Raw genomic sequence first — 57671 nt, 5'->3', positions numbered from 1 at the left:
TTGTTGCTAAAGTAGTTAGACTAATGACATCGCCAGTTTGATAACCATGACTGGATTTGGTAATAATGTTTGTACTGACATTAACGTTGCTAGATTGTGTAGCAGTAATATCAAGAGCAATACCATTCGTAGCATCGGCTTGAGTTAGTGCCAGTTTAATGGAACTATCATCGTTGCGAATTACATAATATTGACTATTTTGATCTAGAGTAATACTCTCTAGCAGAGTTGCTAAAGCATTCTGGTCAATTACATTTCCAGTCTGATAACCGTGATTGGCTTTAGTAATAACATTTGTCTGGATATTGACATTCTTTGATTTTGTCCCAGTCAAATCAAGAGCTATATTATCATTGGCATCAGCTTGAGTCAGTGCCAGTCCAATTGAGTTATCGTCGTTGCGAATTACATAATATTGATTATTCTTGGCTAAACCGACATTGAGGAGAATATTTAAATCTGTTAGGTTAATTGTGTCACCAGTCTTATAACCATGACTGGTTTTAGTAATAGTATTATTTGTCAAATTGACATTACTATTTTCTGTACTGACTAAATCGAGAGCATTCCCTTGATTTGCATCTTGTAAAGTCAGTGCCAATTTAATAGTATTATCATCGGTACGAATCACATAATACTTATCACTTGCATTTAGACTAATCTCCAGCAGAGCATTTAAATTACTCTGGTCAATGACATTTCCTGTTTGATAACCATGATTCGCTTTTGTAATAGTATTTGTTGTAGTATTGACATTACTACAACGGGTATTGCTGATGTCAATTGCTTTGCCATTATTGGCATCATCTAAAGTCAGTGCCAGTTTAACAGTATTATCATCGGTGCGAATAATATAATACTGCTGATTCTTATCTAAAGTCAGACCTAAAGTTAATGGTGCTGCGTAGAGAGTATTGGAGGAAACTCCTAAATCAGTCAGTTGCTTAAAGGTGATTGTATCTTTAGTGTTGTAAGTGTTGTTGCCAACATTAATACTGTTGTTGGTAACATTTATTAAACTGGTCTTATCCGTGGGTTCAAAGGTAAGATAACTCACTGTTTCTGCTGGTTTAGCCACAGATTGATCAACTTCATAGAGGATGCGATCGCCTGTTTTAAAACCGTGATTTGTTACAGTAAAAATATTTTTCTCACTGTCAACTATTGAACTTTGAGGATCAAAGGTAAATTCCGCAACTTCATAAGTGAATTTATGCTCGCCTGAGCCAACAGCACTTATATTGATAGCAGTTCCCGTGTCTGTGCTGATATCATAATCAATGGCATCTTGATAAGTTGCTGCTAATTTAATAGTATTGTCATCTTTTTTAATGACAAAATAACTCTCACCATTGTTGATGGCTTCATTAGTGTTACCAGCCGCAACACTAATCGAAGTTCCGCCATTATTGTTGTAGGTGATCAGTTGACCAGTATACAAACCATGATTGGCAATAGTAATACTATCATTAGTAGCATTTACTGCTGTAGCACTATCAAACTTTGGAGTGTCTTCGGTTTTTCTGTCATAGAACGAGATTCGATGTTCTTTACCTACAGTTACAGTTAAATCAACTGGAGTATTACTAACAACATCATCTTGATTTTCTGCTAATTTAATATGATTGTTATCAACGAAAATGACAAAGTATGTGCCACCAGTTTGTAAATCACCAACTTCTTCATCTTCCGTTGTAATTGGATCGGCATAGTAAATAACTTTTTGTCCCTGTACCAATCCATGATTATTAATGGTCAGTGTATCAGTATCAGCATTGATCACACTGCCACTAGAACCGTCAAAAGTCAATGAATCCAGGCGACTAAACCCATGCTGAACACCACTATTAACTTGACTATTATCAATATCAATAACACCATCTAAGGCATTTTCTGGAGTCAGGGCAATAGTTTTATCATCTAGGACTAAAACATCATAAACTGCGCCCTTAGTCAGTAAACCTGCTGGATCTAAATCAGCACCATAGACAAATTTGTCACCTGTCTTAAATGTGTGACCGTCTTGGAAACTGATGGTATTATTATTAATCTTACTTTTATCAAAAGTGGTTTTTTCCTTAACTGTAGTTAGCCCACCCGCCGTGATATTACCATTGACCGTAGTGAGAATATCTGTTTTATCGTCGTTAACAGCAACACCAATGCCTACCTTACCATTGATCCAAACAGTTGTTTTTGCTTTGGCTTGACTATCAACTGCACCAATAGCATCGACTTTGACGTTACCACCAGCAGTGATGCTGGAATTGCTACCCAGTGTGGCTTTAGATGTAGTGTTAGTTACGGCGGCGGCGGCTGTAAAACCCAGATCAACTGCATCTTCAGGATAGTTAAAACTTCCAACCTTCAGATTATTAACAAGCAGTGTATTGGCATTAGCAAAGATACTAGCTTCGACTTTGGCAGTTGTCTTCACATTAGACTTGACATTAACACCACCACTGGCAGTAATGATACTATTACCGTCAATAGTAGTTTCCGCAATACCTTTAGCATTACCACCAGCACCAGCAAATCTCACTTGCTTACCTAATACTGCCGATAATGCTAGTTCAGCTACACTACCTGTCATACTAATAGCTTCGACTGAACTATCAACCTCTGCATCAGAGGAAATAGTCACATCGCCGCTACTATTAATAGTTGAATTATTAATTTTTACGGAAGACTCTGAACTGCGAACCTGCACAGCCAGAGGAATGCCTAAACTTTGCAGTTGATATAATATCGAATCATCTAGATTAAAGAACCCAAAAGCTTCAGTTACAGCTTGAGGAACATCTTTATTGTAGGCAACATCTTTAGCCTCAGATTTAATTTCAATACTGCCACCTTTGAAAGTTGCTTCATCTAAGCTAATTTTTGATAGCTGTGAAGTTCCACCAAAAGCTAAAGGTGCGCGAGTATCTTTATCAAAAGTATTTAATTTAATTTTACCGGCTGTATAACTACTACCACTTTCTACATTAGCTAGTATTTCCGCCCCACCATTTGCAGCAGTCGTTGCTGAATCACCAATAGTAATATTTCTGGCTGTCATGGTGATATCGCCAGATGCACCGATTGAGTTGGCTGTAATATAATTGCCGTTGTTAAAATCGGTAAGACCAATTTGGCGAGTCAGTAATGTAGCACTATCAGCAATATTGATATTCTTGGCTGTAATCGTAATATTGTTTAGCCCCAGCCCACCAATCAATCCTTGAATCGTGACATTATCTAAATTTTCCAGTTTATCTACAAGTAAATCAGTAGCACCACTGTAGGTTAATTCAATAGTTAAACTGTCAGCATTACCATCATTATTACCAGTAATTTTTCTACCAGATTCTAGGAGAAAATCTCCATCAATTGATATTTTTACATTGCCACTAATGGTTACATCACCACCAGAAATTGTTAATCCATCATTATAGGTTTGATTACTGCTAATAGTGGTGTCACTGCTAATGGTAGAAAGAACAGAATTAAAGTTGTTTAAAGTTGTACTTTGCCAAGGAAGAATGGTTTCAATATTACCAGTGTTAACTTCTAAATCCCAATCTCCACCTTGGAATTGACTTCCCGTTAAATCATCAGAAGCAGCTACATCTGCCCCTGTAATATTACTAATATTTTGAATTAAGTTTAAACCTTCATCACTTGCAGCTACATTACACCCATAAAAGAGAATATCTCCATCATTTGTGAGAACATTTCTCCAAGATGCTAAATTATTTTGGTAATTCCCTAAAGTCTGGGAATTTAAATTAGTCGAACCTAGTTGTATGTTCTCATCGCTACCATGAGTGACGAAATGAATAGCAGAAATGTTTGAATATTCGCTTAAAACATTACTAATGTCATATATATCGTTGTCTAGATTTAATTGAAATACTTGGATATTTGTATTTAGATTACTTAATAAATTTTGGTAATTGTCAATGTTTGATCCAATAAAAAGTATTTCATTGGGATTAGAAATTTGGTTTATTGGAACTAAAGAATTAGAATTAGATTCTGAAAAAGAGTTACTGTCTAGCATAAATTAAGTATTCCAGTTGCTTGATTGTGTGAGTAAATACATTATCTAGTTGACTAGTAATATTTTTATTGTTTGAAAGAACCAATTGCTGGATGATAGTTGATATAAATTTATATCATCCAGCTTTTTGTTTACCAAATTTTAACTGTGATTGAGATATTTTAAAGTTGCGGAACTAATATCTCAGTTGTGATTCTTTCTGGTGCATTTTGTATGAAAATTTCAGGTTGCAGAAATTTAGTATTGATAATTTCTACGTAATCCTTTAAATCTGTTTGCCAATTATCTATTAATTTATGGAGGGATTGTAGCTTTTCTTCTTTGCTGTTACCTGTCACAGCGTAGCTAAAATTCCCAGTGAATAAAACAATAGGAACAGTTTCCTGTTCAGTTACATAAAGTTTCCCTTCTGTAATTCCTAAGCTAAATTCACACCGATCTAGAGTAAATGCTAATTGAATTGTTGGTAGAACAGGTGCATTACCAACCTCTTGCCAAGCCGCAGGAGCTAGTAATGAATTCATGTAATCTTGCACTGTTTGATTACTACCTAACTGGGATTCCAGGATATAGCCTTTTAAATTTACCCCTATTGCTTGATATTCTACATTTGGTAGTGCTTTGATGTAGCTGTGAGTAATGCCTGGAGCTTGAATATCAGTAATTTCTTTATTAATTACCACTTCTAAAAAATTTAAAAGTTGTGGTTGAGCAACAATGCTCAAAGCATTGTTAAAGACTACTTGAGAAGCTTGCTTGCTTACAACTGGTTGTTGTGCCAGTTCCCAATCATCAGGGACAATTCCACTATATTTGAGAAAATCAGGAGTAAGAACACTAGGATTGTGGTTCTTGGTTGCAATAGCAATACCTACGTTCTGGAGTGTTAAAGTTCTGTTCATGACAATTTAGTTGAAATTTAAATCCATTCTGATATAAGACATATTTTTTGGTTAGAAAATATGTCTTATAAGAAATTACTTTTACAACAGAATATTCCTCACCCCATTGGGATGATACAGTAATATCTCGCTATAAGTGGATACAAGCTTTTTCTCCGCTGTACAGGCGTTAAGCGTTCAGATTATCATACTAAACAGCTATTTGCTTGTTACTCCTTATACGTGTTACACATGAGAATTACTGTTGGATATAAAAATAGCATGAATACATCTTTGAAAAAAATACTATTCATAAAAAATTTATAAACCAAAGCTAGATTTTTTGTGGCGGTTTCAAAATAACAAGGATTTATTTAAATAAATTCTTTAAGAAAAAAACATATATTTTTTTCTTTTTTTAGAGCGAAAATTTTTGATTATTTTATTTTAAAATTTAATTTTCTATTATCTAAAAATATATTCAGACATGATAATATTTCCAGCCTAGTTATTTTTTATAAAAATAAAAATCTATATAACTTAACACAGAAATTTGATATGAAGATTAATCAATATAGATTACGCTAGAAAAAAATTTATAAAGTAGCATTTTTACTTATTACTACTGCTCAAAGCATGGTATTTTTATGCCAAAGTTAACACAGGTAATTAAACCCACTCAAACAAAAAAATAACAGTCAACTCTTCGACAGTCTGTAGGGGCGGGTTTACCGAGATTCGGGTTATAAAAGCGAAGATACTTGTAAACCCACCCGTACCGCAGTCAACAGTCAACAGTCAATAGTCAACAGTCAACTAACCTCATCAATGATGATGTGATTTAAAGGTGTAACAACCTACCAAATGTTCTCCAAAATATGAAATGCTTCTTGAGGACTTAAAGAGCCTTCTAGGTTTTTATGTAATATTTGACGATATTGCAGCCATTCTGAGCTTTCTCTCTCAGTTAGAGGCTTTAAGTGTTTTACTGGCAGTTGTTGTCCGCATAACATAGTTAAATAACCATCTATTTCAAAAATGCTAGATTTAGGGATTAAATGAGCGATCGCTCGACAAACCCCACTATCTTGATAAAGATCTACAAGATTTTGCATAGATCCCAAATCAGTTTTTTCTTGACAATACTTCCAAAAAGGGGTATCTAACTTACGGTTAAACTTAAAATGCAGGGTTAAAAAGTCACAAATCTCATCCCATAAATCAGCAATATACTGATTGGTAGCGTCGATTAACTTGGGAGATGGACGAAGATTGCTATCTTGTAAAGCTAGCACTACTCGCCAAATAGTTTCAACAATCATGTGCTGGCCTGTAGATTCTAAAGGTTCTACAAATCCAGAAGCGTTACCAATTGCAACTACATTATTAACCCAAAACCTTCTATATCTCCCTGACTTAAAGGATATTTTTCTTAAGTCATCAGTTGCGTAAGGAGTAAGGCTCAAATATTCTTGAATAGCTTCGTCTTGATTACAGAAACTAGAAGAGTAGACATATCCAAAGCTGACTCGTTCTCTTAAATCGATTCGCCAACGCCAACCAGAATTCATAGTTGTTGCAGTTGTAAACGGAAAAATTGGAGTTTGGCGCTTCCAGTTTCCGACTATTGCAGAGTCACAAAAAAGGCGATCGCTAAAAGATATATATTCTGACTTTAATACTCCCCGAAGAAGTTGTGATTTAAATCCAGAACAATCTATAAATAAATCTGCCTCAATTTTTAAATCATCTTCACAACACAAATGTTGAATATTTCCCTGCTCATCTAATTTAGCATCAAGAACTTCTATTTCTTGAATATCAACCCCCAAAGATGATGCTTTTGTACTCAAATAATTTATAAATTCATAAACATCTATATGATATCCAAAGCCATCAGCAAGTATTTTAATATTTCCTTGACCATCATGTAATAATGGTGAATGTTGCCTATCCATGAGGATTGAATATCTACTAGCTTGCCTCATGTCATGCATACAATAAAATCCGGGAGTTTTACTTAAGGATTTTGAATCATATCTAAATTGCCGATCAAATGTGTAGTTAAAATGAGAAATATCGGGAACTCCCCATTCAAATTTAATCCCCAATTTCCACACTGGCCAAATTGATTTATAAAATTCTTCCTGGGAAATATTAAGGTGTTCATGTAAAAATTGAGGAAACCAAGCTGTTGTAGACTCACCTACACCTATTGCTGCGTGCTTTCGACTATATATCAGTAAGATCTCAAGCTGAGGAAAAAAGTGTTTTAATGTCACTGCTGACAACAAGCCTGCACTACTTCCACCAACAATAGCAACTCGTTTGATATTAAGATTCATAGTTTATTTTTTAGAAATCTGGTTTTATATAAATTCTGCCAAAGGCTGAAAATCGGAACTACAGGAATATCAAAGATATGATGCGTTACTGAAGACCCTGTTATTGATGAAATGATAAAATAGTAGTTGATAGTAAGTCAAAGAACAAGCTAATAATAATTAGCCCTTATCTTTAATATTCAATAAAATTATTATTGTTAAATTAAAATTTAATTATATTATTTTAACCTTTTTATACTTTAATTTAACCTTATCTTATACTCATTATGGAGCAAAAATATAAAATTTTAAAATAAGCAGATTATTTAAACGATGGTGTGTGCCTTGTAAAGACAAGCGTAATGGAGGAGTGTCATAAGTATTACTTATTAACCTTGATTTTCCAACACTTTCAGCCTTGTTCACAATATTTACACCCATTTTACACCCAATAAACTTTGGCGATTTAGTTTTTGAGAATTGCGATCGCTTCAATAATGTGATAAGCTGTTCGTTATTTAGATCGGGTAAGGCTAAAACACTAAATCCTTATGCTGGAACTGTGACAGCAGTTCGGAGTACCCAATTTAAATGCATGACAGCTTATCTAGTGTGATTAATTTGGGAATATTGATACAAAGCCCAACATTGTTTGCTATTAGCTCAGTTGAATACCACCCAAAAAGTGGCTAAAGCAGTCTCCAAAACTTTATGATTGCTAAATAAAGCTTTCAAAATATACGTAGTTTCCAGGCTGAAATATGTTTTTTAAATTGTAATTTACCTATTCTATGGCATTTAGATTGTGGGTAAGGTAATTCCCAAATATCTCGCTGTATATGTTCTTGTTCTACTAATAACTGAATATCGGGTGGTAACTGGGAATATTGACCAAATGACCAAGGTTCACCATTCGACAATTCCTTTTCTATGCCATGAAACATAATGTTTACCTTGGTTATGAATAAGTTATGATTGCAGACGGTGATGTCAATTTATCAGCAACTTTTTGCTGAGATGCTCTCGCCTCTTGATACACAGATAGTAATTTTTGCGATCGCTCTCATTCTTACTGGGTATCTTTGTCAACAATGCTCTCATCAAAATTGCTCGTAGTTGCATAAGTTTTACATCATTGTTTGAGATTAAATTTCTGACATTTGAGTGATTTTTTACAACCAGCAAAGAAAATCTGCAATGTTTACAATGGATTGCACCTAAGCATTGGAATAAGGGAAGGGAGATAAATAATAAATGCCCAATGCCCAATTCCCTATACCCATTACTCCAACAAATCCGGTTCTTCGCGGACAATTCTGTTATAAAGTGGTTGGAAACTAAACCAGCCACCTGCATGAGTTCCAACTTGGCTATGGGTTAAAATAGCAATTTCATGATCAATAGAAATTGGTTTACCTGCTGCTTCAGCTAAAAGTTGTGCTTGAGCCGAGCGCTCAAATGTGATATACCACCAAGCAGCTTCATCTACTGTTCTTCCTACTGTCAAAAAGCCGTGATTGCGAAGAATGACAGCTTTTTTCTCTCCTAATGCTTCGGCAATTCTTTTACCTTCTGAAGTATCAAGAACTACACCTTTATAATCATCAAAAATGGTGTGGTCTTGATAAAAAGCACAAGCATCTTGAGTTAAAGGGTCAAGTAAACGACCTAAACTTGACCAAGATTTCCCATGTAGAGAATGGGCGTGTGCGGCTGCAATGACATCAGGTCGGGCTTCATGTACTTGAGAATGAATAGCAAAGGCGGCGCGATTGACAGCCGCATCTCCTTTAACTACTTCGCCTTCTCTATCAACCAAAATTAAATCGGAAACACGGATATGGCCGAAGTAAGTTCCTAGAGGATTTACCCAAAAATGGTCAGTAAATTCTGGGTCACGGGCGGTAATATGGCCTGCGATTCCTTCACTGAAACCAAAACGTCCAAATAGGCGAAATGCTGCCGCTAGGCGTTGCTTGCGGTAAAGGCGTTCATCTTCGACTTTTGCAAAAACTGGTGGTTGGGGTCTATCAAATCTCGGCATAGTCTTCCGGTTGTTCTTTATGAATTTTCTCTGTAAGGTGCATTGGAATATCCAGAACGAAAAGACTTAACGCTTTCTGCTTCTGGGTGATAGTGGTGTCGCAAAATATTACCAGTATCATTTCCCTTTACATGAATGGAGATAGAGGGAGTAAATACTGTTGTCGCTTTGACTGAATGAATATCTCCATCTGGCGGTAACAGACGATAAATATCACCACTTTTTACTTTATAAGTACCGAGGTTTTGTAACTGCGCCCGTCCTGCAACATCACCCTTATCTAGGCGACGGTAAACAGTTTCTTCTTGTCTGCCTTTATACAAACCTACCAGTCCCCAAGATAAATGATCGTGAACAGGTGTAATTGAATTAGGCGGAATTACTAAACTAAAAATAGTTAGCGAACGATCCTGAGAACGATATAGCAACCATTCTCCAATACCACCGCCTAAACCGCTATGGTGATTAGGTTGGGCGAATTGTTCTGGTAACCAATCTTGTTTTTTTAGAAGTGTTGCAAAATGGGGTTCTAGGGTATTGAGAGTTTCTTGGCGATCGCCTGCTGTGTGTGAGAGAATTTGTTTTGCGATCGCCACAAACTCACCTAAGTCAGGACTATCAATAAACCATTCGTCTGTGGCTAAGGATTCAAGAATAGTTGTGTGAGTCATAAAATTCCAGATTTGAGATTTAACTGTTGGGATTCAGACTTACGCATTGGGCATTGGGCATTGGGCATTGGGCATTGGGCATTGGGCATTGGGCATTTGTCCTCCTTGTCCCCCTTGTCCCCCTCATCTCCCTTCCCTACCTCGTTGCTAACAGTGTGGCACATCGGTCAAAAGGGCCAGTCCATTCAACTTTAATATTTTGCGTTGTTAGCTGCTTTTCTAGGTCGCCGCGCTGACGGGAAATAGGAATAATCCCGCCTTTTTGGTATCCCAAGCGAACTAAATTATTTTTTTCGGAATTTTTTTCGGAATTTTGATTGTTACTCACAACCTGTGAGGCAGAATTGGAGTTAGCTGGCGGATTCACAGCCGTTTTTTGACTGCAACCAGTAACCATCAAACTCAGATATGCAACAGCAAGTAAAAAACTCCGGGTAGAATACGCTTGTTTATAGCGAAAGTAATGCTCTTGTAAATAATTCACCACAATTTATTCCTTCATCTCAATTGTTGAGAGTTGAAGCAGCAGCCGTATTTGTTTAATTTGAGAGGTGAAACCATTAATCTACGTAAAATCGATATATATATCGTAGATTAAAATTAAGCATACCATCTTTTTGCTTGACTATATAATCTCAAGCCCAGATTTTTTTGAGTTCAGGCATTGCCATGAGCAGAAATCTTATATATAAAGGTTTTTGTGAGTTGGTATTGCCTGGGTATGCAGTATTATGGTTAGCGGGTGAATCAAACTAGCGTTGCTGGTGAATCAATATTGGCGCACAAATTTTACCTGTATTTCACCTACCTTTTTTGCAGAATCAGGGTTGGCGAAATAAGTATATTTTACAAATATTAAAAAAATATGTAGTTTTTTCAATATCTATTTTTTTTTGATTCCTGCTTCAATGTGCTTGAACGAAAAATTTTATACTCTTTTAAGATGACGAGAGAAAAAACATAAATTTTCCTCTCACATCATCGTTCAGATAGGAAAATTTTGAATGGTAAAAGGCAGATGTAAATAATGTTTTTACAAGTCAATATCTCAAGATTAGGTATCCCAATCGATCCCAGGTTAATACTCAGTACGCATCACCTTAAAAGGGGGTCGGAAATATTGAGGTTTGACGTTGGCTAACTTGAAAATAGGGGCTAGGGACTAGGGAATAGGGGCTAGGAAAGAGAGATTTTCATATTTGGTTGTGAGATTTTCTCGTGAGGGGCTAGAACGAAATTCAACCCAACTAAGTAATGATTGAATTCCCTAATGTTGACTGTTGACTGTTGACTGTTAACAGCCCTGATAATTAGTTATGCAATTTAGACGGGCGTTAGCTTATCTCTGGTTATACCTATACCTGAGTTGTTATCAATTAATAATTCTCCCAATAATCAAATTAGAGAAAACGTGCATTTTCTCTAATTTACTCTGCAATATAAAAAGTCAAAGCTTGTCTAAGTTACATCAGACTCAATCTTGAGCTATCGCCTCTCAGTTTTTCAATTATTAACAATTCTCCTCATGTGTTGAGGTGGTAATTATGACAAACTTGTCAGTTTCGCAAAGGTCAGGAAGCATTCAATTAGCTGAACTGGCTAAAGACACTATTGTGGCTTTAATCATTCAAGTGACTGGTTTAGTTTTGATATATCTCCTGCAAATATTTCTGGCGCAGTGGATGGGAAGAACTGAATATGGCATTTATGAATATGTCATGTCTTGGTCATTATTATTAGCAGTTCCCGCAGAATTAGGTTTACCTACTACGGTTTTGCGTTTGCTTCCTGAATACCGAGTTAAGCAGGAATGGGGACGTTTACAAGGTTTAGTTCGTGGTTGTTGGTTACTCGTATTTTCCAACAGTTTACTGTTAATTATCTGCGCTACAGGGACAATTTTAGTTATTAATTATTACCATAGTTTTGTCTATGCAACTCCGCTACTGTTGGGGATGGGATTAGTATTACTACAGAGTTTGGCTAGGTTCCAACAAGAAACAGGAAGGGCGATGGAGGATATTCTTGTAGCCTTTATTCCATCGCAAATTATTTGGCCTGTTTTGGTGCTGGCTGGTGGCTTTGTATTTATGCAAACCCAGGATGATTTGACTAGCATACCAATGATTGCGATCGCCTCCGGTATGTTTATCGTGATTGTTGTCGTGCAACTATACTTATTGTGGAAGAAATTACACAGTAACTTTGAAGCAGCAACGCCAGTTTATGCTTACCGTGAGTGGTTAAATATCGCGGTGATTTTGTTAATTCAACAAGCATCTTTTGGGATTTTAAGCCAAACAGATACAGTGATGATTGGTTCATTTATCGGCCCGGAAGCTGCTGGTATTTACAACGCAGCAGTAAAAACAGCCGCATGGACAAGTTTTGTTTTACAAATTGTAAATATGGTAGCTGCACCTGTATTTACAACTTTGTACACTAAAGGCGATATCCCAGAGTTACAAAAGGTGGTTTCTTGCGTAACTAATTGGATTTTCTGGCCGACTGTCGCCATGACATTGTTACTAATGACCTTTACTCAACCGATTCTCAATCTATTTGGTGCAGGTTTTGTTGAAGCGAGTTTGTCCCTGAAAATTCTGATTATGGGACAAATGGTAAATGCTTTATGTGGTTCAGTGGGAATTTTGATGATTATGACTGGTCATCAAAATAAATCTTTACCTGTAATTGTTGCTAGTGCCTTACTGAATATAGTCTTGAATGCGATATTAATTCCCATATTTAATATTACTGGAGCAGCGATCGCAACAAGTTTCACCATGATTGTCTGGAATATTTGGTTAGGTGCTTTGGTTGTTAAATATGTTGGCGTGCGTCCATCAGTTTTTTACACTCTGTTTGCTAGAGAAAATGAATCCATAACCTAAATGTGATGAAACAATAACTCTGTAAAGATTTGTAAGGGAAAAGGTTATTTCCCTTTTCCTTTTTGCTTGCACCTATGGCGTAGGCTGATAAAATACTATAAGTCGATAGACTTGCTGTATATTGATGGTGCTACTACTAAAAAATATATTTGATGCAGTAATTGTCTATGTCTGAAAAATATCGCTTTGAAACTTTGCAAGTCCATGCTGGACAGGAACCAGCACCAGGAACAAATGCGCGTGCTGTCCCAATTTATCAGACAACATCATACACTTTTGACGATGCGGAGCATGGGGCGCGGTTGTTTGCGTTGCAAGAATTTGGCAACATTTACACGCGAATCATGAATCCGACAACGGATGTATTTGAAAAGCGAATCGCAGCGTTAGAGGGAGGTGTCGCCGCATTAGCGACTTCTAGCGGACAAGCTGCACAATTTTTAGCTATAAGCACGATCGCCCAAGCAGGGGATAATATTGTTTCTACCAGTTTTTTATATGGTGGCACTTATAATCAATTCAAAGTCGCTTTACCACGCTTAGGGATAAATGTCAAATTTGTCGAAGGCGATGATGTAGAAAACTTCCGTCAGGCGATCGACGATCGCACAAAAGCATTGTATGTTGAAACTATTGGTAATCCTCAATTCAACATTCCTGACTTTGCAGCCTTAGCCCATATTGCTCACGAAAACGGCATTCCCCTAATTGTTGATAATACCTTTGGTGCAGGTGGATATTTAGCGCGGCCAATTGAACATGGTGCAGATATTGTAGTCGAATCTGCAACTAAGTGGATTGGTGGTCATGGTACTTCTATTGGCGGGGTAATTGTCGATTCCGGTAAATTTAACTGGGGTAATGGCAAATTTCCCATTTTTACTGAACCATCTCCCGGATATCATGGGCTGAATTTTCAAGAAGTGTTTGGTGTCGGTAGTCCTTTTGGGAATATTGCTTTCATTATCCGCGCCAGAGTAGAAGGGTTAAGAGATTTCGGCCCCTCTTTGAGTCCATTTAACGCCTTTTTATTATTACAAGGGTTAGAAACTCTCTCATTACGTGTAGATCGCCATGTCAGCAATGCTTTAGAATTAGCCCAGTGGTTAGAACAGCAACCACAAGTTGCCTGGGTTAATTATCCCGGACTTCACCATCATCCTTATCATCAGCGAGCGAAAAAATATCTGAGAAACGGCTTTGGCGCAGTCTTAAACTTTGGGATTAAAGGCGGATTAGAAGCTGGTAAAACTTAAGCGATGGATAGTCATGATATCGCTCAAGGTAAAGACTATGAATCTGTTTTACAAAGTATTAAACAACCTACTTTAGTTGTCGCCATTGATTCTGACATTCTTTATCCGCCAATAGAACAACAAGAATTAGCAAATTTTATTCCTAATGCTCAACTAGTTTGCTTAAAATCAACCTATGGACACGATGCATTTTTAGTTGATACAGAAACACTTAACGAATTTATAATTAACTTTCGCCAATCTACAGCAAACCTAAATCATTTGTGAAATTTACAAACTCTCAGTTTTTTTCTCTTATCCTTGGCGTACTTGGCGTACTTGGCGGTTCATTAAAAAAAGATTTTCACAACTCAGATAGGATTGCTATGTGTCCGTTGCTATAAATATTAATTGATTTTTTCTCTCTGCGTTCTCTGCGCCTCTGCGGTTGAAAATTTATTAAACCACTCCAGACGCAGAGGGCACAGAGGAAAGAGGGTTAAAAAACGGGTATTAATCTACCTTTATATTCTTTATTGATAAAATCTCTGACTTGGGGATTAACAAGGAGATTATTTAACTTTTGAATCTTCTGTTCATTTTCTCGCCCTTGTAATGTGACTAAAGCAAGAGCATATTTTTTATCCTTAGCAGTTTCCGAACCCATAGAATTAGGTTCTATCCCCGCTAAAGCAACAGTTTGAGCCGAAGAAACAATGAAATCTACATCATTAATCGCTCGGACAACTTGGACACCTTCTACTTCTTTAATTTTCAAACTTTTAGGATTAGCTGCAATATCTCTTTGCGTCACAAATTCGCCAATATTATCTTTTAACTTAATTAAACCATTGGCTGCTAATAATCTCAATCCTCTATCATTATTAATTACATCATTAGCAATAGTCACAGTCGCATTCTGGGGAATTTCATTCATTGACTTGAGATTTTTAGAAAAAAGCCCCAGAGTATTGAGATAAATTGTATTCAACGGCACCAAATTAATTTTCAGTTCCTTCGCAGCATTATTCATAAAAGGTTTATGCTGAAAGAAATTAGCATCAATTACCTTATCTCTTAATGCTGTATTAGGCTGTATCCAGTCATTAAATTTCACTACCTCAATTTTTAACTTTTCTTGAGGCGCGAGATTCTTGTTAATAAATTTCAAAATATCTTCCGAAACTATTCCCGTAACCCCGATTTTAATTGTCTCCTCTTCTTCAGCTTTAGCGACAGTTCCAGAAATTCGGCTACAACCTGCAAAAAGAAGTGAAGTGGTAAATGCACTTCCTGCTGTCAGGAAGAAACGGCGACTAGTTTTTGAGAAGGGAAGTAAATGCTGCTTCTTCATAAACAAATTTCACTTTGAAAATTAATTAAAATCTCACGCAGAGAAGTTAGCAAAGTATCTCTTTTATCTACTTTGCGTTAAAAAAATTATTTTTTCCGCAACTGTCGTGCTAACAAATCACCCAAAAACTGAATAATCTGCACCAACAAAATCAGCACAATAATTGTGGCAAACATGACTCCCACATCAAACCGTTGATAGCCATATTGAATAGCTAAATTACCCAAACCACCGCCACCAACAGCCCCAGCCATTGCGGAAGAATTCAAGAGACTCACAATTAAAATTGTCACCCCCAAAATAATCGAAGGTAAAGCCTCCGGAATCAAAACTTTCAACACAATTTGCCAATAGTCGCAACCCATTGCTTCTGCTGCTTCTATTAACCCTTTATCTACTTCGAGAATACTAGTTTCCGCAATCCGCCCAAAAAAGGGAATCGCTGCAAGAGTTAGGGGAACAAGTGCGGCGGTACTACCGATAGAAGTGCCAACAATTAATCGTGTTAAAGGCGTAAGAACTACAAGTAAAATAATAAATGGAAAAGAACGCCCAGTATTAACTATTGCACTTAATATTTTGTTAAGCTTGGGAGCATAGAGAACATTACCAGGGCTAGTCATTACTAACAATAAACCTACAGGTAAACCCAAAAATATCGCCACAACGGCGGAGACTCCCACCATGTAAAAAGTCTCCTGACTTGCAAGCAATAAACTGTTAATTAATTCCCATCCTTGCATTAATGCACCTCAACAGCATATTCTGAATTATGTAAGTATTCCAAAGCTTGCTTTACCTTAATTCCTGCAAGTTCAACTTGAAATTGACCGACACGGCGATCGCCTACAGTTTCTACGCTACCATTGAGGATATTCACATCAATATCAAAACGGCGCGTCAAGGTAGTAAATATAGAATTTCTCGCACTTTCATCAGCAAATGCGACTGTTGCTAAAACTGTCCCAGGACGAGGTATATAGTTATGAGAACGGGGAAAAAACTCTCTAGCTAATAAAGAATCCGGTTGTGCTGCTAAATCGCTAACGCTACCTTGTTCTACAACCTTACCAGCATGGAGTATCGCCACGCTATCACAGATTTGTTTAACTACACCCATTTCATGAGTAATCAGCAAAATTGTTAGTCCCATGCGTTTATTCAAGTCACGCAATAGTTCTAAAATTGAGCGTGTAGTTTGGGGATCGAGGGCTGATGTTGCTTCATCGGAAAGTAATACATTTGGTTCTCCCGCTAAGGCACGCGCAATTCCCACCCGTTGCTTTTGTCCCCCAGAAAGTTGTGCGGGGTAAGCATTGGCTTTACCTTCTAAACCCACTAACGAAAGTAATTCTTCAACTTTAGCTTTGCGTCGCAATTTACTATAACCAATCACTTCTAATGGGAAAGCAATATTTTCAGCTACAGTTCTACAACTGAGTAAATTAAAATGTTGAAAAATCATTCCTATACGCTGGCGTGCTTGACGCAAAGCCGTACCACTAAGAGATGTTATTTCTTGTCCATTAACTCTTACATAACCAGATGTAGGTTTTTCTAATTGATTAACGCAGCGAATTAAGGTACTTTTACCAGCACCACTTTGTCCTAATACGCCAAATATTTCACCTGCTTTAACGTGTAGATTTACACCATCTAAAGCTACTATTTTATGTTCGCCTTGGTGGTAGATTTTGCGAATATCAATAAACTCTATCATTTACAAACTTCTCCATAAATAAAAGTTAAATTCTTCTACTCTTTGCGCCTTGGCGTCTTTGCGTGATACGAACCGCTAAGGCGCGAAGGGCGCAAAGGAAGAAATTAAGGAATAGGAAGTACTGCGCCTTGATATTTTTCTCTAATAAATTGCTTTACTTTGTCATCGCGGAGCAATTTATGAAGTTTTTGAATTCTCGGATCGTTTTCCTTTCCTGCTAATGTAGTTACAGTCACCGCATAAAGTGGATTTTGCGCTGACTCTAATGCTAAAGCATCTTTATCTGTTTTCATCCCAGATTGCACAACCCAATTACCTGTAATTCCCGCTAAATCCACATCAGGAAGAGTGGGTATTGCTTGCGCTCCAGGTATTTCTTTAATCTGTAGGTTTTTCGGGTTCTCAATAATATCTTTGGGGCTAGCAGGTTGGGCGTTTGCTTTGAGTTTAATTAGCTTTGCTTTTTCTAATACTTTTAAAGCGCGATGAGCATTGCTAATATCATCAGGAATTGTCACTAAAGCTTTATTAGGAACCTCCGCCAGAGATTTATATTTTTTAGAAAATATTCCTACAGGGTTTAAATGTATCTGGGGAGTAAAAGCGTACATTTGGAGATTTTTGCGCTTTCAATAATCCTCCATATAGGGAATATGTTGGAAGTAATTAGCATCGATTTGTCCATCTTTTAACGCAGTATTATTCTGCACTGGATCGTTAAAAGTGACAATTTCAATATCTAATCCTGCTTCTGGTGCAAGATTTTTTTTCACAAATTCCAAAATCTCACCAGCCGGAACTGGTGAAACTCCGACTTTGATTTTCTCTTTTGCTCCTGTTGCAACTGTATTTGCAGCCGTGGTGGCTGTAGGACTATTTGTGGTGTTAGCAGCATTATTTTGCGGTGAACTACAACTAGTGACTGTAGCTATAAAAGATGCAGTTGCTATCACAAAAAACCGACGTTTAATATTCATGCGATCGCCTTTTTTTAAACTTGACAAAATCCCACTTTCATGAATAGATAAATCCTAACACAAATGACTAATGACAAACTCACCATTTCTGATCGGGAACCCAGTTATAATTTTTGTCTTTCACATCTATCTTTTTCGGAATAATCTTTACTTCATAGAAGGTATCCGCCATTCTTTGTAACCCTGAAAGTACTTCATCGGTTACAGGTAAGACACTGCGATCGCCTCCTCGCTTTTCCACAATTTCCATTGTTGGTTCGTCAATTTTGTAGAGTTTAGAGCTTGTGCAAATACGCTTCCTGTACCGCCGCCACCACCAAACACAATACTACCGACACCCATACCTTCTAAAAGTGGTGCAGTAGAAGAAAATTCGTTCCATGTCACAGATATACCTTGAGGTTGTAAGCGCTTTTCTAAACTTCCCTGTGCTTTCACAATATTTAAAAGTGCCATCCCTTTTTGATGACCCATTTTTAACACTGTTAACTGGCTTTTCTGCGGTTCTTGTTTTGCCGCATTAGCAGAATCTGTAGATTTATTTGGGGTACAAGATGCGAGGGTAAGACTCAATCCAAAACCAATAATAAAAAAGAGAATAAAATTGTTGATATTTTGTTTATAAACTGGTTGTAATATTCTCTCGTTTATCCAAGAAAATAAATTATTTGTAAGTTCGCTGAACATAGGTACTCCTTAGCATTATGATTGTTTGGAAAAAGTTAAAATATTGTTTGGGCTAAAAATTTAATGTCAAATACAATATTTAGTATCGATAATCGCGGACGGTGCGTTGCGCTACGCGACAACACACCCTACAAAATTGTTTTTTATTAATTAAAGATTTTCAGAAAGCCCCCAATCGGGGGCGATTACAAAGAGAACACGTTTGGAAACACTAACTCTATTGCATCACTCACTCACACTCACAAGTTGAGGAAGTTTGGCAATGGGAATATCTAGAAAATAAGAGAATACTTCCCGTCGCCAAGCATCATATATGACTCCAATTCCTTCAATTTCTGCACCAGTCGCATCGTGGACAATTTGCAAATGTTTTTGTAAATAAGGATTGCGTCGTCGTTGTCCTTCTTCGTCTAGTTCTAATAACTGGGCGGCTATTTCTGCTTTTTCTGTTGGTGAGGCTTTATCATATTTACTTTGCCACCAAGCTAAAACTCCAAAACGATGAACGGCTTCATCAGGTAAAATTGTCTGACTGGCAAATTTAGAAGTTACTGGATCGACAATTTTTGTAGTACGGCTGTTTAAAATTAGCTGGGCGACTATATGCAGTTCATAATGTAATTCAAAGGCTATGAAACCCAACCAATTACGAATGGGTAAATCGCCCATAAATTCCCAGTAATTTTTTACTTCTTCTACAATCTTTGCTGTAGGGTCTTGTCCTGATAATTCCCAAACTCGTTGACGAGTAAATTGGGCGTGTGCGCCATCATCACCTATTTGACGGCTTAAAAATAGGTGCAGTTCTGGGTCGGGTATTTGGTCAATAATTTTGCTACAAACTTGGACAATATATAAGTCGTGGGCTGCGCCACCAATGCGGAAGCGATAGAATTTCTCGAACTCTTCTGCTGTTGTTAATTGTCGCGGTTCTTGAATGCGAGTAGTAGGAAAATTTGGGGCGTGTTTGGCAATGATTTTATCGATGGTTTCAATTTCAAACTCAGTTGTCCAAGCTGGGCGAGTTAAAGTTGCACTCATAAAACTTTCCTTGATTATTGCAGATTAAGCTACGAGTTCTCGCGATCGCACTCGTGGCATTACTTCTTCAGCAAAACGTTTCATTTCTGGGGGAAAAGGTTGGAATTGCAGCATGAAGGTATCTACACCTACTTCCACAAAATCTGCAATTCTCGCGGCTACGGTGTCATAACTACCAACTAACCCCGCCGGGGTGTGTTTTTGAATGATGAACAATCCCACAAGCAGATAAATCCCACTATCAGGATGATGTTTCAAGATTCGCGACTTCTACCTTGGCAGCGAGTGATTGCTAATGTGGAATTAGGCTTACTGGGTTCTAGTTCCAAAGTGGCAGCAAAGCAGACGGCTTTACAAGTATTGCGGGCGGTGGGATTAGAAGACAGGGCTAACGAATGGCCTTCTGTCCTTTCTGGTGGACAACGGCAACGGGTGGCGTTAGCTAGAGCTTTAACTAGTCATCCTTCGCTATTGCTGCTAGATGAACCATTAGGGGCGCTAGATGCCTTAACCCGCATTGAAATGCAGCAATTATTAGAAAATTTATGGCAAGAACAGCAATTTACGGCATTGCTAATTACCCATGATGTGGAAGAAGCGGTAGTGTTAGCAGACCGAGTGGTGTTGATTGAAGATGGTCAAATTGGTCTAGATCTCAAGATTGATTTTCCCCGTCCTCGTTCTCGGGGAGATGCAGAATTTGCGAAGACGGTGGAGAAGATTTTACAACGAGTGATGACGAAACAAGATAGCGATCGCTCGCCTGATTATGCCCTAGATTCGGAAGCAGCTTAGAAAAATTCGTAATTAAGAGGCGCGATGGTGCAACTATTAGTTAAAGAAGAATCTCAAGATTGGATTGGAATAGCATCTTCTGTAGCTGCGGAACTTACAGCTACCGCAGTCCAAAGAGACCAAAAAGCGGGAATTCCCGATATAGAAATTCAACTGTTGCGGGAAAGTGGCTTATTACCTTTAGTCGTACCCAAAGAATATGGCGGGACTGGTGCAACTTGGGTAGAAGCTTTTAAGGTGATTCAACAACTGTCAACCGCAGATGGTTCTGTTGGACAGTTGTACGGCAATCACTTAAATTTAACAGCTTTAGCTCATGTCTCTGGCACATCAGAGCAAAAAGAAAGATATTACCGCGAAACAGCCGAAAAAAATCTCTTTTGGGCAAATGCCATCAATACAAGGGATACCAGACTGAAAATTACCCCCGATGGCGAAAATTTCCGGGTTGATGGGGTAAAAAGCTTTGGTACTGGTGTGGCGATGTCTACGACGGGCTGCGCCTACGCAGATTTGCGTGTCTTCTCTGCCCTCCAAGATGGGGTAGAAGCACCCTGGTTATTTGTCATTCCTAAAGACAGGCCTGGTGTAGTTTCTAACCAAGATTGGGACAATATCGGACAGCGGCGTACAGATAGTGATACATTCACCTTTCATGATATCTTGGTAAAAAAAGATGAAATCCTGGGATATCCTCATCCTTCTGATAGTGCTTTTGCTACATTTTTGGGAATCATCGCTCAATTAACCAAAACCTACATTTATTTGGGGATTGCAGAAGGGGCGCTAGCTGCGGCTAAAGAGTATACCAAAACTCAAACAAGACCTTGGATTACCTCTGGAGTAGACAGCGCCAGCAAAGACCCATATATTTTGCGGCATTATGGGGAATTTTGGACTCAACTGCAAGCCGCAATTGCTTTGAGCGATCGCACCGCCGTCCAAGTGCAACAAGCTTGGGATAAAGGATCTGATTTGACTTTTGAGGAAAGAGGAGAAATAGCGATCGCCGTTTTCTCTGCCAAAGCCTTAGTTACCCGTGTGGGATTGGATATCACCAACGGTATCTTTGAAGTCACGGGTACCAGATCCACAGCTACTAAATACGGCTTTGACCGCTATTGGCGTGACTTGCGTACCTTTACCCTCCACGATCCAGTCGATTATAAACTCAATCACATAGGTAATTGGGTGCTGAATCAAGAGTTACCGATTATTACTCAGTATTCTTAATGGGGAATGGGGCATTGGGCATGGGGCAATAGTCATTTGTCATTTGTCATTGGTCATTTATCCTCTGCTTCCTCATCTCCCTTGTCCCCCTTGTCTCCCTCATCTCCCCTCAATTTATTTAGGTAAGTAGGGCGGTGCAATTAAACATAACTGGCGAGGACTGTCATTTGTCATTTGTCATTTGTCATTGGTAAGGGTTTCAAGCCAATTTACGTTTCGTAACATAGTTTGGTTTTTTTCCACCGACTTACTTACGATTATGGTTAAAAACAGTCGCAAATCTAAGGTTTTACAGCCACCTGAAGCAAAAGTTGCCAAATCAAAATCTGTAGCTATTCAAGATCAGAAGGCTACCGTCAATTCATGGTTACAAGTACCTGAAGAAGCAACTTTACCGCCACAAGTACAAGCATTATTTAAAGAACAGCGCGATCGCTTTGGCTTTGTTCATAGTTTCTTTCTGGGCTATTCACTCAACCCCGAATATCTACTGCTTTGGTTCAACTACTACAATGCTTTGATGCATGGAGAGGGAGAACTTTCTCATAAGGAACGAGAGATAATTGCGATCGTCTCTTCTGCATCCAATCACTGTGAATCCTGCGTTATTACCCACAAAGCACATCTGCGAGAGGTAATTAAAGACCCAGTTTTTCCTGATGCATTGGCACTTAACCATCAGGAAGTTGCACTCACAGAACGGGAACTCGCCCTGGTGAACTTTGCGATTAAAATTAACCAAAATTCTAGTCAATTTTCTCCAGAAGACCTTGAACCATTACGCCAAGCAGGGCTTTCTGATAAAGCAATTTTAGAAGCTGGCGAAATTGCAGCTCAATTTAGCCTTTCTAACCGACTGACAAAAGCTTTTGGTTGGAAAGTACCTAGCGAATATGACAAGTTGTATCGGTGAGAGAAATTTGGTATTGCGATCGTCTTCGTGATTAAGCAAAAAAGTCACCCTACCCAAATAATATCTGGGTAGGTTACTTAGTTAAAGCTCAAAAACTTTAACGGCTAATATTAACTCGACGAAATTCTGTTGGCGGGTTGGGTACTTTCTCATGAGCACAGGGAAGAGGAGACTGAGCCAAAACCACAATCATTCTTTCTGTACCAGTATTGATGATTTCATGTCCTACATCTTTGGGAATGTGAACGCAGTCTCCAGGTTCAACAGCCGCAATTTCATCACCAACAATTACATCTCCTGTTCCTTGCACAAAGTAACAAATTTCATCACTTCCTGAGTGTTTGTGTAATGGGTTGGATTGTCCTGGCTCAATGCAGTAGATATTAAAGTGCATGGAGTCGGTAGAGAAAATCCGCCGCCGAACAAAGAAACGAGGGTTGAACTGAGCTATATCTTCTAGGCTTTTCAGGTCGCCATTGCTGAATTTTTTCGGATCTTTTAAAAGACTGGTATCAGCTTGTAAGGGAATCAAACCAATTTCATTGGTAATTTCGGTTTGCATGGCTAATTGCTCCTTAATTTTGATGAAAAACTTGTTTGAATGCGCGCCTATCACCCTACGCCAACAGATTTTGGTATGGTGCTTGCAGACTGGCGTGCTTGCAAATAGGCATATAAAGAATCGTAGATAAAGAATCCTTTTTGCAGAGTTTCGCGATCGTTAGTGGTGACTAAAGGAAAGCCGTGGCTAATTGCTTTTAGTCCACTGGCTTCTGGTCTTTGATCGATAGCTCCGGGGATATCAGCAGCGTGAACAATTTCGACCAGTTCTGCTAACACAGCATCGCTCAAACCATAATCTTGGATGATCTGTTCAAAGGAGGTAACACCTTTGTCATGAGCATACTTGGCTCCTGGTGCATCAAAACCAATGGCGCGATCGGACTGTTGGACTTCAGCAACTCGATCTGGCTCGACAAAAATAAACTCCGCTTCTTTATCTACAAATCGTTGGATTAGCCAAGCAGTTGCTAGGCGATTGACTCGAATTTGTTTGCGCGTTACCCATTTCATAATATAGATTCTCCTTTTAATAACCAGCTTGAGTGTTGTAGCGTTTGATTTTGCCAAACTTGACGAGAGCATGACCTGGAGAAGCATCAACGGCTGGCTTTTCTTTTGCAACTAACCACTTCTCAAATTTTTCTTCGCTCTCCCACATAGTGATAATTAACCAGTCTCCTTTACCGTCACTAGGCTGGAGAATCCGCTCCATGAGAATGCCGTATCTTTGCCTTAATTCCCGATTTGATTCGATCCAATCAAAGAAGGCTTGTTCGTTTTCTTTCGGGATCTCGACAGTACGAACACAGACCAGCGGTTGTGGTGGTAATACAACCATTTCAAACCTCCGATTTTGCAGAAGTTTCTGTTGCTGTCAACGTAAAAAGCACAGCAGTAGCTAAAAGTAATCCGCTAACTACGCTAAAGCTGATTTGATAAGAGGTATACATCAGTAGGATTCCTAACAAGATAGGGCCGCTGGCTTGACCTATATCCATAATTGCGCTCATAATTCCTAATGCAGTACCACGACTGTTTGCTGGAGCCAAATCTGCAACTAAGGCGGATGTGGCAGCAGAGGCGATCGCAATTCCCAATCCAAACACCGCAGAAATTAATATCAGTAAAAATACTGCTTTAGTCTGATAAAATAAAAATGTTGATACGCTAGTAAGCAGCAGACCCAAGATAATTTGTCGCTTGCGTCCATGACGATCGCTGATTCGACCCATCAAAGGACGCGCTAATACCTTTACCCCAACTTGGCTACTAAAAACCAATCCTACAGCAGCTTTATCAATGCCAACACTCAATGCATATAGAGGTAAGAAAGCTTCAACCGCGCCAAAAGCTCCGAATTGAGCAGCTTCTACTAAACTGGTAATGAGAATTGTGCGATTGTAAAAAATCTTACTAATTGCCATTCGATTTAAAGATAAGTTTTGTCTAGCTTCTCGCTGACGATTTGTTCCATAAGTTTGGTTAGGTAGCAGTTTCATTCCCAGTAAAGCTAAAATCCCTGCGATCGCACATACTACATAAACAGCTTGCCAAGTGCTGATAGTGAGGAGTAAACCGCCAACTATCGGAGCGATCGCTCTTCCTCCCAACGTAAAAGAGGAATACCAGCCTAATCGCTCTCCTCTACGGGTAGGTGCTAAATCAGCGACATAAGCCATTGCTACTGGCCCGAGAATTGCCGTTGCTCGTCCGTGATATACCCGTACCAGTGCCAATTCTCCAGGGGTGGACACTAACAAGTAAGCTAGGGGTGCGCTGCAAAATACTACTCCTGCTAATAGTAGCAAGGGTTTTCTACCCCAATAATCACTCAATAAGCCTGCTGGAAAACTAACTAGGATACCAGTTAGTGTTGAGGCTGCGGCGATCGCTCCTATTGTCGCTGGATTTGCGCCCAATGTTTGCGCCAAAATTGGCAACACTGGGTTTTTAGCGATCGTTGAGCTAAAAATTGCCAATCCCCCAACAGAACACAGCACCAGAAATGCAGAATACTTCATTGCCTAAGCAAGAGTGGGGATAAAGTCTCTGGAAATATTTTGTTTACTGTAATAGGTGTTTATTTAAATTGCAACTACTGTTACACATTACTTAACCCTGCTGTTTGGAGAACACTGCATATAAACCCTCAAATAGCTTGCTTCCACAGCTTTCTAGTTCAGTGTCAGAAAGGTTTGCTAAAAACCAACCCTGCAAAAGCGCATCTACTCCTGGGGTTTCAGGACGCGCATACTGACTATCTCGCAGGTCAATTTCATGTACAATTTCTGCGATCGCTTGTATTCCTGGTTGATTCAAGCCAAATGTTCTCGCCATCACCTCAAAGGTGCAAAGGTTGCCACAATGTCCAAATATGGCATCTTTCATTTCAAAGGAAATTTCATCAGGTGCAACAGCATGAGAATATCGAATTTCGGCATTTCGATTGATAAATCTGCGAATTAGCCAAATACAGGCGAGACGGTCTATATATGGTCTGGGTCTAGTCACCCATCTTTTATTCTGGTATTCAGCAATAGCTTGATGGGGAATCTCTAAAGCTTCAGATAAAGTTGCAGAGAGGACTTGAGCAATACGGTTTAAGATAATTGTTAGGCGTTGTCCATCAACACAATCGAAAAAGTCTACACGAGCAATTTCATTGTGTTGTCTTCGCAGTTTTTCTAAAGTTTCCAGCAAACTGCTACGGTCTTGTAAGCTGGAGTTGGAACTGAGAGATTTTTCCAATTCCAGTGCTAGGGCTTCAATTTCTTGATACTCTTCACTCTTGGCTTGACGAAATAATTCGATAATTTCTTCATCTGCTAGTCCCTCAAATCGTTCCACCCGCATTACTAAAGCTTCTCCCTTTGCTTGTTGCACTTCCTGCGCTAGCCATTGGAAAGATTCAATACACTCATCGCGATCGGGCAGAACGTAAATACTACTTTTAAGAGAGATGGCTCCGATTCGTCGCAGTCGTCGCCACAGCGTTACACGCGGACTGGAAGAAGATTTGGAGGGAAGAGAGTAACAGAAAACTATCCAATTCAACTGTTAATACCTCTATTGAGATCTGAAATTAATCATTTTTTCAAATAAAACACAATATCTGTTTAATAAAATTATAGAAAATATGGCAATCCATTTTGATTTTTGAAAAAATTTATAGCAATCCCAGATAGGTTATGAAAAAAAATTAATGGTTGGAAATGTTGCGATTGCTTACATCAGTCGATCGCCTCGTCGCAGTCAAAACTCTGCAACACTTGGGAGAAGAGGCGGCTATTGATGCTCTCATTGTGGCTTTGCAAGACGAAAGTACCGCCGTGCAAAAAATCGCTATAACTTTAGGTCATTTTGCGGATACAGATATCGTAAATTTACTGAGTAATACTTAATACGGGATACAGATTGGTAAGTGTGGCGCAATGCAGCCAAGCCTCTAGCACTTCACGCCGATCCTAAAATTATTCTTACTGTACTATTAGCATTGAAAGATGAATATTGGCAGGTGAGAAAATTTGCCATTCAAGTATTGCAGAAAATACCGAATAAACAGTCTTTACCTGCACTAATTGAAGCGCTAACAGATGAGTATTCAGATGTGAGAAAAGAAGCTGCGATCGCTCTTGGTAATTTGAGTAAAATTGAAGCCCTAAATGCCCTTCAACAAGCCCTAGCCGATCCCGATCTGGAGGTTAGTATATACGCACAAAAAGCAATTCAAAAGATAGGAAAGCAAACGAAAATATAATGCAGATACAGCCTTATAATCCCTCTGGTGGTAAGGCGATGAATCCAGTTTTCACGCCGCGTTTGAATCCTGCTTGCTCATAAAAGCGCAAAGTTTCCTCACGTTTTGAGCTAGTTAAAAGCATTACTTTGTAACACTTTCGTTGCCATGCAATATTTAAAGCATAACGTAGCACCTGCGTACCCAATCCCTGTTTTCGATAATCGGTATGAGTAACAACATTTTCAATAATGCCATATGAACGTGCGCCGCGTGTCAGGTTAGGAACGATCGCTAAATTACACGTCGATACTAACTTACCAGCAATGTCAGCCACAATGTAAAAAAGGCGTGTATCGCCTAGAATATCATCCCACATCGACTGCAAAATATTATCGCTGGGTAAAGGCGCATCGACTGGATTCAAATGTTGATATAAACTCAGAAGTTGTGGAAGTTCATCGCGTGTAATTAAACGAATGCTAATGATTGTATTTGGCAAATTTGCAATGTTAATTAACTGCGGTTTAGCTATAGACATAAATACAGATAGTTACTCAAGTTTTTTCTAAGCTAAAGGTGTTAACAAATCAATCGTACCAGCTGGCTGATTTTGCGCCTGAGATTTCCGCAATGTAATAAATGCTAAGATAGCAACTACCGTCAGGTAAATATGTTGTAACCAGACATTGCTCAATTTAAGAGTTAGACGACCGCCAATTATTCCACCTATAAACATTGTCACGCCAAGGATGATTCCTAAGTTGTAATCAACTAGCCCTTGCTTCAAAAAATCATGGTAGCAATCAAAGAAGAAAATATATTGATAAATTTAGTAGTTGCGATCGCTTCTACAAAACTCATCCGAAAATTTTGGTAACAAAAAAGTTGGTAATCAAGCTGAGAATATCGAGAAACTTCTTATCTTCCAGCTTTGCATCAATACCCGGCCCTCCAGGGACAAATAGCACATATAAAGGTAGGGATTGAGCAAAGGTGGTGTCAGGTAAAAAAGTCAAACCGCGATCGCTTCGGATAGGTTCTAAAGTTTCCGCTAGTAGATGTAAATGCGTGTTTGGTAACTTGGCAAATACCTCGTATGGGCCTGTAAAATCTAACTGCGTCACATTAGGAAACAGTACGATTCCTATTGATATGAGAGAGTTTTCTCTTGCACTCATAACTTCTTTATTTTCAATTATTGGAGGTGGGCAATGCCCACCCTACAAAAATCTTCGATTTAAGCCCAATTGCGTACTACAACAATCTTGAATTCACGTTGTTGAGGCAAAATATAATCCAGCGAACCGTAGCGTTCTAAAGCCCAGTTTCGTAAATCTTGAATAGCATAAGGAAAGATATCATCAGGAATACTCCAAGCTGCACTTTGGATTTTATTTTCTTGGTTTTCTATCAATTTACTTACAGTATCTTCAACTCGCCATTGAGTAGCGATTTGAGTTTCTAAAGTTGCACCTTGTGCTTCTAACTCTGCTAAAACTTCTTCTTCCGTTGCACCGTAACGCGGTAAAGGATGACCATAGCCTTCTAAAATAGCTTTCCAATGCTCATTAAATTCCCACCTCTATGCATTCACCTCTGAACCAGCACTCACAGAGTTAGCGTATCCGTGAGTGTAGAGCAAAATACCACCTGGTTTCAGGACGCGGCGAATTTCTGCTAGCGCCTGTTTCCAAGCAGAAATTAGGTGAAAAACGTGAACAACCAACGCCACATCAAAGGAGTTGTCATCAAACGGTAAAGCAGTCGCATCTCCTTTAATTGCTGTTAGGTTATGAGACACTCCCTCTAGTTTTTGGTGTAGTTCAGCCAGCATCTTTTCTGAGATATCTACACCAGTATAGGAATAGCCTCTTTTAGCAATTGGCACAGCGATTCTACCAGTACCAATCCCCGTTTCCTAAAACTTGGTATCTGCTGTTGGCGAAACTAAATTGAGGATAAAATCTGTCACTTGCTCAGAAATTCCTGGTGGAAATCCTCGCGTAGCATCATCAATATCAGAAACTCGATCGAATGAAACAGTCGTAGTCATATATTCTTCCTTAAGGTATGGAAAATTGAATTGCCTACAAGCTCTACATCTGTTGCTAAATAACAATGGATAAAGTTATTGTGAGTTGCTGGATTAGGCGATATTCTTCTCGTCTCAATAAAATTAATAAACTCAAAAATTTTTACAAGCTAGATAGTCATTAAGTATCAAAGTAGATGGGTTGTAGTGTGATTAATCAGGAAAATATCTTGAGTCTTTACACCCTACTTTACACTCAAATGGCAGACTCTATAGCTCTCTAGGATTGGGTCGCCACCGTAAAACGTAAGCCTCTATAACACGTACCCCCCAATCAAGTAAAACGCTAATTAATGCCAAAATTACTAATATCGCCCAAGCTTGGTTAACATTTAAAGTTCCCTGTGCTGACATTAACAGATAACCTAAACCCTGTGTTGAACCAATATATTCCGCTACTAAAGCACCTACAAGAGCCATACCTAAACTTGTGCGAATACCAGCAATTACCCAACTGAGAACTGAAGGCAATACAACCATATACAACATCTGAGCGCGATTTGCGCCCATGACCTGAAAAGCTGCAACTAACTCGCGCTCAATACTTTGCAGTCCTTGATAAGTTGTAAAAAATATAGGAAAGAAAGCGGCTAAAGCTGCTAGTAATACTTTTGAGAGTAATCCAATACCAAACCAGACAATGAAAAAGGGAGCTAGGGCTATACGAGGGAGAGAATTAAATATTTGAACGTAAGGAAGAGTAATTTTTGCTCCGGCTGGAGAATAAGCTAGGAAGATTCCCAGACTAACGCCACCAGCCATTGCTAATGCTAGCCCGGACATCGCCTCTTGGAATGTTACAAAGATATGTCGAAATATACTACCGCTAGATAATAGTTGCCATACTTCTTGGACGATCGCACTTGGTTTACCAACAAGTGCTGGTTCAATAAACGGAGGAATGTTAAATGCTCCTGTACCAACTTCCCACACTAGCAAAATTATAGCTAAGGGTGTCAGCTGTATTGCTAGTTGCAATATGCGTTGTTTCCATCCGATTTGATTGGGATAAGAATGAGAATTTTTTGGTTTTTTCTTGTTAAGCGACAGAACAGACTGCCCGAGAGTTATACTTCGATCGCGGATAGTTCTCATATTAATTAAGTTTTAAACAGAGCAAATCCTCGGTCTTGTTGTTGTAAGACTTGTGTGGTTAGTTCTGACCACAACTCACGCTGGATTTTCTGAAATTTAGGATCGGTACGAATAGCGATCGCCGATCTTTCTGGAGGTAAATCAATATTAAATTCCTTGACAATTCTACCAGGACGTGAGCTTAGGAGAAATACACGCTCTGAAAGTGCGATCGCTTCATCCAGGTCATGAGTGACTAAAACAAAGGTGCATCCCGTATCACGCCACAATCGTAGGAATTCATCTTGCAGGAGAGCGCGTGTTTGAGCATCCAGACTACTCAAAGGCTCGTCAAGTAAAACTACATCCGGTTCATAAATCAACGTCCGAATTAGCAACACGCGCTGTTGCATTCCTCCCGATAGTTCTCTAGGAAAACTATTTTCAAACCCAGACAAGCCGTATTTTTCTAGCATTGCCAAGGCTTTTTTTCTTTTTTCAGTCCGAGGTACACCACGAATTTCTAGAGGTGCAGTCACATTATCTATTACTGTCCGCCAGGGTAACAAAGTTTGCTTCTGGAATAAATAACCAATTTCTTTGATACCACTGGTGTTAAAACTACCATTTATTTCTGTACCAACACTAATTAATCCCGCGATCACATTCAATAACGTACTCTTGCCACAACCACTAGGGCCAATTAAGCTGACAAATTCACCAGCATTAATAGTTAAAGTTACATTCTGCAATGCTTCAATCCGCTTATTCTTACTCCAATAAGAGATGCAGAGATTTATTTCACATAAGGGATGGGATCGTTTTGCAGATCTTTCACCGCTCGACGGATGGCTTTGTTGATAGCCTCAAAGCTTTCTTTATCTAAGTCTGGACTAGCAATTTCTAGACCGACGTAGTGCGCCTCAGCGATAATCTTGTAGCCTAGTTTTTCTGCAACTGTAATCCAGGGTTCCATGACAGCAACCGCATCAACAAGGCCATCACGCAAAGCTACAAAGCGGTTAAATTGTTTGGGTTGACTGCCGCCTTCAATGTGAACTATTTTAATTTCTTCTGGAGGAAGAAAGCCTTCAAGGGTTTGGATGGCAATGTAATGAGAACCGTGATGGAAGTTGACACCAACTGGTACGTTAGCTAGGTCTTGGGGAATGTTGTAGGGTGAGTCTGGACGCACGATGATGGCTTGACTAGCAATAGCAGCTCGCTTGGCTATTACCTGACCACCACGAGAACTGTCGTAGGTGCGGCGTACTTGTCCCCACTCGCAAGCGCGGTAAAGGTTGCTTTGGCCTTGCTCAAAAAGAGAAGTCCCACCGAAAGAACTTACCTGACGGTGATCGTCAATCAGGGTAATGTTGGGTGGGCGATCGCCATAATTGCGTTTAACAAACTCAATCTCCAGCCCTTCTTCAGCAAAGTAACCGCGATCGCGGGCTACGTGGTAAGGCAAAGAGAAAACTGTTCCACTAATCTCGGTAGTGATTTTCTTGAGTGCCAAGTTTGCGTTACTCAAGGGTCGATCTCCTCATTAGTATAAGTAAAGATTATTCTCCTGTAAATACACGTATTTAGTCAAGATTGCAAATAATTATTAACAGTATTGAGGTAAATCTGGCGAAGCTACCAAAGTGTACAAATTAGACCGAATTTGAAAAACCTGCCCTTGAATGTCTCCTTGATTCAGCAAGCCCAAAACTCAATGCATATTTTTTATAAATACATCTATCTTTAGTAAGATAAAAATTTCATTGAAAGCAGTAGTGAATAGAAGTAAGCTATGGAGTAAAGGTAAATTTTGGGGATCAATCATGTTCAAATACAGAGGATGTTTGAGCAAGCTAAATCAAAACTCAAGATGAGATGATGGCGATCGCTCATTGAACGGGTAGATAAAGTTGGCAATAGTTTCACGTTCGATCCAGCCCTGTTGGCGATAAAATTCCCGGTGATAGGATTCTCGTTGTTTGTGGTTGTGCAACATCAGCAGCGAACAATCTCTGATTTTGGCTTCTGATATGACGGTTGCTAGCAAATTTTTGCCGATACCCTGTCCACGAGCAGTCTCTTGGATGAATAACTCGGAGATATAACCTTGCGGTTTGGGAAGAAATGGACAAGGTAGCCAATGAACTGCAACGTATCCAATTACATGACTTTCGGTATTTTCAGCGACATAAATTGAGTGACTTCCATTTGTATGACAACTAGCAATGTGCTGCTAGATTCGCGCAATCGCATCTTCGGGGGAGGTGGAATTAAGCCATGCAAACCAACCCAATTCTGCCAGAATTTGAGCGATCTCTTGTGCATCTGATTCTATTGCTTTTCTAATGGTGAAATTCATTATTCCTAGCCGCGAACAAGCAATTTAGCAATCTCATCTGGAGAATGAACAATCCAGTCAGCACCGTGAGTTATCAATTCCTCCTGAGTTCCGTAGCCATAAGTAACGCCAATTGCTGCAACTTGATTTTTCTTGGCTCCGATCGTGTCGTGTTTGCGATCGCCTACCATAATCACAGTAGAAGGTGAAAGATTCTCTGTCAGCAAAATATGCTGTATCAAGTCGCCTTTTACACTCCTGGTTCCATCAAGTTCGCTACCGTAAACACCATCAAACAGCGACGATAAGCCAAAATATTCAATAATACGGATGGTATAAATGTAAGGCTTAGAAGTAGCCACAAAGGTTTTATAACCATAGGCGCGCAAAGTTTTGAGAGTGTCGGGAATTTGGGGATAAAGAAAATTTTCAAATAATCCAATCGTGGAAAAGCGATCGCGGTACAGTGAAATAGCCTGTGCTAACAGCTTTTCATCTGAAGTTTTTAGTAACAGCGAAAAAGTCTCTTGAATTGGCGGGCCAATATACCAACCCAATTCATCAGCATCTGGTGGTGTATAACCAAGTTCCGAGAGAGCATACTGAATACTACGAGTGATACCAGGCTTGGCATCAGTTAAAGTTCCATCTAGATCAAATAGGATATTGGGCATAGGGCATTGGGCATGGGGCATTGGTAGTTGCTATTCTCGCATTATCTCCCTCATCCCCCTCATCTCCCTCATCCCCCTCATCTTCCTCATCTCCCTCATCCCCCTCATCTCCTAATTCGACGGACTACGCTTACGCATAAATTTTTCTCGACTCAACAAAGCGATCCCCAATGTAACGATCCCAATCCCTACACATTGAATTAGATTTAAAGTTTCGCTAATTGTTGCCCATGCAACGAGGGCTGTCATGGCTGGGCTGCTAGCGCCGACGATAGAGGCGGTAGTTGCGCCAATTGTGCGAATCCCTAAATTGTTGAGAGCGTGTCCGAGGAAGCTCACCAAACCCGAAAAAATACTGCCAACCCACATAGGTGTCCAATCAAGCTGGGCACTGGGAGGTGAAAAGAACAGTAAGCTAATACCAGAAAGCAGTAGAGTTGAGGCAAAACTAATCCAGGTAAAAGGAACTGGATGGAATTTCTCTAAACATTTTTGGGCGAGGACGTTATAGCAGGCATTAAAAATACCAGCAATAATGCTGGCGCAAATGCCGATCGCAATGGTATTACTGCTGTCAGTAGCAGAAGATTGGGGAACGGTGAGAACGCTGCCCGCTAGAATAATACCCATCACTAGCCAACTGAAGGGTGTGGGGCGATCGCCAAAAAACTTCCAAGACAGCAATGCTGTAAACACGGGATAGGTGAAAAAGAGGGTGAGGGCAATTCCCGTAGGAATCAAGCCAATGGCAATGTAGAGTGAGGTAATATACACAAACATGAGTACTCCACAGCCAAAGGCTTGGAGCATTACATTTCGGCGATCGCGTCTAAACAGGCTTTGGAATTCTTTAGGTGCAGATGGATATAATTTGAATGATACAGATGCCATAAGTGGAACCACTAGTAGCATTCGCATAAACATCAGCAAGAAAGAATTCTGCAAATCTGGTTTAACGTAGCCACCGAGTAAAAATAAACTCAGTACGAGATGTTCTGAGAATAAAACTCGGACGGTAACGTTGTGAAATGACAAGAAAAACGAGGACAGAAGAACTGTCAGTATGCCTAACAAGGTAAAAGTTTCCTTAGCAGCTACTCTTGTGCTTTACCATAACCAAAGATCTTAAGTCAAAACACTCACCAATTCTGGAGCAGCAGCTTTTGCGGTAAACTGATTTACCGGACGGGGTAAAGCAAGATTTTCCCGTAGAGTGTTCCCTTCGTACTCGGTACGGAATAAACCCCGGCGTTGCAATTCAGGAATCACAAACTCAACAAATTCATCTAAACCACCAGGTAACCAAGGCGGCATAATATTGAAGCCATCAGCCCCATTATTGACAAACCAGTCTTCTAGCTGGTCGGCAATTTGCTCTGGTGTTCCTAAAATTGTCCGATGTCCGCGTGCGCCAGCAATCCATAAATACAGTTGGCGGATGGTTAAATTTTCTCGCTGGGCTAGGTCTTTAATTAGCTGTAAACGGCTTTTTCCTCCGTTGGTATCTGGTAGATCGGGTAGCGGCCCGTCTAAGGGATATTTCGATAAATCATGCCCACCTGTTAGGCTGGAAAGCAGACCTAATCCTACTGACGGATGAATCAAATCCTGAAGTTGCTGATATTTCTCCTTCGCTTCTTGCTCTGTGCTACCAATTACCGGAAATACACCGGGCATAATCTTGAGATGTTCGGGAGAACGTCCATATTTTGCCAGTCTTCCCTTAACACTGCTATAGAACGCTTGTGCTTCTTTGAGAGTTTGCTGGGCGGTGAAAATTACTTCTGCGGTGCGTGCAGCAAGTTCTTGCCCCGCTTCTGAAGAACCAGCTTGCACAATCACCGGATATCCTTGAATCGGGCGGGCGACATTCAACGGGCCGCGCACTGAGAAATGTTTACCTTTGTGGTTAGGGATATGCAATTTCTCAGGATGGAAGTAAACGCCTGCTTCTTTATCGCGGATAAAAGCATCGTCTTCCCAACTGTCCCAAAGCTTAGTGACAACCTCTAAAAGTTCTATTGCTCTATCGTAGCGTAGTGCGTGTTCTAAATGCTGTTCCTGGCTGAAGTTCTTGGCTGCGGCTTCGGCTGAGGAGGTGACAACATTCCACCCAGCACGCCCACCACTAAGATAATCTAGTGATGCAAACTTGCGGGCGAGGTGAAAGGGTTCTTCATAAGTGGTTGATGCTGTTGCTACCAACCCGATTTTCTTTGTCACCACAGACAAAGCCGACAATAAGGTAAGCGGTTCAAAGTGGACACTGAATTGTCCCGAACGGCTAAAAGCTTCTTTACCTTGTCCTCGATCCCAGACGGCTAAACCATCTGCGAGGAATACCATATCAAATTTACCCCGTTCTGCTGTCTGTGCCAGCTGCGTGTAATGCTGAATATTCAGCCCTCCGTCGGCTTGGGCTTCGGGGTGTCGCCAAGCTGCAACGTGATGTCCTGCGTCTGGTAAGAATGCACCTAGTTTGAGTTGTTTTTTCTGACTCATATTCTTCTCTATACAGATATACCTGCTAATTCAGGGGAGTTGGTAATTTTGCTGAACTGGTTAACCGGACGGGGTAATCCCAAATTCTCGCGGAGGGTTTGACCTTCGTACTCTGTGCGGAATAGACCGCGGCGTTGTAATTCGGGAATAACTAAATCTACAAACTCTTTTAAACCATCAGGTAAATAAGGCGGCATAATATTGAAGCCATCAGCCCCATCGTTTAAAAACCATTCTTCTAATTGGTCGGCAATCTGTTGCGGTGTGAGGGGGCCACGTACCGAGAAATGTTTGCCTTTATGGTTGGGAACGTGCAACTTATCAGGTTCAAAGTAAATCCCTGAGTCTTTGTCTCTCAAAAAGGCATCATCTTCCCAACTGTCCCAGAGTTTAGTGACGACTTCGACAAACTCCTGAGCACGTTCGTAGCGTAGTGCGTGTTCTACGTGCTGTTCTCGGTTGAAGTTCTTGGCTTCGGCTTCTGTGCCAGAGGTGACAACATTCCAGCCAGCACGACCACCACTAAGATAATCTAGCGATGCAAACTTGCGGGCGATGTGAAAAGGTTCGTTGTAGGTGGTGGAGGCTGTTGCTACTAAGCCAATATTTTCTGTAACTGCGGACAAGGCCGACAGTAGGGTGAGGGGTTCAAAGTGTACGAGCTTACCATTAAGACTCAACACTTCTGGATTATTATTCCGGTCTCGTACAGCTACCCCATCTGCCAGGAAAATCATATCAAATTTTCCTCGTTCGGCTGTCTGTGCCAGTTGCTTGTAATGCCGGAAATCGAGAGGATTGGCCTGAGCGTTAGGATGCCGCCAAGCCGCTATATGATGTCCGGTAGGATGTAGAAATGCACCCAGTCTCAGTTGTTTGTTGTTTCTAGTCATTGTGAAATGTGTCAATATCTAAACACCAGGGGTGTGTCCACCATCAACCAAAATCTCTGCACCTGTAATTGAAGAAGCAAGGTCAGATACTAAAAATAAAGCTAGTGCAGCTATTTCTTCTGGTTTGACGATTTTTCCTAAAGGAATAGATTGCAAGGATTCTGTTTTAATTTCTTCTACACTCACACCACGGGCCTGAGCATTTTGCTTTGCTAAAGTTTCTGCACGTTCTGTTGCCGTCAGACCAGGTGAGATGGCGTTAATGCGAATATTATCTTTGGCTAGTTCTTTAGAGATGCCGCGCGTGAAGTTCAATAGGGCAGCATTTGTCGTACCGCCTGGCAGGAACCCTGGTCGAGGTGTGCGTCCAGCGCCACCGATAATATTGACAATTCGCCCATCACGCCGACTCTTTAAATGGGGTACAACAGCTCTAACCAAACGGATATAGCCTAGTAATTTGAGGTTCCAAGCATCCACAAAAGCATCATCGCTCAACTCTAGGAAAGAGCCTGCACGAGCTGAACCTGCGTTGTTAATCAAGATATCAATCTGTCCAAATTGTGCCAATGTGGTTGAAACAACTCGCTCGACACTTTCTGTCTGAGTTAAATCGGCACTGATAGAAATGACTTTCGCCCCTGGTGTGGATAGGGATTGAATCGCGCTGACGGCATTCTCTAGCCGTTCTGGATTCCGAGCTGCGATCGCTACATTCACACCTTCACTATAGAGCGCTTTGGCGATCGCTAAACCAATACCCGCACTACCACCTGTGACAATTGCTGTTTTACCTGATAGTTGTAGATCTAAGCTCATGAGATGAATTCCTAGATGTGTTTAGTCTGATATCTACTGCCTGCAATAGATATACTCAATAGATAACCAAGCTCTTCTCTACTTTATATTCCTGTAGCTTGGTTAATGATATTTAATAATATACGGTAACTTGATAGATTTTTAGTATTTAATAAAAATTAGCAATCATATCAGATAATCCCGAAATAATCAAGTATTCTGTAGACAGAGATTTTTGCGATCGAGTGACCTCATGTGAGTTTAGCGATCGCCCATTAAATTTCCTATTTTAGGATAGGTCTAGGTGGGAATTTCTACCTTAATAATAATTACTCCCACCTTATCCGTAGCTGCTTTTCCCGTCGGACAAAATCGTCCCCCGTCATATATTGACAATCCCCAACACGATTGGTCACCGTTTACATATCCGTTTAATCTTACACAACAACCTGCGGCTTCTGTACCTTGCGGCTTCACCAGCAACGGTTTACCTGTAGGTATCCAAATTATCGCCGCTAAATACAGAGATTTACTAGTATTGCAAGCCGCTAAAGCTTATGAAACAGTTGCACCTTTTGTTATGCCTTTAGACTTGTTTAAAGCTAGCAAAAAACTCTCGTAGTCATCGTAGTTAGGAAAAATATCAGTCGCACCTTCGTTAAATAATGCTTGGGCTGCATTGTCTGAAGCTATACCAATAAATGCATATCCTAACTTACGTGCTGAACGACTATCCCAAACACCATCGCCAATGTATACAACTTCTAAGAAACTCTGATTGTAATAGATTTCAGAGCGAGAATGAGCGATCGCCATTATGCCCTCTCGCGAATCGTCATCATCCGAAAACCCATAAGGAATATTATCAATGGGAAGATGAGCCCATTTTAACTTGAACATCGCTGATGCTGCCCAACCGCCTCCCGCATAGGCTAAGAGATAGTCATCAGACACGAGTAGCCTATTCAAAATATCAGATGCACCTGGTATCGCTTTGACTCCACCACTTGCTTGTGCGCCATCAACAAGTAATTCTAAAAAACGCTGTTGAAATACCTCAACCTCTCTAGATGTAGGAATGCGACCAAGTTTACGCTGGCAAACTTCTTTTAAAATGCAAGCATCTGTTACATGATTGTATGATGCCCAGTCGCTTGATACCTCAGAAACACCAAATACTTCAAACAACGCCTGTAAATATGATTCATCATCCAGGTGATTGGATTCAGTAAGAGTGCCATCAATATCAAACATTACTAATTTCACCATATTTACTTTATTAGATATTTTTCCAGAAAATGATTCACTTCCTCGCCACACAAACCGACATGAACTGTTTTTCCTGCTTGTTTAAGAATATCTAATCCTTTACCGTTATTGTGCGGATCTGGATCGACTAGCGAGACATATATTTCTTGAATGCGGGGGTCTTTAGCGATCGCCAAAGCACAAGAAGGTGTGCGTCCTTGAAAAGAACAAGGTTCAAGAGTGACGTACATTTGCAAAAACGGTAAATCTTGACCTTGAATGTCAGTAAGTGCATCAGCCTCAGCATGATGCTTTCCTGGTGAATGGGTATATCCTACTGCTACTATCTCGCCAGCATGGACTATGACACAACCTACTGGTGGGTTTGGTAAGCATTCTGGTAAAGCTTTTTTGCTTTGAGCTAAAGCAGCCAGCATAAATTTATCGTTCATCTTGTTAAATCTCTGTATGAAAAGCTAGCCAGCAAATAACTTTTTTTAATATCCTCGTTGCGAACGATGGTTTCTCTGCGATAGGCAAAGCGATCGCCTTGCGCATACCTTCTCTAGGGCGTGTTTGCAAACTACTCGTTTAGCCTTCTAAATTTCTCGATCCCCCTAAATCCCCCTTAAAAAGGGGAGCCACTGCGCCCTTGCGGTTCCCCGACTTGTAGCAAGTGGCGTGGAATTTGAGGTCTTTTCGCCCCCCTTTTTAAGGGGGGTAGGGGGGATCTAAGACTTTGAAAACACGCCCTAGCCCCCAGCCCCTCACTAGATGCTTTGCAATATTTAATGTTTGATAACCTAATAATTCGTATATCATACACTTGTGTTTGCCAGCACATCTTTTTTTGGATTGATTGTGTAAGCTGTATCTTGATTGTCCAGTTATGGGTGAATGCCTATATCAGACATGATTACCTCAAAGCCTTACAGTCAAAGGATTTTATAAATCTGCCATCCAGATACAATTATTTTTTGGGCGTATGTCAGTAGTGGAAAGCTTAAACTTTCGTCTTTTCATAAGTCACTTACTAGCTATTGATAAGGGTTTGACCAAGATGTGTCAGGTTATCAAGCCAAGCCATGAGTTTTGAGCAGTTAGAAATCAGCCAAAGTTTTTTAGCAGCAGTCAAATGATGACTGATGTTGTGAAAAAAGCGATCGCTATTAGCGAACCGCATTTATTGAAGAAGAGAACAAAGTAGATGAGCAAAAAACGTCAGTTTCGGTTAGGTGCATTTATTCAAGCCACTGGACATCATATCTCTGCATGGCGACACCCTGACGCGCAAATAGATGCAGGGTTGAATTTCGAGCATTACAAAGAAATTACCCAAACAGCCCAACGAGGCTTATTTGATGCAGTCTTTCTTGCAGATAGCCCAGGAGTTTGGGGTAACGGTGGCGAAAATCAGTGTCGTAATGGTAAAATCGCCCATTTCGAGCCTGTGACTCTCTTCTCGGCTTTATCTTCAGTCACTCAAAACATCGGTTTCATCGCTACCGCCTCAACTACATACGAAGAACCCTACACCCTAGCACGGAAGTTTGCTTCTCTAGATTATTTGAGTAAAGGACGCGCCGGTTGGAATGTAGTTACCACAGGTAATGATAACGCCGCAGCTAATTTTGGATTGGAAAATCACCCAGATCACAGCCTGCGTTATGAACGGGCGGAAGAATTTGTCGAAGTCGTCAAAGGACTGTGGGATAGTTGGGAAGATGATGCCTTTATTCGTGACAGAGAATCAGGCATTTATTTCGATCCAGAGAAGCTACACATACTCAACCATAAAGGTAAACATTTCTCCGTTAAAGGCCCCTTAAACGTCGGGCGTCCGCCTCAAGGTTACCCCGTAATTGTCCAAGCTGGAGCCTCGGAAGCTGGGCGAGATTTAGCGGCGCGTACTGCTGAAGTAATTTTCACCGCTAATCAAACCCTCGCAGATGCTCAGGAATTTTATGCCGATATCAAGGGTAGATTGGCAAAATATGGACGTTCCCCGGATGATTTAAAAATTATGCCTGGTGCTTTCCCAATTATTGGGCGTACAGAAGAAGAAGCACAAGAGAAATACGAATTTCTACAATCATTAATTCATCCCGATGTCGCTTGGGGTATTTTAAAGACCTATTACAAAGGTGTGGATCTGTCGAAATATTCTCTAGACGATCTAGCTCCCGAACTACCAAGCGACACCAACACCAATAAGAGCCGTCTGAAATTAGTTAAAGATTTAGCTACTCGCGGTAGTTTAACGCTGCGTCAGTTGTACCGCTCTCTCGCTACTGCAAGAGGCCATCGGACTATACTTGGTACTCCCGAAACCATTGCCGATCAACTAGAAGAATGGTTTAACAACGGTGCAGCAGATGGCTTTAATATCATGCCTCCAATTCTACCTACAGGATTAGATGACTTTGTAAATTTAGTTGTCCCCATCCTGCAAAAACGCGGACTATTCCGCACTGAATATGAGGGTAGCACCTTGCGCGAAAACCTTGGCTTACGTCGTCCAGGTAATCGTTTGGCTGCACAACAAGCAAATGAAAAATTGGTATCAGCATAAATTTTGCTAGGTGCGTTATTCCAATTCACAAAGATTCTGATGCAGATCTACATCAAGAAAGCATTATAGGACTTACCCACAAAACCTCTCAAACTCTTATTCCTTTGTGCACTCTGTGTCCTCTGCGGTACCCTACCCTGCGGGAACGACTGCGTCGAACGGGAAGCCGCTGGCGCGTCTACATTTTTCCGTTAACTTTGCGTAAGTCCTATTAATTTTGAATTGGTATAACCCTCCAAATAATTCTCTTGGACTTTTCACTCATGCTTAAACTCTACTGTTTCAAGCGTGTTTTTTGTAGAGCGCCTCCGAATATTAAGTTTTCCTGATGCTCTACATAACCTGAAAATCTTAGCTAAATATGAGGAAGAAAAAAATGACTGAATATAGCAGATTAAAGACATCACCCTCAGCTGCAATCAGAGCTACCCTAGATTATCCAGTAATCGATACCGACGTTCATACCAACGATTTCACACCAGCGCTGGAAGATTACATTGCTAAATATGGCGGTGCAAAACTTGTAGACGAATTGCGCAAGGCGGAATCCTCTCGCCTCAATTCTAAAAAAGATGGCAAAGACTGGTATCAACAAACACCTGAAGAACGTCAATACAATCGCACAATTCGCTCTCCTTGGTGGGCGAGAGTGACCAAAAATACTCTAGATTTAGCTACCTACATCCTGCCAGAATTATTGTATGAACGTCAGGCGGAACAAGGTTCAGATTATTCTGTACTGTTTCCCAATAATGTCCTCGCGCCTGCTGGAGCTAGCCCAGAGAATCGCCAAGCCTTGCAAAGAGCCGTTAACCACTATCATGCTGATTTATATCGCAAATATAGCGATCGCCTGACGGTGGTAGCTGGTATCCCCATGACTACTCCTCAAGAAGCCATTGAGGAATTAGAATTTGCGGTAAATACACTAGGTTTAAAAGTAGCAAATATTCCTGGTGGTGTAAAACGACCAATTAAAGCGATCGCAGATAAATATCCTGCTGATAAATTCCCAGAAGTTGCTAGATATGCTTCTTACATAGACTTCTTTGGGCTGGATAGTGAATATGACTACGATCCATTCTGGGCTAAAGCTGTAGAGTTGGGTGTGCCCATTACTACCCACTACGGCAGCCAAGGTTGGACTGGTCGCTCCTCCATCAGCAACTACATGAATAACCATATCGGTCACTTTGCCGATGGTTCCCAAGCTTTTGCGAAGGCGTTGTTCTTTGGTGGTGTCACCAAACGCTTCCCACAATTGCGCGTAGGAATGCTCGAAGGTGGCGCAGATTGGGGCGCTCATGTCTACATTCATTTAGTAGATCGTTATTCCAAGCGTAATCTTCAGGGGCTACAAAACTACAACCCAGACTTGACCAACGCTGATGAGTTGTTCGAGTTGTTTGAGCGCTTCGGTGGCGAAATTACCCAAGGGTATTCCTTCACCAAAGAAGAATTAGCCAAGATTGTGTTAGGTTCTTCCTTTGCGCGTCATAGCCGTCAACCAGTTGGTAAGGAATTAGAAGACTTTGCCGCAGCTGGAATTGAAAGCATTGAAGATATCCGCGATCGCTGGGTGAATAGTTTCTTCTTTGGTTCCGAGTCTGACGATCGCACCATCGGCGCAGCATTCAACGACAAAGCCAATCCCTTAAACGTGAAGATTAACGCCATCTATTCCTCAGATGTCGGTCACTGGGATGTACCCGATTTGACAGATCCTCTCGCAGAAAGCTGGGAATTGGTGAAAGAAGGCGTAATTTCCGAAGCTGACTTCAAAGCTTACGTATTCGCTAATCCTTACAAGTTCTACACCGAAGCTAACTCCAACTTCTTCAAGGGTACAGCTATCGAATCCCAAGTAGCTCAAATCCAATCACCACAATTAGATAAAAGTTTCGTAAGGGCATAGGGCAATTCAATTTTGGATTTTGGATTTGCGATTTTGGATTGGGTTTGAATCTAAAATCTAAAATCTAAAATCTAAAATTCCTTGTCCCCCTGCTCCCTGCTCCCCTGCCTCTTCTCCCCCAATCCATAACGGGAAATCGACATGACAACAACGACTGACCTAGATTTTCGCGCTCGTGAGGCACTGCGCCTCATCGGCCCAGATCCGGAAAACTGGGTGAGCGATCGCCCAGGTATTGACCACAATGTCACAATTGTTGGTGGTAGTGGTAGCGGTAGTGTCTTTGCGTTTGCGCTGCGGCGTGCAGGTATCGGTCGCGTGACGGTGATTGATGCAGCCGAGGATGAGAGCCATGCTGGCGTGTGGTTAACACGAGCGCGGATGAAAAAGCTCCGCACGCCGAAGAACCTACCAGGCCCGGAATTAGGCATTCCGGAATTATCCTTTCAAGCTTGGTATGAAGCGCGACATGGTGCTGAAGCTTACGCAGCAATTGACCGGATTCCCCGAGTACTCTGGGCTGAATATCTTAGCTGGTATCGGCAGTTTCTCGGTATTTCAGTACGTTACCGGACGAAGTTAGTAAGAGTTGAGCCTGCTGAAGGTTTCTTGCGCCTACACCTTGAGGTAAACGGTGTATCGCAAATAGAAACTACCCGCAAAATTATCTTCGCTAACGGTGTGGCTGGTACTGGTGGCGCGTATATACCGCCTGTATTAGCTGATTTACCACGCAATTTATATGCACATACCTCCGAGTTGATTAACTTTGAAGCATTGCAGGGTAAAACTGTAGCGGTGTTGGGTGCGGCGGCTTCAGCTTTTGATGCTGCTGGGGTAGCGCTGGAATCGGGAGCCAAGGAAGTACATCTGTTTGCCCGCAGAGAAGCGATCGCATCTTTACCAATCAATCGTGTGCGTGGCTATCCTGGTGCTTACTTCAACTATCCAGAACTACCTGATACAGCTCGCTGGTTTCAAGCTTGGCGATTTCGGCAAGTAGGTTCCACACCACCACCTGATGCAATTGAACGGGTAATCGCCTTTCCTAATTTTTACCTGCATCTATCTGCACCTTGGAAATCTGCAAGGGAAAAAGGCGATCGCATTATTGCTCAGGTGAACGATGATGTTTTCGAGTTTGATTTTGCGATCGCTGGTACTGGTTACTTTGTTGACCCGACAAAGCGCCCAGAACTAGCCGACTTTTCACAGCATATTGCTTTGTGGCGCGATCGCTACCAGCCACCAGCCGAACAGCGCGACGAAGATTTAGGAACGCACCCTTACCTCGGCAAAGCCCACGAATATTTAGAGAAAGTACCTGGTACTGCACCATATCTCAAAGACATTCATGTCTTCAATCCGGCTGGTTTTGTCAGCTTTGGCTTGCCAATTGGTGATGTACCCAGCATTCGCCGTGACATCCCTGCAATAGTGTCCCGCATCAGCCAAGATTTATTCTTCGCTGATTGGGAACAGCATGAAGCACGCATTACTGGTAATAACATCGCCCCCGACTTTGAAGACTCATTGTACGCCGCCGCAGTTTGGAAACAACCAGCGAAGGTTGCGGTGAGTTAGTGAGAGACAAGAAAGCAAGGGGGCAGGGAGCCGGGTGCAGGGGAGAAATAATCAATGCCCCATGCCCCATGCCCCAATTATTTAGGATTCACCTATGTCAGTACAACAAATCAGCAATAGTTCCTTACCTTATCTTTTTTCACCCGTGGCTGATGATGCGAATAAACCTGCACCCCTGGTACTGTTTTTGCACGGAGCGCGCGATCGCGGTAACGATTTAAATATACTGTTGAAATGGGGTTTACCACGTTTTGTAGATGAGTCAAGCCCTTTACCTTACGTCTTTGCAGCTCCCCAACTTCCTGAAGGGCAAACTTGGGTAGAAAGAGAATCAGATGTCATTGCTTTACTAGATAATCTCATCGCCTCCCAACCCATCGATCCGTCCCGCGTAATTATATCTGGATTCAGCTTAGGTACAGCTGGCGCTTGGCATATCGCCGCTTCTAATCCTAGGCGCTTCGCCGGTTTGGTAGCAGTTTCCGGGCGCGCACCTAAGACATTGGAAGCAACACAACTAGCTGCACTTCAAGAAATTCCCATCCAAATCTTCCAAGGTGCAAAAGACGAAAAACTATCAATAGAAGATACAGAGCAGGTTGTCACCACCTTGCGCCAAGTCAAAGGTCAAGTAGATTTTACTCTACTGCCTGATGGCGATCATTTTATTGCCGATGAAGTCTACAGCAACCCACAATTGCAACAATGGCTAATTTCACAAAGCCGTCGTGAAGCTTCTGTAATAGCCTAATCGATTTGGTTCAGTAATAACGGATGCTTTATGCAGCTGGCTTGTGCTTTGCTAATTTAAAAGCCGATAACAATAGAATCACACCCAAGATGACATACAACCAAGAATTGGTTACATACCTTAAAAAAATGCTGCCAATCAACGCTCCTATTATTGAACCAAATGCCATTGAAACAATGAATATTTGCTCTGATTTTACTTCTTGAAGTCGTTGCTGACTTCTATATTTGAATAAACCCATGATAATAGTGGGAATACTGATTGCCAGACTCAAACTTCCTGCTAATTTGATGTCAATTGCAAACACCAGAATGATTGTCGGGATAATCAACTCACCGCCTGCGACACCAAGCATACTACTGAATATACCAATGACAATTCCTGCTAAAAAACCAATAGCAATTTTTAGGAAGCTGGGCAGTTGCAGACTCTGAAAACTGAAAATGAGATGATGCCCGATCAGTATAAAGCTTAGGAAAAATAGAAAAACAACAACAATCCGATTTAATGTTCGTTCGTTGATTTTAGTTGCATAGTTAACCCCAATATAAGAGCCGATAAGAGAACCTGCCAGAATGTTAATGATTACTGTCAGGTTGGCAAAAACATTCTCAAGACCAATAACACCACTGCGAAAAATGAATGAAAAAGTTACAGTGATGAGGCTAACAATGAGATTAATAATAATTGCTTGTAGGGTTCGATAGTTAAAAATACTAACTAAAACTGGTAAGCGAAACTCTGCACCACCCAAACCAATTAATCCACCAAGAATTCCGACCAAAGCACCCCAAGCAAAAGCCCAAATATTCCGCATTTAAATCTCACATTAATAGCATTAGGAACTATTTTATGACTTTACCAACTACAAATCTCGGTAAAACTGGCTTGACAGTTTCGCGCCTTGTTCTTGGTACTATGACCTTTGGATTGCAGACTGATGAAGAAACTTCCAGAGTAATTCTCGATAAAGCCGCCGATGCTGGTATCAACTTTTTAGATACAGCCGATGTTTATCCTTTAGGCGGTGGAGTTGCTACAGCCGGACGCACTGAAGAAATTATTGGGCGCTGGCTGAAAGGTAAACGCGAACATTTTATACTGGCTACCAAAGCTGTAGGCAAGGTAGGCCCTGCACCTTGGGATCAGGGTGCTTCACGCAAACATCTTTTAGATGCGATTGATGCTTCCCTCAAACGCTTGGGAACCGATTACGTTGATTTGTATCAATTACACTCTGATGATACGTCAACTCCCTTAGATGAAACTCTCGAAGCCCTAGATATCATAGTTCGTTCTGGTAAAGCACGTTATATCGGGGTTTCTAATTTCTTAGCTTACCGACTCAGCCGCGCTTTAGGTCGGGCTGATGTGCGGAATTTAACTCGCTTTGTCTCGATTCAGCCTCGCTATAATTTGTTGTTCCGCGAGATTGAGCGCGAACTTTTACCCCTAGCGCAAGAGGAAGGATTGGGTGTAATTCCTTACAATCCTTTGGCAGGGGGTTTACTGACTGGTAAACATAATCTTGCTCAAGGCCCCACCCAAGGAACTCGTTTTACCTTAGGTTTAGCCGCAGAACGTTATCAAGATCGTTATTGGCGCGATCGCGAGTTTAACACAGTTGAAGAATTACGCACAGTCGCCGATTTAGCCGGATTATCCCTCACGACTTTATCATTAGCTTGGGTTTTAGCTAATCCGATAATCACTGCTCCCATTATTGGCGCTAGTCGTCCAGAACAACTGAATGACACTCTCAAAGCAATTGAAGTCAAACTCGATGACAACTTGAAACAAAAGTTAGACGATATCACCGCCGAATATCGCAAAGGTGATGCTGTGCGTTAGTTAGGAATTGATGTAACAGCAGCAGACGGTTGGTTCAGCCGTCTATTTTTTTCTTTTTATCACCCTTGAGCTAATGTAGCCAGAATGTTTTCTATAGAAACAAAACGCTTAATTCTGCGAGAATTCCAGCAAAAAGATGTGCATCAACTTGCGCCAATACTTGTAAATCCCCAAGTAATGAAATTTTCGCCTACAGGAATTCTCTCAGCTTTGCAAACTCAAGATAAAATAGATAATTTTATAACTTCTTACAAAACGTTTGGATTTGGCAAATGGGCTGTCATTTTCAAAGAAAGCAACCAATTGATTGGTTACTGTGGAATCGCCATTGAGCAAATTGATAATGTCAACGAAAGAGAGATTGGATATAGACTAGATCCCAATTTTTGGGGTAAAGGTTTAGCAACTGAAGCCGCATCAGCAACAATTCAATATGGATTTGAGCAATTCAAATTTCCTGATATTATTGGCATTGTTAACCCAGCAAATACAGCATCAGTTAGAGTCATAGAAAAAATAAGAATGAAATATGAAAAGTCTACGATATTTCATGGACGTGAAATATATATAGCATTCCTAAATGATACGTGAGAATGAATTAAGGCTTTAATGCCTGTAAAATAAGGATTTTTATCTCAGTGTTTTCTCACGAATGATTCCGGATTGCTATATATACAGGTTAAACTTTACTTTTTAATAAAACTGATTTAACTAAAATTATAGTTATAGATCATTTTTGAAATTATTAGTTGCGATGTTAGTTAAAAGTTTGAATTAAAGCGAGAAAATTAACTTTAATGCCAAAAAAGCTCAGACAATTTAAATTCTTTCAACGTGCTGCTGAAGCACCAAATTTACCGCCGAATTCATTCCAGTTTATTTGCTATTTTGTCAATCAATTTCGCTGGTGGTATATAGCAACCGTTATTTTAGAAATCATCCACGCGACTTGTGGCATTATGTTACCCTATGCCATTGGCGAAATTATCCGCAGCGTCACAAAATCAACGGTTAATAGCAGTGAGATTTTTGCAACCATCAGTCAACCCTTAATGCTATTCACTGCCTTAAGTATAGGTGAAGTCGTATTTGGGCGTTCTTCGGGACTGTTATTAACTATTCTCCATCCCATCCACCGCCAGCATATTATTCGCTCACTTTATGCTTATTTACAGCAACATTCCCATCGCTACTTAAGTAGTAGTTTTGCAGGTGCTTTAGCACAGCGTATTAACGAAACTGCTTACGGCGTTACCCAGACAATGCAAATGCTGATTTCTGAATTTATGTCAGTCATCATTGTCTATATCGTCGCTATCATTTTACTGTATCGTGCCTATCCGCCTCTAGCTGCATTGGTGGGAATATGGGCAGTTTTATTTATCAGTATTTCTTTTTGGTTAGCTACTCGCTGTCGAATTCATTCCCGCAAAGCCGCAGCCGCTAGAAGTGAAACAGCTGGTATCATTGTCGATGCAGTTACAAATCTGACTGCTAGCCGATTGTTTGCGCGTTTAGGTTTTGAAAGACGCTATTTAAATGAGCGATTTAGGCGCGAAATCATAGAGGTGAGAAAGGCTAACTGGTACTCAGAACGCATTCGCTGGTTTCAGTTTATATCCGCAGCGATTTTGAAAATTGCTACTTTGTATTACTCGCTTTCTTTGTGGAGTCAAGGAAAAATCGCAACTGCTGATTTTGTAGTAGCAACTAGCTTATCACTGTTAATTATTAGCGAAGCCCGCAATTTAAGTAGAAGATTTTTAGATTTATTTGAACATATTGGTAATATCGCCAATGGTGTTTTAACTATTGTGCAACCCCATGAGTTAGTTGATCGAGAAAATGCGATCGCTCATTCCATCACTACCGGAAAAATCGAGTTTCGGCGCGTTAATTTCAGCTATTCGGCGGAAAAACAAGTATTTCACGACCTTTCTGTTACTATCCAACCAGGACAGCGTGTAGGATTAGTAGGCTTTTCCGGTTCGGGAAAATCCACTTTTGTCAATTTAATTTTGCGTCTATTCGATCCCCAATCTGGACAAATTCTCATCGATGGGGTGGATATTCGCGATATGACACAGGATGCATTACACGCCCAAATTAGCTTAATTCCCCAAGATCCGTCTTTGTTTCATCGCACCTTACTAGAAAATATTCGTTACGGACGACTTGAAGCTACTGATGAGGAAGTAATTCAAGCCGCGCGCAAAGCTTACGCTCACGATTTTATTATTCAGATGAGTGAGGGTTATGATTCTCTCGTAGGGGAACGGGGGGTGAAACTATCTGGAGGACAAAGACAACGAATTGCGATCGCGCGCGTTATCCTCAAAGATGCACCCATCCTAATTTTAGATGAAGCCACATCTAGCCTCGATTCCATCACCGAAAAAGCGATTCAAGATACCCTAGATTTAGCAATGAATGGCAAAACCGTCATTGTCGTCGCTCATCGCTTATCTACCATCGCCCATCTCGACCGCATTTTAGTATTCGATCAAGGCCGTATTGTTGAAGATGGTACTCATAGTAAACTACTAGCAAAAGGCGGTGCTTACTATAGATTATGGCAAATGCAAGCAGGTGGATTTTTACCTGAAAAAGCCAGCGATAATAATTTATCTGAGCTACAAACCGGATAGTTAGCCACCAAAATTACAAACCTTCAGCTTAATTTCTTCATTGCACCAAACTCTACTAATAAAAGTAAATAGCCTTCAAACCCCTACAAATGACAACTTGTACAGACAAGGGTTATCGCGTCTCTGACAATTAGATGATTTAATAAGGAGCAGATTCAACAAATCGACGAAATTTAATGCTTCATGCGCCGAGATTCAATTTTTTACAAACTGTTTCAACAATCGCCTAGTTTATTATTTGAACTCTTGACAAATCCCCCAATAAATGCTGAATCCTATCGATTTGATTCAGTCGCCATTAAAGAACCCAAGTTTGAAATTGATGGCGTATTTCTACCACCAGAAAATGATACTCCGGGGATTGTCTATTTTTGCGAAGTCCAGTTTCAGAAAGACGAAAGGCTTTATGAAAGAGTATTTGCGGAATCTTCGCTATATTTTTACCGTAACCGTGACAGATTTAATGATTGGCAAGCTGTCATAATTTACCCATCTCGCACTCTCGAACAAACTGATATTTATCCCCATCGTTCATTACTCAACGGTGGACAAGTACATCGCATATATTTAGATGAGTTGGGTGATATTCGTCAATTACCTGTATGGGTAGCGCTGATGGTGTTGACAACAGTAGATGATGAGATTGCACCCCAAGAAGCGCGGTATTTGTTAACCAGAACATCTCAAGAAGCCCCAGAAAGAGCCAGTCGCGCCATAATAGAGATGATCGTGACCATAATGGTTTACAAGTTTGAACAATTAACTCGAACTGAGGTAGAGTCAATGCTAGGAATCACGCTCAAGGAAACACGAGTTTACCGCGAAATTAAGGAAGAAGAAGCAAAATCGCTCATTCTTCGTTTGTTGACTCGACGGGTGGGTGAATTATCGCAAGAATTGCGCGATCGCATTGATAGTCTTTCTCTAGAACAATTAGAAAATCTAGGCGAAGCACTGTTAGATTTTACAGGTGTAGCTGATTTATCGTCCTGGTTAGAAGCAGTTCAAAATTAACTTAATAGCGATCGCATCTACAATTCAAATATCGCCAGTGACAACAGCGATCGCAAAGCCGTCATACCCTTTACTACCTACAGTCTGAATTTCGGTAGCACTAACACGGGTTTCTGCTGCAAGTAATTCGTTGAAGCGGCGTATACCCTGTACGTTAGAATCGTCACTAGCAGCATCAATCACTGCCCCATTACGGACAACATTATCGGCAATAATTAAAGTACCACGATGGGAAAGCTTGAGTGCCCAAGCAAGATAATCGGGATTGCTTGGTTTATCTGCATCAATAAATATCAAGTCAAATTTACGCCCTTCAGCAGCGATTTGTGGAAGTGTATCTAGCGCCCGTCCGAGGCGAATTTCTACGATATCAGATAAACCAGCGCGAGCAATGTTACCACGGGCGACTTCGGCGTGTGTTGGGTTAGCCTCCAAGGAAATCAGGTAACCATCAGCCGGAAGCGATCGCCCTAACCAAATTGTACTGTAACCACCTAAAGTCCCAATCTCTAAAATACTATGTACCTTTTTATATTTGATTGCTGCTTACCAAAGGCTTGTAGCAGTTAAAAAACTTGTTTAGAGAAGAAATACTCAATACTACGGTAAATACGTGTAATAACCGAGTTTTAATTATCCTACTGCATTCATCAGCAGTTAATCAAGTATCAGGGAATCAAAAACCGAGAAGTTACGGAATATTGCAATGAATTGCAACTATGAAATATTTATTTAGGAATTTTGATTTGGAGGGCGATCGCTTTTTTGCAGGAGATTGTCAAAATGCTCTCAGAAACATCAAAGTAAGAAACTCAAAACGAGAATTTCTTACTTGAGGTGTAAAAATCCAAGTATATCAATGGTTTCGAGAGCCAATGCTGTGCATCTCTATTATGCGGTCGTACCTAGTAGATGGGTAAAGCATTGAGGCAGAACTGAATAACAAATCAAGCTTGCATGACAATAGTGGGGGCTTGTTAATAACACTAAAGTGCTTAAATAATTACCTATATATTACCTTCAAGTATCAAACTTAAAACTCAATATCATCCGACTCTGCTACCGTATTAGAGTCTTGAGGAGTATCTGTATCTGGAAAACCCCACGAACTTAAGACCAGTAGACCAGCCTCATCATTCTTAACTTTTTGCAAAGCATTGGGGAGCGCGTGTAAGATTTTAGCCACATCTGCGTCAGCTTCAAAGTCAAACTCTGAGCCTGGAGGGCCGCCGTAGTCTAAAGTACACTTAGCTTTAGTAGAATAGCTTTGCCAGTCAACATCTAGCGTGTGCGAGACTAATTCTAAAGCACTAGCTACCTCTTGCGGATGCAGCAGCATATTTCCCAAATAACCCGGCAGTTGAGCAAACCGTTCATGACCTATGCCTGTCATTAACACGACAGTAGGCAAGACTCTTGATTGTAAAGCAAATTCAACTAGACGCTCACTAGACTCCCACTCAGGTTTTTCGATCAGAATTTTGAATGCTAATTCGTGAAATGGGCGATGAAAAAGCCGTTTACCCAGTTCCGCACCTGCCAGCACACCTGCGACAACTGCCTCAGCATATTTTGGGGTAACAGGCGGTGCTACAGGACGCAAAACAAATGATTGAACTTCAGGTAGACTGTCTACTCCTGTTGCTGCTCTGTCAAAGTCAGATTTAATCTCAGTCCAATCAGACTCTTGAATCTTAAAAAACCACCAAACACCCTCGATTCCCATAAAATTCTTATATAAATAATGCTATGTATAGCAAACTGTAAACAGTAACAGATGAAACTGCAAGTAATTTGTTGTGGGCGATCGCCTATCAGACTATTGTTTTCTTGCCATTCACTAGCCTCAGAACAGCATTAAGGACAAGTGTTGCAGTTGTTTATACCAGATTTACTAGGTTGATGCGATCGTATCTTTCCCAGCCACCCCAGCTACCCCTACTCCCCCAGCTTGCGAAGCCCCGACCAAGCAAGGAAGTTGCTCAGCACTGGCTAACTCAGTTATTGACTACAAGTGATTCACAGCTTTGATTTAGAAGCCATTTCTTACCGGATTTTCTTACTGAGTCTTCATAAATAAGCTTACAGAACAGTATTGCCAGCAGACTTGATTTTGCATCTACATCTGTGATACTGTGCCTTCATTGCAAAATACTGTTAATCGATAGATTTGCCGTAGTTATTTATTGTGCAGCGTGCTTATCACACTGCAAAGCCACAGTTTGCAAGGAATGGGAATCACCCCTTATGCCAAAAGATTGGTTTGAATGGCACGATCTCTATAATACGGAACCAAAATTACAACAACGCCTAGAAATCGTGCGGGAATACATCACCTACAGCTTAGATGCATCACCAGCTGGAAGAATCCGTGTAGTTAGTGTTTGCGCTGGCGATGGTAGAGATTTACTCGGAACCTTAGCAAATCACCCCCGCGCCCAAGATGTCTATGCAAGACTGGTTGAATTAAACCCCAACTTAGTTGAACGTGGAAAAGCAACTATAGAATCATTGGGTTTAGCCAAGCAAATAGAATTTATCAATGGTGATGCAACTATCTCCGCTAATTATGTAGGCGCTGTACCCGCAGATATTGTGATTGTCTGTGGTGTATTTGGTAATTTGGCTGATGAAGGCGAACTTAAACGCTTGCTAGATAACTTGAGTTTTCTCAGTAAAAAAGGTGCTTTTGTTCTCTGGACTCGCGGACATTCTAACGGTACTGCTTACTCTGACACTGTGCGGAAAGTTTTACAAGCATCTCAATTTGAAGAAGTTAAGTTTAAACTCACCGCCACTGGAGATATGGGAGTAGGTATTAATCGTTACGTCGGTGAAAATTTACCTGCACCGAAAGAGCAACAATTATTTGTATTTTCTGGCGTTCCCCATAAAGCTAGGTAATTCAATATAATTACTAATTCGTAATTAAATTGAGGGTTATATTCCTCAGTTTAAATCCCCATTCATAACGTAATTACGAATTTTCAATTCCTTTCCCCCTTTTACCTTTCCCCTTTCCCCAATCCCATAGGATTGCTCTAAGTTTCGAGGTCGTCCGACATATTTTTAAATAGGTGTCAAAAATGGCTATTCAAGACGCTGTATCTAATTGGGAACAACTCTTAGAAACTGCTCGAAAAAATACCCCAGCGCGGAGGGTAAAAAGACCAGGACAAGCTCCATCTACTGCACCTATACCCAGCAGTTTGCATAAACTACCCCCAGACACTAAAGCACCAGTTCTGTTATATAGAGATACTAATTCTTGGTGTCCTTTTTGTGAGAGGGTTTGGTTTGCTTTAGAAGAAAAAGAAATTCCTTTTGAGACAGAGTTTATTGATTTAAGTAATAAGCCAAAATGGTATACTGATTTAGTACCGACTACCCTTGTACCTGGTGCAAAAATTGAAGGCAAGTTAGTGTATGAATCTAAAGATATTCTCTTAGCTTTAGAAGAAAGATTTCCTACGCCAGCATTATTTCCAGAAGACCCAGAAGAAAACGCTGTTGCGAGACAATGGGTAGAGGAATCAGAAACAAACGGTTTTAGAGATATTGCTTACAAATTCCTCAGAGAAAAAGTTAACAATGCTGATGAATTAGCTAAGTTACAAGCAGAATTTGAAGCTAAATTAGATGAACTTGAACAAACTTTAGGTAAATATCCCGGCCCCTATTTTCTTAGCAATTTTAGCTTGGTAGACATTCTCTACAGTCCCCATCTCGATAGATTAGCGGCTAATTTACCAGTTTATCGACAGTATCACATCAAAGGTAATCCCCGTTATCCCCGAATCAATGCTTGGTTTGCAGCACTAAATCAACGCCCAGCTTATCATCGGGTGAAATCGGATAATATCACCAACAATTTACTTTTACGCCGCAGATGGGGTGTAGAACCGATTGGAAATCCTTTACCCTTAGATCCCGCAGAAAGCGAAGCCATCCAGTTTCGTGCAGAAGCTGCGGAGAGATTGAGCGATAATCGAGAAGCAGCTATTGGTGATATTTTGAGAAACTCAGGCGTACAAGCCTTAGCTGTAGATGGCGATGTTTCAGCAGTTCAAGAGGTGGTTGATTTTCACCTGAGATTGCTTGCTGATTACCTCATCAACGGTAACGGTGAACCTCTACCAGGTGGACGCACAGGTGGTAAAGATGGTAATACTATCGATCCCAAGATAGCTGCAATTGGAGCTATTACACTCGCCTATTTGCGAAATCGCATCTGTGCGCCACGAGATATGAGTGCTGGTGCTGCGAGTGCATTCCGCGCCGCTGCTGATAAGGTTTTGGCTTCTCTTTATTAATTTTCCTCAATTTTCATCGGTGACGGGTATTAGCCTGTCACCTTTTCAACTGCAAATATGAAAACCCGTCGCTATATTTTAACTGCGATCGCCACTTGTTTATTAACTTGGCTTTTAGCCCTAGCTAGTTGTAGTTCGCAAAATACCTCACAAAGTAACGTTTCTCCCGTTGCACAACCCTCTCCTAGTTCTTCACAGTTAAAGGTGATTAATATCGGTCACCAAAGCGGTACACCTGGACTGAATTTGCTGAAGGCGCAGGGATTATTAGAAAAAAGACTTGCGCCAGAAGGTATTCAAGTTAAATGGATATCCTTCCAAGGTGGCCCTCCGATGATGGAAGCAATGGCTGCTGGTAGTGTTGATATTGGAAACGTAGGAAATCTACCACCTGTATTTGCTCAAGCTGGTGGTAATCCCATCCTCTATGTGGCGGCGACGGGTTCAAATGCAGGCGCTCAGGCTATTATTGTACCTAAAGATTCTCCGATTAAAACCCTTGCTGATTTAAAGGGGAAAAAATTAGCAGTTCAGAAAGGAACAGCACTACAATACTTTGTCCTCAAAGCTTTAGAAAGTGCAAAACTGAAGCTGACTGATATTCAACCTGTTTACTTAAAAATTCCCGATAGTACCACAGCTTTTGAAGGTGGTAATGTCGATGCTTTACCTATTGGCGATCCTTATCTCGCTTCTAAAGAATTAAATGGTAGCGTGCGCGTATTAGTTAGAGGTTCCGATGTCGCACCTCAACGCGCTTTTTACATTGCTACAGCAAACTTTGCCAAAAATCACACCGATTTAGTCAAAATCGTTTTAGAAGAACAAACAAAAGTAGAAGATTGGGCGAAAGCTAATTCTACTGAAGTTGCCAAACTTTTGGCAGTAGAAACTAAATATAAGCCAGAGGTTTTGGAATATTCTTTAAAAAATCGTCCTTATTTTGGTGTCTTTGAAATGAAGGATGAATATATTGCTGAACAACAACAAGTAGTTGATTTGTTCTACAGTCAAAAGCTAATTCCTAAAACCTTTCAAGTCAAAGATGCTATTTGGAAACCTTAAGTAAGTTTTGTTATTTGTCATTTGTCATTTGTCATTGGTAAGGGTTTTAAACCTGTTTATATTTCAATACGGTTCAGTTAGCGTCAAAAACCTGATTTAGTGTAAGTTGGGTTGAGGGACGAAACCCAACATTCTCGCGGCTTTGTTGGGTTTCGCTATCGCTCTACCCAACCTACAATTATCCTTAACTGAACCGTATTGGTTTATATTTCTGAATTCAGTTGTGTTTATTTCCACCGACTTACTTATACCAATTCAATATGAAGATGCATATAATTTAGCCTGCGCAGGCAGGCTTTGTAATTATAGCCCCACCCTTCTAGGGTGAGGGCGTTAATGTGCAGCTAAACCAAACTTTGCCACTCTTCACAAACGTTTACCCATACTTATAACATCATCTATTTTGAATCCTAGATGCTCGTAAAATTGAATAACATCTGTATTTGAATTACGTATCTGGATGTTAATTTTTGGGCAGTTTATGGACTTCAGTTTAATAGTTGCTTGCTCAACGAGATATTTCCCAATACCTTGTCTTTGATACTCTGGTGCTACAGCTAAATAGTTGAGCCAACCACGATGTCCTTCATATCCAGCCATAATAGTAGCAACAACTTGAGTCTTAATCAAACCAACAAGAAATAATTCTGGTTGGACTTGCAATTTAAGTTCAATATCTTGTTTAGGATCATTCCAAGGTACTACTAAATTACATCGATACCATAAATTAATTACTTGTGCTTCATCTGTTATTTTATAAGGTCGTATTTCTAAATTTATGTTTGGCATCTGCGATTCATAAAATTTGTGATAAAATCGGCAATCGACGCATTAAAATGACGTTCATTTTCCTAAAAATATAATTATCAAATCGCTCGCGCAATAGGATGGGAACTTCGACTGGTGAAACTTCTTGAAACTTTACTTGTTGATAGAAGGAGCGCAAATGTTCCCAAGGAATAAGTAGTTCAAACTAATTAAACGTCAAATGTCATTACGAGCGGAACGTAGTTTAGCGTAAAGCCTTCGGCATAGCTTCGCTTAGCGCGTAGCGTCTCGTAGAGAAGTAATCGCAAAGGATCTATTTTATCTTTTTTAAGGTTGACCTACTTACAGTAACAAACTCGATTCACTAATTGCTTAGTACATATCTGAAGCAGTTGCGTACCAATACCTTGGCGTTGAAATGGCGCTAGAACTTGCATTCCTCGCAACA

General features: G+C 40.5%; 61 protein-coding genes and 2 pseudogenes (2 of these 63 only partly in view). 20 read left to right on the top strand and 43 right to left on the bottom strand.

The window, feature by feature from the left end:
- The 7 genes from AACU32_RS06280 to AACU32_RS06250 all read right to left on the bottom strand — a co-directional run.
- Nucleotides 1-4045: the start of a DUF4347 domain-containing protein gene (locus AACU32_RS06280; protein ID WP_096598818.1), read on the bottom strand. 21200 nt of this gene lie to the left of the window's left edge; 4045 of the gene's 25245 nt are visible here — the first part of the coding sequence; its start codon is at nucleotides 4043-4045; the stop codon falls past the left edge of the window.
- Between the two features lie 161 nt (nucleotides 4046-4206).
- Nucleotides 4207-4947 carry a hypothetical protein gene (locus AACU32_RS06275; protein WP_096598817.1) on the bottom strand — a complete coding sequence of 247 codons (741 nt, stop codon included), beginning with the start codon at nucleotides 4945-4947 and terminating at the stop codon, nucleotides 4207-4209.
- An 836-nt stretch (nucleotides 4948-5783) separates the two neighbouring features.
- Nucleotides 5784-7271 carry a tryptophan halogenase family protein gene (locus AACU32_RS06270; protein WP_096598816.1) on the bottom strand — a complete coding sequence of 496 codons (1488 nt, stop codon included), beginning with the start codon at nucleotides 7269-7271 and terminating at the stop codon, nucleotides 5784-5786.
- A gap of 710 nt (nucleotides 7272-7981) precedes the next feature.
- Nucleotides 7982-8194, bottom strand: coding sequence for a hypothetical protein (locus tag AACU32_RS06265; protein ID WP_096598815.1), 213 nt, complete (start codon nucleotides 8192-8194; stop codon nucleotides 7982-7984).
- A gap of 338 nt (nucleotides 8195-8532) precedes the next feature.
- Nucleotides 8533-9294, bottom strand: a complete 762-nt coding sequence (locus AACU32_RS06260) for a class II aldolase/adducin family protein (RefSeq protein ID WP_096598814.1) — start codon at nucleotides 9292-9294, stop codon at nucleotides 8533-8535.
- Between the two features lie 17 nt (nucleotides 9295-9311).
- Nucleotides 9312-9965, bottom strand: coding sequence for a cysteine dioxygenase family protein (locus AACU32_RS06255; protein ID WP_096598813.1), 654 nt, complete (start codon nucleotides 9963-9965; stop codon nucleotides 9312-9314).
- Between the two features lie 136 nt (nucleotides 9966-10101).
- Nucleotides 10102-10452: a hypothetical protein gene (locus AACU32_RS06250; RefSeq protein ID WP_096598812.1), complete on the bottom strand. Its 351-nt coding sequence runs from the start codon at nucleotides 10450-10452 to the stop codon at nucleotides 10102-10104.
- A gap of 1057 nt (nucleotides 10453-11509) precedes the next feature.
- Here AACU32_RS06250 and AACU32_RS06245 point away from each other — a divergent pair.
- The 3 genes from AACU32_RS06245 to AACU32_RS40640 all read left to right on the top strand — a co-directional run bounded on the left by AACU32_RS06245 (nucleotide 11510) and on the right by AACU32_RS40640 (nucleotide 14382).
- Nucleotides 11510-12859 (top strand): oligosaccharide flippase family protein, encoded by a 1350-nt coding sequence (locus tag AACU32_RS06245; protein ID WP_096598811.1) that lies wholly within the window; start codon nucleotides 11510-11512, stop codon nucleotides 12857-12859.
- 167 nt (nucleotides 12860-13026) lie between these two features.
- Nucleotides 13027-14115, top strand: coding sequence for an O-acetylhomoserine aminocarboxypropyltransferase/cysteine synthase family protein (locus tag AACU32_RS06240; protein ID WP_445223165.1), 1089 nt, complete (start codon nucleotides 13027-13029; stop codon nucleotides 14113-14115).
- Between the two features lie 3 nt (nucleotides 14116-14118).
- Nucleotides 14119-14382, top strand: coding sequence for a hypothetical protein (locus tag AACU32_RS40640; RefSeq protein WP_445223164.1), 264 nt, complete (start codon nucleotides 14119-14121; stop codon nucleotides 14380-14382).
- 211 nt (nucleotides 14383-14593) lie between these two features.
- Here AACU32_RS40640 and AACU32_RS06235 read toward each other — a convergent pair whose 3' ends face one another.
- The 8 genes and pseudogenes from AACU32_RS06235 to AACU32_RS06200 form a co-directional block, all read right to left on the bottom strand.
- Complete coding sequence (locus tag AACU32_RS06235) at nucleotides 14594-15448, bottom strand: MetQ/NlpA family ABC transporter substrate-binding protein (RefSeq protein WP_096598810.1); 855 nt, start codon at nucleotides 15446-15448, stop codon at nucleotides 14594-14596.
- Between the two features lie 86 nt (nucleotides 15449-15534).
- Entirely contained in the window at nucleotides 15535-16191 is a 657-nt protein-coding gene (locus AACU32_RS06230; RefSeq protein ID WP_096598809.1) for a methionine ABC transporter permease, read from the bottom strand.
- Nucleotides 16191-17168, bottom strand: a complete 978-nt coding sequence (locus AACU32_RS06225; protein WP_096598808.1) for a methionine ABC transporter ATP-binding protein — start codon at nucleotides 17166-17168, stop codon at nucleotides 16191-16193. Before AACU32_RS06225 ends, AACU32_RS06230 begins: the two co-directional genes overlap by 1 nt.
- A gap of 104 nt (nucleotides 17169-17272) precedes the next feature.
- A pseudogene (locus AACU32_RS06220) lies at nucleotides 17273-18145 on the bottom strand (MetQ/NlpA family ABC transporter substrate-binding protein).
- Nucleotides 18146-18224: 79 nt separating this feature from the next.
- The gene (locus tag AACU32_RS06215; protein WP_339377574.1) at nucleotides 18225-18386 is read right to left on the bottom strand and encodes a hypothetical protein; all 162 of its coding nucleotides are present in this window, start codon (nucleotides 18384-18386) and stop codon (nucleotides 18225-18227) included.
- Complete coding sequence (locus AACU32_RS06210; protein WP_096598802.1) at nucleotides 18347-18832, bottom strand: hypothetical protein; 486 nt, start codon at nucleotides 18830-18832, stop codon at nucleotides 18347-18349. The genes AACU32_RS06215 and AACU32_RS06210 overlap by 40 nt, the downstream gene beginning before the upstream one ends.
- 225 nt (nucleotides 18833-19057) lie before the next feature.
- On the bottom strand, nucleotides 19058-19873 hold the full coding sequence (locus tag AACU32_RS06205) for a hypothetical protein (protein WP_096598800.1): 816 nt from the start codon (nucleotides 19871-19873) through the stop codon (nucleotides 19058-19060).
- Between the two features lie 24 nt (nucleotides 19874-19897).
- Nucleotides 19898-20131 (bottom strand): hypothetical protein, encoded by a 234-nt coding sequence (locus AACU32_RS06200; RefSeq protein WP_339378737.1) that lies wholly within the window; start codon nucleotides 20129-20131, stop codon nucleotides 19898-19900.
- Between AACU32_RS06200 and AACU32_RS06195 the strand changes: the two are divergent.
- The 3 genes and pseudogenes from AACU32_RS06195 to AACU32_RS06185 all read left to right on the top strand — a co-directional run.
- A pseudogene (locus AACU32_RS06195) lies at nucleotides 20069-20668 on the top strand (ATP-binding cassette domain-containing protein); the annotation flags it as partial. The gene AACU32_RS06200 and the pseudogene AACU32_RS06195 sit on opposite strands and share 63 nt — an antisense overlap.
- A 24-nt stretch (nucleotides 20669-20692) precedes the next feature.
- Nucleotides 20693-21901: an acyl-CoA dehydrogenase family protein gene (locus AACU32_RS06190; protein WP_096598798.1), complete on the top strand. Its 1209-nt coding sequence runs from the start codon at nucleotides 20693-20695 to the stop codon at nucleotides 21899-21901.
- A 259-nt stretch (nucleotides 21902-22160) separates the two neighbouring features.
- The gene (locus tag AACU32_RS06185; protein WP_096598796.1) at nucleotides 22161-22814 is read left to right on the top strand and encodes a peroxidase-related enzyme; all 654 of its coding nucleotides are present in this window, start codon (nucleotides 22161-22163) and stop codon (nucleotides 22812-22814) included.
- A 97-nt stretch (nucleotides 22815-22911) separates the two neighbouring features.
- On the opposite strand, the gene AACU32_RS06180 is transcribed toward AACU32_RS06185, so the two are convergent.
- The 5 genes from AACU32_RS06180 to AACU32_RS06160 all read right to left on the bottom strand — a co-directional run bounded on the left by AACU32_RS06180 (nucleotide 22912) and on the right by AACU32_RS06160 (nucleotide 26432).
- Nucleotides 22912-23376, bottom strand: a complete 465-nt coding sequence (locus AACU32_RS06180) for a cupin domain-containing protein (protein ID WP_096598794.1) — start codon at nucleotides 23374-23376, stop codon at nucleotides 22912-22914.
- A gap of 50 nt (nucleotides 23377-23426) precedes the next feature.
- Nucleotides 23427-23888, bottom strand: coding sequence for a chromate resistance protein ChrB domain-containing protein (locus AACU32_RS06175; protein WP_339377573.1), 462 nt, complete (start codon nucleotides 23886-23888; stop codon nucleotides 23427-23429).
- 16 nt (nucleotides 23889-23904) lie between these two features.
- A complete protein-coding gene (locus AACU32_RS06170; RefSeq protein ID WP_096598790.1) occupies nucleotides 23905-24216 on the bottom strand; it encodes an antibiotic biosynthesis monooxygenase family protein in 312 nt (103 codons plus the stop codon).
- Nucleotide 24217: 1 nt separating this feature from the next.
- Nucleotides 24218-25399: an MFS transporter gene (locus AACU32_RS06165; RefSeq protein WP_096598788.1), complete on the bottom strand. Its 1182-nt coding sequence runs from the start codon at nucleotides 25397-25399 to the stop codon at nucleotides 24218-24220.
- Nucleotides 25400-25490: 91 nt separating this feature from the next.
- Nucleotides 25491-26432, bottom strand: a complete 942-nt coding sequence (locus AACU32_RS06160; RefSeq protein WP_339377572.1) for a chromate resistance protein ChrB domain-containing protein — start codon at nucleotides 26430-26432, stop codon at nucleotides 25491-25493.
- A 158-nt stretch (nucleotides 26433-26590) separates the two neighbouring features.
- Between AACU32_RS06160 and AACU32_RS06155 the strand changes: the two genes are divergently transcribed.
- Together AACU32_RS06155 and AACU32_RS06150 are read left to right on the top strand one after the other, a co-directional pair.
- Nucleotides 26591-26779 carry a HEAT repeat domain-containing protein gene (locus AACU32_RS06155; protein WP_339377571.1) on the top strand — a complete coding sequence of 63 codons (189 nt, stop codon included), beginning with the start codon at nucleotides 26591-26593 and terminating at the stop codon, nucleotides 26777-26779.
- Between the two features lie 20 nt (nucleotides 26780-26799).
- Complete coding sequence (locus AACU32_RS06150; protein WP_339377570.1) at nucleotides 26800-27135, top strand: HEAT repeat domain-containing protein; 336 nt, start codon at nucleotides 26800-26802, stop codon at nucleotides 27133-27135.
- 13 nt (nucleotides 27136-27148) lie between these two features.
- On the opposite strand, the gene AACU32_RS06145 is transcribed toward AACU32_RS06150, so the two are convergent.
- The 16 genes from AACU32_RS06145 to AACU32_RS06070 all read right to left on the bottom strand — a co-directional run bounded on the left by AACU32_RS06145 (nucleotide 27149) and on the right by AACU32_RS06070 (nucleotide 37515).
- Nucleotides 27149-27655: a GNAT family N-acetyltransferase gene (locus AACU32_RS06145; protein ID WP_096598786.1), complete on the bottom strand. Its 507-nt coding sequence runs from the start codon at nucleotides 27653-27655 to the stop codon at nucleotides 27149-27151.
- A 27-nt stretch (nucleotides 27656-27682) separates the two neighbouring features.
- Nucleotides 27683-27904 carry a hypothetical protein gene (locus AACU32_RS06140; protein ID WP_339377569.1) on the bottom strand — a complete coding sequence of 74 codons (222 nt, stop codon included), beginning with the start codon at nucleotides 27902-27904 and terminating at the stop codon, nucleotides 27683-27685.
- A 70-nt stretch (nucleotides 27905-27974) separates the two neighbouring features.
- Nucleotides 27975-28295, bottom strand: a complete 321-nt coding sequence (locus AACU32_RS06135) for a hypothetical protein (RefSeq protein ID WP_339377568.1) — start codon at nucleotides 28293-28295, stop codon at nucleotides 27975-27977.
- 59 nt (nucleotides 28296-28354) lie between these two features.
- Complete coding sequence (locus AACU32_RS06130; protein ID WP_339377567.1) at nucleotides 28355-28531, bottom strand: hypothetical protein; 177 nt, start codon at nucleotides 28529-28531, stop codon at nucleotides 28355-28357.
- A gap of 168 nt (nucleotides 28532-28699) precedes the next feature.
- A complete protein-coding gene (locus AACU32_RS06125) occupies nucleotides 28700-29005 on the bottom strand; it encodes a class I SAM-dependent methyltransferase (protein ID WP_445223163.1) in 306 nt (101 codons plus the stop codon).
- 30 nt (nucleotides 29006-29035) lie between these two features.
- Nucleotides 29036-29170, bottom strand: a complete 135-nt coding sequence (locus AACU32_RS06120) for a hypothetical protein (protein ID WP_339377566.1) — start codon at nucleotides 29168-29170, stop codon at nucleotides 29036-29038.
- Between the two features lie 249 nt (nucleotides 29171-29419).
- Entirely contained in the window at nucleotides 29420-30304 is an 885-nt protein-coding gene (locus AACU32_RS06115; protein ID WP_096598784.1) for an ABC transporter permease, read from the bottom strand.
- 5 nt (nucleotides 30305-30309) lie between these two features.
- On the bottom strand, nucleotides 30310-31035 hold the full coding sequence (locus tag AACU32_RS06110) for an ABC transporter ATP-binding protein (protein ID WP_339377565.1): 726 nt from the start codon (nucleotides 31033-31035) through the stop codon (nucleotides 30310-30312).
- Nucleotides 31036-31079: 44 nt separating this feature from the next.
- Nucleotides 31080-31817: an ABC transporter substrate-binding protein gene (locus AACU32_RS06105; protein WP_339377564.1), complete on the bottom strand. Its 738-nt coding sequence runs from the start codon at nucleotides 31815-31817 to the stop codon at nucleotides 31080-31082.
- A gap of 330 nt (nucleotides 31818-32147) precedes the next feature.
- Nucleotides 32148-32483, bottom strand: a complete 336-nt coding sequence (locus AACU32_RS06100; protein WP_445223217.1) for a GNAT family N-acetyltransferase — start codon at nucleotides 32481-32483, stop codon at nucleotides 32148-32150.
- A gap of 39 nt (nucleotides 32484-32522) precedes the next feature.
- Nucleotides 32523-32648 carry a hypothetical protein gene (locus tag AACU32_RS06095; protein WP_339377563.1) on the bottom strand — a complete coding sequence of 42 codons (126 nt, stop codon included), beginning with the start codon at nucleotides 32646-32648 and terminating at the stop codon, nucleotides 32523-32525.
- Nucleotides 32649-32653: 5 nt separating this feature from the next.
- Nucleotides 32654-33301, bottom strand: a complete 648-nt coding sequence (locus AACU32_RS06090; protein ID WP_096607881.1) for an HAD family hydrolase — start codon at nucleotides 33299-33301, stop codon at nucleotides 32654-32656.
- Between the two features lie 111 nt (nucleotides 33302-33412).
- Nucleotides 33413-34336, bottom strand: coding sequence for a DMT family transporter (locus AACU32_RS06085; RefSeq protein WP_445223162.1), 924 nt, complete (start codon nucleotides 34334-34336; stop codon nucleotides 33413-33415).
- Between the two features lie 90 nt (nucleotides 34337-34426).
- Nucleotides 34427-35803, bottom strand: a complete 1377-nt coding sequence (locus AACU32_RS06080) for an LLM class flavin-dependent oxidoreductase (RefSeq protein ID WP_096598776.1) — start codon at nucleotides 35801-35803, stop codon at nucleotides 34427-34429.
- Nucleotides 35804-35811: 8 nt separating this feature from the next.
- Nucleotides 35812-36696, bottom strand: coding sequence for an NtaA/DmoA family FMN-dependent monooxygenase (locus AACU32_RS06075; protein ID WP_096598774.1), 885 nt, complete (start codon nucleotides 36694-36696; stop codon nucleotides 35812-35814).
- A gap of 18 nt (nucleotides 36697-36714) precedes the next feature.
- Nucleotides 36715-37515 carry an SDR family oxidoreductase gene (locus AACU32_RS06070; protein WP_096598772.1) on the bottom strand — a complete coding sequence of 267 codons (801 nt, stop codon included), beginning with the start codon at nucleotides 37513-37515 and terminating at the stop codon, nucleotides 36715-36717.
- A gap of 283 nt (nucleotides 37516-37798) precedes the next feature.
- Between AACU32_RS06070 and AACU32_RS06065 the strand changes: the two genes are divergently transcribed.
- Nucleotides 37799-38116, top strand: coding sequence for an amidase family protein (locus tag AACU32_RS06065; protein WP_339377561.1), 318 nt, complete (start codon nucleotides 37799-37801; stop codon nucleotides 38114-38116).
- On the opposite strand, the gene AACU32_RS06060 is transcribed toward AACU32_RS06065, so the two are convergent.
- Together AACU32_RS06060 and AACU32_RS06055 are read right to left on the bottom strand one after the other, a co-directional pair.
- Nucleotides 38050-38763, bottom strand: a complete 714-nt coding sequence (locus tag AACU32_RS06060; RefSeq protein WP_339377560.1) for an HAD family hydrolase — start codon at nucleotides 38761-38763, stop codon at nucleotides 38050-38052. The two genes, AACU32_RS06065 and AACU32_RS06060, sit on opposite strands and share 67 nt — an antisense overlap.
- Nucleotides 38764-38765: 2 nt before the next feature.
- Nucleotides 38766-39194, bottom strand: a complete 429-nt coding sequence (locus AACU32_RS06055) for a bifunctional diaminohydroxyphosphoribosylaminopyrimidine deaminase/5-amino-6-(5-phosphoribosylamino)uracil reductase RibD (RefSeq protein ID WP_096598770.1) — start codon at nucleotides 39192-39194, stop codon at nucleotides 38766-38768.
- A 755-nt stretch (nucleotides 39195-39949) separates the two neighbouring features.
- Between AACU32_RS06055 and AACU32_RS06050 the strand changes: the two genes are divergently transcribed.
- The 4 genes from AACU32_RS06050 to AACU32_RS06035 all read left to right on the top strand — a co-directional run bounded on the left by AACU32_RS06050 (nucleotide 39950) and on the right by AACU32_RS06035 (nucleotide 45564).
- On the top strand, nucleotides 39950-41314 hold the full coding sequence (locus AACU32_RS06050; protein WP_096598768.1) for an LLM class flavin-dependent oxidoreductase: 1365 nt from the start codon (nucleotides 39950-39952) through the stop codon (nucleotides 41312-41314).
- 376 nt (nucleotides 41315-41690) lie between these two features.
- Nucleotides 41691-43229, top strand: a complete 1539-nt coding sequence (locus tag AACU32_RS06045; protein ID WP_096598766.1) for an amidohydrolase family protein — start codon at nucleotides 41691-41693, stop codon at nucleotides 43227-43229.
- 141 nt (nucleotides 43230-43370) lie between these two features.
- The gene (locus tag AACU32_RS06040; RefSeq protein ID WP_096598764.1) at nucleotides 43371-44813 is read left to right on the top strand and encodes a SidA/IucD/PvdA family monooxygenase; all 1443 of its coding nucleotides are present in this window, start codon (nucleotides 43371-43373) and stop codon (nucleotides 44811-44813) included.
- A 94-nt stretch (nucleotides 44814-44907) separates the two neighbouring features.
- Nucleotides 44908-45564: a carboxylesterase family protein gene (locus tag AACU32_RS06035; protein ID WP_096598762.1), complete on the top strand. Its 657-nt coding sequence runs from the start codon at nucleotides 44908-44910 to the stop codon at nucleotides 45562-45564.
- Nucleotides 45565-45592: 28 nt separating this feature from the next.
- Here AACU32_RS06035 and AACU32_RS06030 read toward each other — a convergent pair whose 3' ends face one another.
- On the bottom strand, nucleotides 45593-46381 hold the full coding sequence (locus AACU32_RS06030; protein WP_096598760.1) for a sulfite exporter TauE/SafE family protein: 789 nt from the start codon (nucleotides 46379-46381) through the stop codon (nucleotides 45593-45595).
- A 35-nt stretch (nucleotides 46382-46416) separates the two neighbouring features.
- On the opposite strand from AACU32_RS06030, the gene AACU32_RS06025 reads away from it, so the two are divergent.
- From AACU32_RS06025 to AACU32_RS06010, 4 genes are all read left to right on the top strand, one after another.
- Nucleotides 46417-47415: an aldo/keto reductase gene (locus tag AACU32_RS06025; RefSeq protein WP_096598758.1), complete on the top strand. Its 999-nt coding sequence runs from the start codon at nucleotides 46417-46419 to the stop codon at nucleotides 47413-47415.
- 84 nt (nucleotides 47416-47499) lie between these two features.
- Nucleotides 47500-48006 carry a GNAT family N-acetyltransferase gene (locus AACU32_RS06020; RefSeq protein WP_096598756.1) on the top strand — a complete coding sequence of 169 codons (507 nt, stop codon included), beginning with the start codon at nucleotides 47500-47502 and terminating at the stop codon, nucleotides 48004-48006.
- Nucleotides 48007-48212: 206 nt separating this feature from the next.
- Nucleotides 48213-50063, top strand: coding sequence for an ABC transporter ATP-binding protein (locus AACU32_RS06015; RefSeq protein ID WP_096598754.1), 1851 nt, complete (start codon nucleotides 48213-48215; stop codon nucleotides 50061-50063).
- 183 nt (nucleotides 50064-50246) lie between these two features.
- Nucleotides 50247-51077 (top strand): Rpn family recombination-promoting nuclease/putative transposase, encoded by an 831-nt coding sequence (locus tag AACU32_RS06010; RefSeq protein ID WP_096598752.1) that lies wholly within the window; start codon nucleotides 50247-50249, stop codon nucleotides 51075-51077.
- A 24-nt stretch (nucleotides 51078-51101) separates the two neighbouring features.
- On the opposite strand, the gene AACU32_RS06005 is transcribed toward AACU32_RS06010, so the two are convergent.
- Together AACU32_RS06005 and AACU32_RS06000 are read right to left on the bottom strand one after the other, a co-directional pair.
- A complete protein-coding gene (locus AACU32_RS06005; RefSeq protein ID WP_096598750.1) occupies nucleotides 51102-51617 on the bottom strand; it encodes a class I SAM-dependent methyltransferase in 516 nt (171 codons plus the stop codon).
- Between the two features lie 493 nt (nucleotides 51618-52110).
- Nucleotides 52111-52803: a hypothetical protein gene (locus AACU32_RS06000; protein WP_339377559.1), complete on the bottom strand. Its 693-nt coding sequence runs from the start codon at nucleotides 52801-52803 to the stop codon at nucleotides 52111-52113.
- A gap of 521 nt (nucleotides 52804-53324) precedes the next feature.
- Between AACU32_RS06000 and AACU32_RS05995 the strand changes: the two genes are divergently transcribed.
- From AACU32_RS05995 to AACU32_RS05985, 3 genes are all read left to right on the top strand, one after another.
- Nucleotides 53325-53981, top strand: a complete 657-nt coding sequence (locus tag AACU32_RS05995) for a class I SAM-dependent methyltransferase family protein (protein ID WP_096598748.1) — start codon at nucleotides 53325-53327, stop codon at nucleotides 53979-53981.
- A gap of 182 nt (nucleotides 53982-54163) precedes the next feature.
- Nucleotides 54164-55390, top strand: coding sequence for a glutathione S-transferase family protein (locus AACU32_RS05990; protein WP_096598745.1), 1227 nt, complete (start codon nucleotides 54164-54166; stop codon nucleotides 55388-55390).
- A gap of 57 nt (nucleotides 55391-55447) precedes the next feature.
- Nucleotides 55448-56455 carry an aliphatic sulfonate ABC transporter substrate-binding protein gene (locus AACU32_RS05985; RefSeq protein ID WP_096598742.1) on the top strand — a complete coding sequence of 336 codons (1008 nt, stop codon included), beginning with the start codon at nucleotides 55448-55450 and terminating at the stop codon, nucleotides 56453-56455.
- Between the two features lie 366 nt (nucleotides 56456-56821).
- On the opposite strand, the gene AACU32_RS05980 is transcribed toward AACU32_RS05985, so the two are convergent.
- A complete protein-coding gene (locus AACU32_RS05980; protein WP_096598740.1) occupies nucleotides 56822-57244 on the bottom strand; it encodes a GNAT family acetyltransferase in 423 nt (140 codons plus the stop codon).
- Between the two features lie 317 nt (nucleotides 57245-57561).
- Nucleotides 57562-57671: the 3' portion of a GNAT family N-acetyltransferase gene (locus AACU32_RS05975; RefSeq protein ID WP_096598738.1), read on the bottom strand. Its footprint extends 172 nt past the window's final position; the window shows 110 of its 282 coding nt (coding positions 173-282); the start codon falls outside the window, past its right edge; its stop codon occupies nucleotides 57562-57564.

The organism is Calothrix sp. NIES-2100 (assembly GCF_963875285.1).
GTDB lineage: Bacteria > Cyanobacteriota > Cyanobacteriia > Cyanobacteriales > Nostocaceae > Aulosira.
This window is presented reverse-complemented; position numbering and strand designations above follow the sequence as displayed.

What these genes read in the sequence shown, in the direction of transcription:
- AACU32_RS06275 (WP_096598817.1), bottom strand. Translation starts at nt 4,947, where the DNA reads ATGAACAGAACTTTAACACTCCAGAACGTAGGTATTGCTATTGCAACC.
- AACU32_RS06270 (WP_096598816.1), bottom strand. Translation starts at nt 7,271, where the DNA reads ATGAATCTTAATATCAAACGAGTTGCTATTGTTGGTGGAAGTAGTGCA.
- AACU32_RS06265 (WP_096598815.1), bottom strand. Translation starts at nt 8,194, where the DNA reads ATGTTTCATGGCATAGAAAAGGAATTGTCGAATGGTGAACCTTGGTCA.
- AACU32_RS06260 (WP_096598814.1), bottom strand. Translation starts at nt 9,294, where the DNA reads ATGCCGAGATTTGATAGACCCCAACCACCAGTTTTTGCAAAAGTCGAA.
- AACU32_RS06255 (WP_096598813.1), bottom strand. Translation starts at nt 9,965, where the DNA reads ATGACTCACACAACTATTCTTGAATCCTTAGCCACAGACGAATGGTTT.
- AACU32_RS06245 (WP_096598811.1), top strand. Translation starts at nt 11,510, where the DNA reads ATGACAAACTTGTCAGTTTCGCAAAGGTCAGGAAGCATTCAATTAGCT.
- AACU32_RS06240 (WP_445223165.1), top strand. Translation starts at nt 13,027, where the DNA reads ATGTCTGAAAAATATCGCTTTGAAACTTTGCAAGTCCATGCTGGACAG.
- AACU32_RS40640 (WP_445223164.1), top strand. Translation starts at nt 14,119, where the DNA reads ATGGATAGTCATGATATCGCTCAAGGTAAAGACTATGAATCTGTTTTA.
- AACU32_RS06235 (WP_096598810.1), bottom strand. Translation starts at nt 15,448, where the DNA reads ATGAAGAAGCAGCATTTACTTCCCTTCTCAAAAACTAGTCGCCGTTTC.
- AACU32_RS06230 (WP_096598809.1), bottom strand. Translation starts at nt 16,191, where the DNA reads ATGCAAGGATGGGAATTAATTAACAGTTTATTGCTTGCAAGTCAGGAG.
- AACU32_RS06225 (WP_096598808.1), bottom strand. Translation starts at nt 17,168, where the DNA reads ATGATAGAGTTTATTGATATTCGCAAAATCTACCACCAAGGCGAACAT.
- AACU32_RS06210 (WP_096598802.1), bottom strand. Translation starts at nt 18,832, where the DNA reads ATGTTCAGCGAACTTACAAATAATTTATTTTCTTGGATAAACGAGAGA.
- AACU32_RS06205 (WP_096598800.1), bottom strand. Translation starts at nt 19,873, where the DNA reads ATGAGTGCAACTTTAACTCGCCCAGCTTGGACAACTGAGTTTGAAATT.
- AACU32_RS06190 (WP_096598798.1), top strand. Translation starts at nt 20,693, where the DNA reads ATGGTGCAACTATTAGTTAAAGAAGAATCTCAAGATTGGATTGGAATA.
- AACU32_RS06185 (WP_096598796.1), top strand. Translation starts at nt 22,161, where the DNA reads ATGGTTAAAAACAGTCGCAAATCTAAGGTTTTACAGCCACCTGAAGCA.
- AACU32_RS06180 (WP_096598794.1), bottom strand. Translation starts at nt 23,376, where the DNA reads ATGCAAACCGAAATTACCAATGAAATTGGTTTGATTCCCTTACAAGCT.
- AACU32_RS06175 (WP_339377573.1), bottom strand. Translation starts at nt 23,888, where the DNA reads ATGAAATGGGTAACGCGCAAACAAATTCGAGTCAATCGCCTAGCAACT.
- AACU32_RS06170 (WP_096598790.1), bottom strand. Translation starts at nt 24,216, where the DNA reads ATGGTTGTATTACCACCACAACCGCTGGTCTGTGTTCGTACTGTCGAG.
- AACU32_RS06165 (WP_096598788.1), bottom strand. Translation starts at nt 25,399, where the DNA reads ATGAAGTATTCTGCATTTCTGGTGCTGTGTTCTGTTGGGGGATTGGCA.
- AACU32_RS06155 (WP_339377571.1), top strand. Translation starts at nt 26,591, where the DNA reads ATGTTGCGATTGCTTACATCAGTCGATCGCCTCGTCGCAGTCAAAACT.
- AACU32_RS06145 (WP_096598786.1), bottom strand. Translation starts at nt 27,655, where the DNA reads ATGTCTATAGCTAAACCGCAGTTAATTAACATTGCAAATTTGCCAAAT.
- AACU32_RS06135 (WP_339377568.1), bottom strand. Translation starts at nt 28,295, where the DNA reads ATGAGTGCAAGAGAAAACTCTCTCATATCAATAGGAATCGTACTGTTT.
- AACU32_RS06120 (WP_339377566.1), bottom strand. Translation starts at nt 29,170, where the DNA reads ATGACTACGACTGTTTCATTCGATCGAGTTTCTGATATTGATGATGCT.
- AACU32_RS06115 (WP_096598784.1), bottom strand. Translation starts at nt 30,304, where the DNA reads ATGAGAACTATCCGCGATCGAAGTATAACTCTCGGGCAGTCTGTTCTG.
- AACU32_RS06095 (WP_339377563.1), bottom strand. Translation starts at nt 32,648, where the DNA reads ATGAATTTCACCATTAGAAAAGCAATAGAATCAGATGCACAAGAGATC.
- AACU32_RS06090 (WP_096607881.1), bottom strand. Translation starts at nt 33,301, where the DNA reads ATGCCCAATATCCTATTTGATCTAGATGGAACTTTAACTGATGCCAAG.
- AACU32_RS06080 (WP_096598776.1), bottom strand. Translation starts at nt 35,803, where the DNA reads ATGAGTCAGAAAAAACAACTCAAACTAGGTGCATTCTTACCAGACGCA.
- AACU32_RS06075 (WP_096598774.1), bottom strand. Translation starts at nt 36,696, where the DNA reads ATGACTAGAAACAACAAACAACTGAGACTGGGTGCATTTCTACATCCT.
- AACU32_RS06070 (WP_096598772.1), bottom strand. Translation starts at nt 37,515, where the DNA reads ATGAGCTTAGATCTACAACTATCAGGTAAAACAGCAATTGTCACAGGT.
- AACU32_RS06060 (WP_339377560.1), bottom strand. Translation starts at nt 38,763, where the DNA reads ATGGTGAAATTAGTAATGTTTGATATTGATGGCACTCTTACTGAATCC.
- AACU32_RS06055 (WP_096598770.1), bottom strand. Translation starts at nt 39,194, where the DNA reads ATGAACGATAAATTTATGCTGGCTGCTTTAGCTCAAAGCAAAAAAGCT.
- AACU32_RS06050 (WP_096598768.1), top strand. Translation starts at nt 39,950, where the DNA reads ATGAGCAAAAAACGTCAGTTTCGGTTAGGTGCATTTATTCAAGCCACT.
- AACU32_RS06045 (WP_096598766.1), top strand. Translation starts at nt 41,691, where the DNA reads ATGACTGAATATAGCAGATTAAAGACATCACCCTCAGCTGCAATCAGA.
- AACU32_RS06040 (WP_096598764.1), top strand. Translation starts at nt 43,371, where the DNA reads ATGACAACAACGACTGACCTAGATTTTCGCGCTCGTGAGGCACTGCGC.
- AACU32_RS06035 (WP_096598762.1), top strand. Translation starts at nt 44,908, where the DNA reads ATGTCAGTACAACAAATCAGCAATAGTTCCTTACCTTATCTTTTTTCA.
- AACU32_RS06030 (WP_096598760.1), bottom strand. Translation starts at nt 46,381, where the DNA reads ATGCGGAATATTTGGGCTTTTGCTTGGGGTGCTTTGGTCGGAATTCTT.
- AACU32_RS06025 (WP_096598758.1), top strand. Translation starts at nt 46,417, where the DNA reads ATGACTTTACCAACTACAAATCTCGGTAAAACTGGCTTGACAGTTTCG.
- AACU32_RS06020 (WP_096598756.1), top strand. Translation starts at nt 47,500, where the DNA reads ATGTTTTCTATAGAAACAAAACGCTTAATTCTGCGAGAATTCCAGCAA.
- AACU32_RS06015 (WP_096598754.1), top strand. Translation starts at nt 48,213, where the DNA reads ATGCCAAAAAAGCTCAGACAATTTAAATTCTTTCAACGTGCTGCTGAA.
- AACU32_RS06010 (WP_096598752.1), top strand. Translation starts at nt 50,247, where the DNA reads ATGCGCCGAGATTCAATTTTTTACAAACTGTTTCAACAATCGCCTAGT.
- AACU32_RS06000 (WP_339377559.1), bottom strand. Translation starts at nt 52,803, where the DNA reads ATGGGAATCGAGGGTGTTTGGTGGTTTTTTAAGATTCAAGAGTCTGAT.
- AACU32_RS05995 (WP_096598748.1), top strand. Translation starts at nt 53,325, where the DNA reads ATGCCAAAAGATTGGTTTGAATGGCACGATCTCTATAATACGGAACCA.
- AACU32_RS05990 (WP_096598745.1), top strand. Translation starts at nt 54,164, where the DNA reads ATGGCTATTCAAGACGCTGTATCTAATTGGGAACAACTCTTAGAAACT.
- AACU32_RS05985 (WP_096598742.1), top strand. Translation starts at nt 55,448, where the DNA reads ATGAAAACCCGTCGCTATATTTTAACTGCGATCGCCACTTGTTTATTA.
- AACU32_RS05980 (WP_096598740.1), bottom strand. Translation starts at nt 57,244, where the DNA reads ATGCCAAACATAAATTTAGAAATACGACCTTATAAAATAACAGATGAA.